Source organism: Mesorhizobium sp. P2_F5, assembly GCF_056403715.1.
On sequence record NZ_JBFUEY010000013.1, the window covers coordinates 1 to 55750 of the forward strand.

Annotated in this window: 56 protein-coding genes (1 of these 56 cut by a window edge); 22 read left to right on the forward strand and 34 right to left on the reverse strand. The window is 63.5% G+C overall.

Going from position 1 to position 55750, the window contains the following annotated elements; genetic code table 11:
• Positions 1–293 precede the first annotated feature (293 nt).
• Positions 294–518 carry a hypothetical protein gene (locus AC1DYO_RS18585; RefSeq protein ID WP_477265674.1) on the forward strand — a complete coding sequence of 75 codons (225 nt, stop codon included), beginning with the start codon at positions 294–296 and terminating at the stop codon, positions 516–518.
• Between the two features lie 65 nt (positions 519–583).
• Here AC1DYO_RS18585 and AC1DYO_RS18590 read toward each other — a convergent pair whose 3' ends face one another.
• The 4 genes from AC1DYO_RS18590 to AC1DYO_RS18605 all read right to left on the reverse strand — a co-directional run bounded on the left by AC1DYO_RS18590 (position 584) and on the right by AC1DYO_RS18605 (position 3352).
• Complete coding sequence (locus tag AC1DYO_RS18590; RefSeq protein WP_436262185.1) at positions 584–952, reverse strand: helix-turn-helix domain-containing protein; 369 nt, start codon at positions 950–952, stop codon at positions 584–586.
• Positions 953–1471 (reverse strand): Smr/MutS family protein, encoded by a 519-nt coding sequence (locus AC1DYO_RS18595; RefSeq protein WP_477265676.1) that lies wholly within the window; start codon positions 1469–1471, stop codon positions 953–955.
• Positions 1468–2568, reverse strand: a complete 1101-nt coding sequence (gene mltA, locus AC1DYO_RS18600; RefSeq protein ID WP_477265898.1) for a murein transglycosylase A — start codon at positions 2566–2568, stop codon at positions 1468–1470. Before mltA ends, AC1DYO_RS18595 begins: the two co-directional genes overlap by 4 nt.
• Positions 2569–2647: 79 nt before the next feature.
• Positions 2648–3352 (reverse strand): Tim44/TimA family putative adaptor protein, encoded by a 705-nt coding sequence (locus AC1DYO_RS18605; protein WP_477265678.1) that lies wholly within the window; start codon positions 3350–3352, stop codon positions 2648–2650.
• A gap of 198 nt (positions 3353–3550) precedes the next feature.
• On the opposite strand from AC1DYO_RS18605, the gene AC1DYO_RS18610 reads away from it, so the two are divergent.
• Both AC1DYO_RS18610 and secB read left to right on the forward strand, forming a co-directional pair.
• Complete coding sequence (locus tag AC1DYO_RS18610; RefSeq protein ID WP_477265900.1) at positions 3551–4051, forward strand: FxsA family protein; 501 nt, start codon at positions 3551–3553, stop codon at positions 4049–4051.
• A gap of 176 nt (positions 4052–4227) precedes the next feature.
• The gene (gene secB, locus AC1DYO_RS18615) at positions 4228–4728 is read left to right on the forward strand and encodes a protein-export chaperone SecB (RefSeq protein ID WP_477265680.1); all 501 of its coding nucleotides are present in this window, start codon (positions 4228–4230) and stop codon (positions 4726–4728) included.
• A gap of 268 nt (positions 4729–4996) precedes the next feature.
• On the opposite strand, the gene dnaQ is transcribed toward secB, so the two are convergent.
• The 5 genes from dnaQ to AC1DYO_RS18640 all read right to left on the reverse strand — a co-directional run bounded on the left by dnaQ (position 4997) and on the right by AC1DYO_RS18640 (position 9053).
• Positions 4997–5701, reverse strand: coding sequence for a DNA polymerase III subunit epsilon (gene dnaQ / locus AC1DYO_RS18620; RefSeq protein ID WP_477265682.1), 705 nt, complete (start codon positions 5699–5701; stop codon positions 4997–4999).
• Positions 5702–5924: 223 nt separating this feature from the next.
• Positions 5925–6509 carry a dephospho-CoA kinase gene (gene coaE / locus AC1DYO_RS18625; RefSeq protein WP_477265902.1) on the reverse strand — a complete coding sequence of 195 codons (585 nt, stop codon included), beginning with the start codon at positions 6507–6509 and terminating at the stop codon, positions 5925–5927.
• 29 nt (positions 6510–6538) lie between these two features.
• A complete protein-coding gene (locus AC1DYO_RS18630) occupies positions 6539–7366 on the reverse strand; it encodes a shikimate dehydrogenase (protein ID WP_477265684.1) in 828 nt (275 codons plus the stop codon).
• Entirely contained in the window at positions 7359–7958 is a 600-nt protein-coding gene (locus tag AC1DYO_RS18635) for a Maf-like protein (RefSeq protein ID WP_477265686.1), read from the reverse strand. Before AC1DYO_RS18635 ends, AC1DYO_RS18630 begins: the two co-directional genes overlap by 8 nt.
• Before the next feature lie 273 nt (positions 7959–8231).
• Positions 8232–9053 carry a pyruvate, water dikinase regulatory protein gene (locus AC1DYO_RS18640; RefSeq protein ID WP_181060541.1) on the reverse strand — a complete coding sequence of 274 codons (822 nt, stop codon included), beginning with the start codon at positions 9051–9053 and terminating at the stop codon, positions 8232–8234.
• Between the two features lie 401 nt (positions 9054–9454).
• On the opposite strand from AC1DYO_RS18640, the gene hemE reads away from it, so the two are divergent.
• From hemE to yddG, 4 genes are all read left to right on the forward strand, one after another.
• Positions 9455–10486, forward strand: a complete 1032-nt coding sequence (gene hemE, locus AC1DYO_RS18645; protein ID WP_477265689.1) for a uroporphyrinogen decarboxylase — start codon at positions 9455–9457, stop codon at positions 10484–10486.
• The gene (gene hemJ, locus AC1DYO_RS18650; protein ID WP_477265691.1) at positions 10486–11052 is read left to right on the forward strand and encodes a protoporphyrinogen oxidase HemJ; all 567 of its coding nucleotides are present in this window, start codon (positions 10486–10488) and stop codon (positions 11050–11052) included. Before hemE ends, hemJ begins: the two co-directional genes overlap by 1 nt.
• Positions 11053–11293: 241 nt before the next feature.
• Complete coding sequence (rho, locus tag AC1DYO_RS18655) at positions 11294–12559, forward strand: transcription termination factor Rho (RefSeq protein ID WP_112560220.1); 1266 nt, start codon at positions 11294–11296, stop codon at positions 12557–12559.
• A 167-nt stretch (positions 12560–12726) separates the two neighbouring features.
• A complete protein-coding gene (yddG, locus tag AC1DYO_RS18660) occupies positions 12727–13653 on the forward strand; it encodes an aromatic amino acid exporter YddG (protein WP_477265693.1) in 927 nt (308 codons plus the stop codon).
• A gap of 1 nt (position 13654) precedes the next feature.
• On the opposite strand, the gene AC1DYO_RS18665 is transcribed toward yddG, so the two are convergent.
• Complete coding sequence (locus AC1DYO_RS18665; protein ID WP_477265695.1) at positions 13655–15673, reverse strand: thioredoxin domain-containing protein; 2019 nt, start codon at positions 15671–15673, stop codon at positions 13655–13657.
• A gap of 71 nt (positions 15674–15744) precedes the next feature.
• Here AC1DYO_RS18665 and mnmE point away from each other — a divergent pair, with 71 nt between their 5' ends.
• The 5 genes from mnmE (at position 15745) to AC1DYO_RS18690 (ending at position 21805) form a co-directional block, all read left to right on the forward strand.
• Entirely contained in the window at positions 15745–17067 is a 1323-nt protein-coding gene (gene mnmE, locus AC1DYO_RS18670; RefSeq protein ID WP_477265697.1) for a tRNA uridine-5-carboxymethylaminomethyl(34) synthesis GTPase MnmE, read from the forward strand.
• Positions 17068–17487: 420 nt separating this feature from the next.
• Positions 17488–19362, forward strand: coding sequence for a tRNA uridine-5-carboxymethylaminomethyl(34) synthesis enzyme MnmG (gene mnmG, locus AC1DYO_RS18675; RefSeq protein ID WP_477265699.1), 1875 nt, complete (start codon positions 17488–17490; stop codon positions 19360–19362).
• Positions 19359–19991, forward strand: coding sequence for a 16S rRNA (guanine(527)-N(7))-methyltransferase RsmG (gene rsmG, locus AC1DYO_RS18680; protein WP_477265701.1), 633 nt, complete (start codon positions 19359–19361; stop codon positions 19989–19991). Before mnmG ends, rsmG begins: the two co-directional genes overlap by 4 nt.
• A 63-nt stretch (positions 19992–20054) precedes the next feature.
• On the forward strand, positions 20055–20852 hold the full coding sequence (locus AC1DYO_RS18685; protein WP_477265703.1) for a ParA family protein: 798 nt from the start codon (positions 20055–20057) through the stop codon (positions 20850–20852).
• Positions 20853–20917: 65 nt separating this feature from the next.
• Positions 20918–21805 carry a ParB/RepB/Spo0J family partition protein gene (locus AC1DYO_RS18690; protein WP_477265705.1) on the forward strand — a complete coding sequence of 296 codons (888 nt, stop codon included), beginning with the start codon at positions 20918–20920 and terminating at the stop codon, positions 21803–21805.
• Positions 21806–22073: 268 nt separating this feature from the next.
• On the opposite strand, the gene holA is transcribed toward AC1DYO_RS18690, so the two are convergent.
• The gene (gene holA / locus AC1DYO_RS18695) at positions 22074–23117 is read right to left on the reverse strand and encodes a DNA polymerase III subunit delta (protein ID WP_477265707.1); all 1044 of its coding nucleotides are present in this window, start codon (positions 23115–23117) and stop codon (positions 22074–22076) included.
• A 466-nt stretch (positions 23118–23583) separates the two neighbouring features.
• Between holA and AC1DYO_RS18700 the strand changes: the two genes are divergently transcribed.
• The 5 genes from AC1DYO_RS18700 to AC1DYO_RS18720 all read left to right on the forward strand — a co-directional run bounded on the left by AC1DYO_RS18700 (position 23584) and on the right by AC1DYO_RS18720 (position 29940).
• On the forward strand, positions 23584–24816 hold the full coding sequence (locus AC1DYO_RS18700) for a thiamine pyrophosphate-dependent enzyme (RefSeq protein WP_477265709.1): 1233 nt from the start codon (positions 23584–23586) through the stop codon (positions 24814–24816).
• A 3-nt stretch (positions 24817–24819) separates the two neighbouring features.
• Positions 24820–25833, forward strand: a complete 1014-nt coding sequence (locus AC1DYO_RS18705) for an alpha-ketoacid dehydrogenase subunit beta (protein WP_181060554.1) — start codon at positions 24820–24822, stop codon at positions 25831–25833.
• 1 nt (position 25834) lies between these two features.
• A complete protein-coding gene (locus tag AC1DYO_RS18710; RefSeq protein WP_477265711.1) occupies positions 25835–27151 on the forward strand; it encodes a dihydrolipoamide acetyltransferase family protein in 1317 nt (438 codons plus the stop codon).
• A 235-nt stretch (positions 27152–27386) separates the two neighbouring features.
• The gene (gene lpdA / locus AC1DYO_RS18715) at positions 27387–28775 is read left to right on the forward strand and encodes a dihydrolipoyl dehydrogenase (protein ID WP_477265713.1); all 1389 of its coding nucleotides are present in this window, start codon (positions 27387–27389) and stop codon (positions 28773–28775) included.
• A gap of 235 nt (positions 28776–29010) precedes the next feature.
• The gene (locus AC1DYO_RS18720; RefSeq protein ID WP_477265715.1) at positions 29011–29940 is read left to right on the forward strand and encodes a glycosyltransferase; all 930 of its coding nucleotides are present in this window, start codon (positions 29011–29013) and stop codon (positions 29938–29940) included.
• Between the two features lie 144 nt (positions 29941–30084).
• Here AC1DYO_RS18720 and AC1DYO_RS18725 read toward each other — a convergent pair whose 3' ends face one another.
• A complete protein-coding gene (locus AC1DYO_RS18725; protein WP_477265717.1) occupies positions 30085–31188 on the reverse strand; it encodes a saccharopine dehydrogenase family protein in 1104 nt (367 codons plus the stop codon).
• A gap of 148 nt (positions 31189–31336) precedes the next feature.
• Here AC1DYO_RS18725 and AC1DYO_RS18730 point away from each other — a divergent pair, with 148 nt between their 5' ends.
• Positions 31337–31765: an Lrp/AsnC family transcriptional regulator gene (locus AC1DYO_RS18730; RefSeq protein ID WP_477265904.1), complete on the forward strand. Its 429-nt coding sequence runs from the start codon at positions 31337–31339 to the stop codon at positions 31763–31765.
• 153 nt (positions 31766–31918) lie between these two features.
• On the opposite strand, the gene AC1DYO_RS18735 is transcribed toward AC1DYO_RS18730, so the two are convergent.
• From AC1DYO_RS18735 to AC1DYO_RS18755, 5 genes are all read right to left on the reverse strand, one after another.
• Positions 31919–33949: an aldo/keto reductase gene (locus tag AC1DYO_RS18735; RefSeq protein ID WP_477265719.1), complete on the reverse strand. Its 2031-nt coding sequence runs from the start codon at positions 33947–33949 to the stop codon at positions 31919–31921.
• A 28-nt stretch (positions 33950–33977) separates the two neighbouring features.
• On the reverse strand, positions 33978–35057 hold the full coding sequence (locus AC1DYO_RS18740; RefSeq protein WP_477265721.1) for an ABC transporter ATP-binding protein: 1080 nt from the start codon (positions 35055–35057) through the stop codon (positions 33978–33980).
• 12 nt (positions 35058–35069) lie between these two features.
• The gene (locus AC1DYO_RS18745) at positions 35070–35906 is read right to left on the reverse strand and encodes a carbohydrate ABC transporter permease (protein WP_477265723.1); all 837 of its coding nucleotides are present in this window, start codon (positions 35904–35906) and stop codon (positions 35070–35072) included.
• Between the two features lie 13 nt (positions 35907–35919).
• The gene (locus AC1DYO_RS18750; RefSeq protein ID WP_477265725.1) at positions 35920–36780 is read right to left on the reverse strand and encodes a carbohydrate ABC transporter permease; all 861 of its coding nucleotides are present in this window, start codon (positions 36778–36780) and stop codon (positions 35920–35922) included.
• Positions 36781–36964: 184 nt separating this feature from the next.
• Positions 36965–38233, reverse strand: coding sequence for an ABC transporter substrate-binding protein (locus tag AC1DYO_RS18755; RefSeq protein WP_477265727.1), 1269 nt, complete (start codon positions 38231–38233; stop codon positions 36965–36967).
• A 105-nt stretch (positions 38234–38338) separates the two neighbouring features.
• On the opposite strand from AC1DYO_RS18755, the gene AC1DYO_RS18760 reads away from it, so the two are divergent.
• The gene (locus AC1DYO_RS18760; RefSeq protein ID WP_477265729.1) at positions 38339–39202 is read left to right on the forward strand and encodes a helix-turn-helix domain-containing protein; all 864 of its coding nucleotides are present in this window, start codon (positions 38339–38341) and stop codon (positions 39200–39202) included.
• Positions 39203–39413: 211 nt separating this feature from the next.
• Here the strand turns inward: AC1DYO_RS18760 and AC1DYO_RS18765 are convergent, their stop codons facing one another.
• From AC1DYO_RS18765 to AC1DYO_RS18815, 11 genes are all read right to left on the reverse strand, one after another.
• On the reverse strand, positions 39414–39668 hold the full coding sequence (locus tag AC1DYO_RS18765) for a DUF1344 domain-containing protein (protein ID WP_477265731.1): 255 nt from the start codon (positions 39666–39668) through the stop codon (positions 39414–39416).
• A 177-nt stretch (positions 39669–39845) separates the two neighbouring features.
• A complete protein-coding gene (locus AC1DYO_RS18770; RefSeq protein WP_477265733.1) occupies positions 39846–42503 on the reverse strand; it encodes an ABC transporter permease in 2658 nt (885 codons plus the stop codon).
• The gene (locus AC1DYO_RS18775; RefSeq protein WP_477265735.1) at positions 42500–43180 is read right to left on the reverse strand and encodes an ABC transporter ATP-binding protein; all 681 of its coding nucleotides are present in this window, start codon (positions 43178–43180) and stop codon (positions 42500–42502) included. The genes AC1DYO_RS18770 and AC1DYO_RS18775 overlap by 4 nt, the downstream gene beginning before the upstream one ends.
• Positions 43158–43820, reverse strand: coding sequence for an ABC transporter ATP-binding protein (locus AC1DYO_RS18780; RefSeq protein ID WP_477265737.1), 663 nt, complete (start codon positions 43818–43820; stop codon positions 43158–43160). Before AC1DYO_RS18780 ends, AC1DYO_RS18775 begins: the two co-directional genes overlap by 23 nt.
• A gap of 1 nt (position 43821) precedes the next feature.
• A complete protein-coding gene (locus AC1DYO_RS18785) occupies positions 43822–44418 on the reverse strand; it encodes a hypothetical protein (RefSeq protein ID WP_477265739.1) in 597 nt (198 codons plus the stop codon).
• A 108-nt stretch (positions 44419–44526) separates the two neighbouring features.
• Entirely contained in the window at positions 44527–45906 is a 1380-nt protein-coding gene (locus AC1DYO_RS18790; protein WP_477265741.1) for a HAMP domain-containing sensor histidine kinase, read from the reverse strand.
• Between the two features lie 68 nt (positions 45907–45974).
• Positions 45975–46355: a YkvA family protein gene (locus tag AC1DYO_RS18795; protein ID WP_477265743.1), complete on the reverse strand. Its 381-nt coding sequence runs from the start codon at positions 46353–46355 to the stop codon at positions 45975–45977.
• Positions 46356–46412: 57 nt separating this feature from the next.
• The gene (locus AC1DYO_RS18800) at positions 46413–47090 is read right to left on the reverse strand and encodes a winged helix-turn-helix domain-containing protein (protein ID WP_477265745.1); all 678 of its coding nucleotides are present in this window, start codon (positions 47088–47090) and stop codon (positions 46413–46415) included.
• 80 nt (positions 47091–47170) lie between these two features.
• Positions 47171–47803, reverse strand: a complete 633-nt coding sequence (locus AC1DYO_RS18805; RefSeq protein WP_477265747.1) for a tyrosine-protein phosphatase — start codon at positions 47801–47803, stop codon at positions 47171–47173.
• Between the two features lie 41 nt (positions 47804–47844).
• Positions 47845–48642: a COG4705 family protein gene (locus AC1DYO_RS18810; protein WP_477265749.1), complete on the reverse strand. Its 798-nt coding sequence runs from the start codon at positions 48640–48642 to the stop codon at positions 47845–47847.
• A 64-nt stretch (positions 48643–48706) separates the two neighbouring features.
• Positions 48707–48964, reverse strand: coding sequence for a hypothetical protein (locus AC1DYO_RS18815; protein ID WP_477265751.1), 258 nt, complete (start codon positions 48962–48964; stop codon positions 48707–48709).
• A gap of 229 nt (positions 48965–49193) precedes the next feature.
• On the opposite strand from AC1DYO_RS18815, the gene AC1DYO_RS18820 reads away from it, so the two are divergent.
• Complete coding sequence (locus AC1DYO_RS18820) at positions 49194–49826, forward strand: methyltransferase family protein (protein WP_477265753.1); 633 nt, start codon at positions 49194–49196, stop codon at positions 49824–49826.
• Here AC1DYO_RS18820 and AC1DYO_RS18825 read toward each other — a convergent pair.
• Both AC1DYO_RS18825 and AC1DYO_RS18830 read right to left on the reverse strand, forming a co-directional pair.
• Complete coding sequence (locus AC1DYO_RS18825; protein WP_477265754.1) at positions 49820–50035, reverse strand: hypothetical protein; 216 nt, start codon at positions 50033–50035, stop codon at positions 49820–49822. The genes AC1DYO_RS18820 and AC1DYO_RS18825 overlap by 7 nt on opposite strands.
• Entirely contained in the window at positions 50032–50787 is a 756-nt protein-coding gene (locus AC1DYO_RS18830; RefSeq protein WP_477265756.1) for a COG4280 domain-containing protein, read from the reverse strand. Before AC1DYO_RS18830 ends, AC1DYO_RS18825 begins: the two co-directional genes overlap by 4 nt.
• A 385-nt stretch (positions 50788–51172) precedes the next feature.
• Here AC1DYO_RS18830 and AC1DYO_RS18835 point away from each other — a divergent pair, with 385 nt between their 5' ends.
• Positions 51173–52174 (forward strand): LacI family DNA-binding transcriptional regulator, encoded by a 1002-nt coding sequence (locus AC1DYO_RS18835; protein WP_477265758.1) that lies wholly within the window; start codon positions 51173–51175, stop codon positions 52172–52174.
• Between the two features lie 66 nt (positions 52175–52240).
• Here the strand turns inward: AC1DYO_RS18835 and AC1DYO_RS18840 are convergent, their stop codons facing one another.
• Together AC1DYO_RS18840 and rocF are read right to left on the reverse strand one after the other, a co-directional pair.
• Positions 52241–53299: an ornithine cyclodeaminase gene (locus tag AC1DYO_RS18840; protein WP_477265760.1), complete on the reverse strand. Its 1059-nt coding sequence runs from the start codon at positions 53297–53299 to the stop codon at positions 52241–52243.
• The gene (gene rocF / locus AC1DYO_RS18845; RefSeq protein ID WP_477265762.1) at positions 53296–54231 is read right to left on the reverse strand and encodes an arginase; all 936 of its coding nucleotides are present in this window, start codon (positions 54229–54231) and stop codon (positions 53296–53298) included. Before rocF ends, AC1DYO_RS18840 begins: the two co-directional genes overlap by 4 nt.
• A 146-nt stretch (positions 54232–54377) precedes the next feature.
• Between rocF and AC1DYO_RS18850 the strand changes: the two genes are divergently transcribed.
• A complete protein-coding gene (locus AC1DYO_RS18850; protein ID WP_477265764.1) occupies positions 54378–54818 on the forward strand; it encodes an Lrp/AsnC family transcriptional regulator in 441 nt (146 codons plus the stop codon).
• A gap of 15 nt (positions 54819–54833) precedes the next feature.
• Here AC1DYO_RS18850 and AC1DYO_RS18855 read toward each other — a convergent pair whose 3' ends face one another.
• Positions 54834–55031 carry a hypothetical protein gene (locus AC1DYO_RS18855; protein ID WP_477265766.1) on the reverse strand — a complete coding sequence of 66 codons (198 nt, stop codon included), beginning with the start codon at positions 55029–55031 and terminating at the stop codon, positions 54834–54836.
• An 84-nt stretch (positions 55032–55115) separates the two neighbouring features.
• Positions 55116–55750, reverse strand: the 3' portion of a protein-coding gene (locus AC1DYO_RS18860) for a M15 family metallopeptidase (protein WP_477265768.1). 652 nt of this gene lie beyond the right edge of the window; only the last 635 of its 1287 coding nucleotides appear in the window; the start codon falls outside the window, past its right edge; its stop codon occupies positions 55116–55118.

The window sequence follows — 55750 nt, forward strand, 5'->3', positions numbered from 1 at the left end:
GGCATCATCGACACAAGGCGTATGAAGCTTGTCCGCCGCAGCGCCGCGCCAATCAAACCGCTTGGCGCTGCGACGGACGCATAGGGGGAGAAGTGTTACCTATGTATCCGGTTCAAAGTGTTACCCATCTATCGGCTGGACACCGGCAGGCGGATGAGGGGCAGCGCCGCCTCGACGAGATTTGCTGCTCGCACCCGAACCGCCTCCCCAAAATTTTTTGCAGTCTCCATGAACCAAACCGTCTCCGCCGGCGACATACAGCCGTAACCAGAACCCAACCATGGAGACTTCCAATGACTTCTTTCCTGCGTACCGCTTTCCTCGCCGCCGTCGCGGTGTCGTCCCTGGCCGGGTCGGCTTTGGCCGATCAGACCGTCACCTGCTCCGACACCAAGACCAACGACTGGTGGGCTGGCCGTTGTTGCAGCGCCGGCGCTTCGGATTGCCTTGGTCACGAGGGCCATGGCCGCGACCATCATGACAATGGCGGCCGTGGTAGCACTGCCGGCAAGAACTGATGCAACGCCTCGCCGGCGATCGTCTCTCCAATTGAGGCGAGCGCCGGCAGGCGCCTCATGCCATCCTATCCAGTGCGTCCAAGTGCCGCCCGGATCGACGCGGTGATGCGGCGAAGCTCGGCTTCGTCCAGCTTCTCGATGTTCTCAGCCAGCAGATTGGCAAGTTCCGTCGCGGCGGGGCTGAGCCCCGACGTGTCGAGCTTTACCCGCGGATGCGAGGCCTCGGCCAGCCGCGCCAGCTCTTCGGCATCGTCCCAGATGACGTTGAAATAGCCGATGATCTTCTGGATCAACGTCCAGGTCGGCGCGCCGCGTCGGCCGTGTTCCAGCGCCGACAAATAGGCGGCGCTGACGCCGATCGCCTGCGCCATATCTTTTTGGCGCACGCCGCGCTCGGCTCGAAGCGCCCGCAGTTTTTCACCGAACGGCGTCATTTAGCGTACTCGCCTGAGCCGAACATAGAGCGCGCCCGAGCCACCATGGTTGCGGGCGGCATGGTCGTGGCTGGAAACCAGCGGCCGGAAGGCGGGCGTTGACAGCCAGGCCGGCACGGCACGCCGCAAGACGCCATCGCCGCCCGATGACGAACCTTTTCCCGTAATGATCAGGACATAGCGGATGCCGCCGGCATGCGCCCGATGCAGGAACGAGAACAACAGCGAATAGGCCTCATCCTGCGTCATGCCATGCAGATCGACACGACCTTCGATCGGCAACCGGCCTTTCTTCAGCTTGTCCAGCGTCGGCTCGTCGAGCGCATGCGAAACATGCTGCGCCTTCGGCTTGGTGGCAACGACCGCGCTGACAGCTACCGGCACCTGCGCCGGTTTGGGGTCGACGACGATGTCGGGAATGTCGACCGCCATCCTGCCCTTCAATGGCCGCGCCGTGCGCGCCACCAGGTTCCAAAGCACCCGGTCGTCTTCGCTGAGCTTGTCGGGGCGCCGGCTCATCTAGCCGCCCCCGAAACGAGACCACGCGGGATCAGCGCATAGAAATCGGCTTCATTGCGCACGACCCCGGCGATCTCGCCGGCCGCATCGCCGGAACCGGCGAACAGATCGCCGCGCGCCGGTCCGGTGATGGCCGAGCCGGTATCCTGCGCGATCATCAGCCGCCGGAACGGTTTTTGTTCGAAAGCGGTCAGTGAAGGTGCGTTTATGTAGAAGGGCGTGCCGAATGTGTGCAGCAGCCGGTCGACGGCGAGCGAGCGGCCCGGCGTCAGCGGCACCTTGGCGGCGGCGATCGGACCGAGTGCGGCGTCGTCGACCGCCGCTTCGCGGAAGAAGATGTAGGAGCGGTTCTGCCAGAGGATCTCGTCTATGCGATCCGGATGCGCCCTGAACCAGGCGCGGATCGACTGCATCGTCACCTTTTCCAGCGGAATCTCGCCGAGGTCGGCGAGAATCTTGCCCGGACCGGTGAAACGCTGGCCGGATTTGGCGGCATAGGTGACGCGGCACAGCCGGCCGTCGGTCATCTTCAGCCTTGCCGCGCCTTGCACATGGACAAAGAACGCATCGACCTTTTCCGCAAGCCAGGCGATTTCCAGGCCTTTCCCGGCCAGCGCGCCACGTTCGATCTGGCCACGGTCAAGATATTCCACCGGCCCCTGCGGCGTGTCGCGGCCGAAGGCCAGGTAGTCGTCCATGCCTTCGGGACGGTTGGTGCCGTCAATGTCGATGAGATCGACTGGCCGCGCCAGCAGCGGCACCGTGAATTGATCCGTGCGCACCGGCGAGGCCTCGACCTCCGGCTCGTAGAAGCCGGTGACCAGACCGGCATTCTCGGCCTGAACCTGGGCCGGAATGAAATGGCGCTCGAAAAACGCACGAGCGCCTTTCCGATTCGGTAGCGAAACGGAACGCGCCTCGTCATAGGCGCCGGCAAAGGCGTCGAACCGGATGCCAAGCGAGCCGGTGCGATAAGGTTTGTTCAGGACATGAAAGGCCGAGCGGCGGAAGGCTTCATAAGCGGAGAGGTGATCGTCCGCGCCCCAGCCGGGAAGATCGTCGAAGGACTTTTCGACGAAAAGGGGCGATAGCGACACCTTAGCCTCGCCACTGGCCATGTTTGCCTGCATGTCGCTATCCCAAAACCGCTGCCCACTTTGGGCGACATGCAAAGATTCAGTCTTCTTCCTCGGTGGCGACCAGCTTCCAGTTCGGATCGCGCGAGCGTGTGTCGCGGGCGAAGGTCCAGACGTCCTTGACCTCGGCCACCGTCTCGGGATCGCCGTCGATGACGGCACCTGCCTTGTCGCGGGTCGCCGAAATCAACTCGCTGACGATGCGCAGCGTGATGTGGGCCTCGCCACCCTTCATCTCGGCCGAGACGATGTCGGCCTTGTCGATGCCGACGAAGGAGGACTGGATCTTTTCGGCTTTCGCCTCGCGGTCGCCAATTGCGGCGACGAAACCGTCAAAAACCTCGCGCGACAACAGGTTCTTCAGCGTTTTGCGGTCGCCATCGGCATAGGCCATGACGATCATCTCATAGGCCATCTTGGCGCCGTCGACGAAACCCTTGGGCTCGAAGGACGGATCATTGTCCTTGATCGTGCGCAGGCCTTTGTTCAGATCGGTGTCGGGCTTGGCGAAAGCGTCGATGGCCGCATAGGTTTCGGCCGCCGTTTCGCCCGGCAGGCGCTTGCGCGGCAGCGAAACCACATTTTCGGGTTTCTGGGTCGCATCCTTGTCGGTGCGGCTGGCCGTATAGGGATCGAAGGGCGGGCGTTCGCTGCCCGTGCGGCGGCCGAGCACGTTGCGCAGCTGGAAGAAGATCACCACTGCGGCAATCAGAAAGAAAATGGTGCCGAAGTCGAAGAATCCCATATCTTTCGCCAATCAATCCCTGACCCGGCCGTGACCGCCGGCCAATCCGGGCCGCGGTCGCATAGCGTTCAACATGCAAAGCATATAGAACGCATGGCGCAATCATTCAAATCAAAGGCAGGCATACCTATCTAACGGCCTCAGTGCCAGCGGCGATTGTACGCCGCCCGGCGAAACATGGAAACGATCGGTCAAGACTTGCGCATTTCCTTCCTCCCCTTGTTCCTGCTTGCGCTGCCGCTGCTGGAAATCGCCGGTTTCGTCATTGTCGGGCGCGAGATCGGGGCGCTGGCGACGGTCGGCCTGGTGTTGGCTTCCAGCATTGCCGGCGTGCTTCTGCTCAGGCACCAGGGTTTTGGTGTCATGACGCGGGTGCGCGCCGAGATGGCCGACGGCGGCGACCCCAGCCGCCAGCTCGCGCATGGCGCCATGATCGTGGTTGCCGCGATCCTTTTGATCATTCCCGGCTTCATCACCGATATTATCGGCCTGCTCCTGTTCCTGCCGCCGGTGCGTGACCTTGCCTGGCGCAGGCTCAAGGGCCGCATCGTCGTCGCCACCGATTTTACCGCCGGCGGTTTCCGCGGCAGGTCGCGCGACAAGGTTATCGATCTCGACGATGGCGACTATTCGCGCGAGGACGATTTCAAGCGCGGCCCCGACCACAATTCGCCGTGGCGCCGGCTGAAGGACGACTGAAGTCACCTTGAGGACCATCAGGCCCTGAATTCCCGACGCTCGTGTCGCCTTTCGTAGCCGAGCCAAATGCCCGGAGGCTGAAGGCGGCAAACCTTGTCTTGTCATGCCGACCATGCTAGCCAACGCCCGATTTCAATTCGGTCAGCGCTGCTGCCCAGGCAAAAGGATCAAGGCTCATGGCCAGCAAAGATGACGCGCCGGTCGGCGCCGCAAACGGCAACGGCGAAACGACACAGCCGTCGCTCAACGTGCTTGCCCAATATGTGAAGGACCTGTCCTTCGAAAGCCCCGGCGCGCCGAACTCGCTGCGCGGCCGCGACAAGGCGCCCGGCATCGCCATCAACGTCAATGTCAACGCCAACCCGCTGTCCGACAAGCAGTTCGACGTCAATTTGTCGTTGAACGCCAAGGCGTCCTTCGACCAGGAAGTGCTGTTCAATGTCGAGCTGGTCTATGGCGGCGTCTTTTCCATCTCCGGCTTCCCGCAGGAACACATGCTGCCGATCCTGTTCATCGAATGCCCGCGGCTGCTGTTCCCCTTCGCCCGCCAGATCATCGCCGAAGCCACCCGCAATGGCGGCTTCCCGCCGCTGATGCTCGACCCGATCGATTTCGCGCAGATGTTCCAGCAGAAACTGGCCGAAGACCAGGCGGCATCGAAGGTCAAGGTGAGCTGAAGCTCGCCACTATGGATTGAAAAGCCCGGCCTTGTGTCGGGCTTTTTTGTTTGAGACGAGCATACTGAGATGCTGGCGGGACAGCACCCCCCTCTGCCTTGCCAGGCATCTCCCCCTCAAGTGGGGAGATTGGCCGCCATCGCGACCTTCGCCAATCCTCGACGTTGCAGGAATAGCCGGAGCGGCGAAGCTGCTAATCTCCCCCCTTGAGGGGGAGATGGCCGGCAGGCCAGAGGGGGGTGTGACGGAACGCTACCTCGGCAGCCGTTCACCCCGCCGCCACCTTCAGCCACAGCGCCTTTTCACCGAGCGTCGCCACCATCCCGGCATGCGCGGCGCGCTCGGCTTCGGTCAGCCTTGACGGCAGGGCGATCGGCCTGGCGGCGATGGAGATGTCGATGTCGGCGACGTCGCCATTGCTATTGACCTGCACCGCCACCGTTTCGAGGATGAGCGCCGCCTGCTTGCCGCCGATGAGTTCGATATAGACCTCGGCCAGCAGTTCGGAATCGAGCAGCGCGCCGTGTTTGGTGCGGTGGCCGTTGTCGATGCCGTAGCGGCGGCAGAGCGCGTCGAGCGAATTGGGACCCATCGGGTGCTTGCGCCGTGCCAAGGCGAGGGTGTCGACGACGCGCCCGGTGTCGATGACCGGCTGGCCGAGCCGGCCGAATTCGGTATTGAGGAAGCCGATGTCGAAATTGGCGTTGTGGGCGACGAGCTTGGCGCCGTCGGTGAAGGACAGCCATTCCTCGGCAATTTCGGCGAAGGTCGGCTTGCCGACCAGGTCGGCGGCGCTGATGCCGTGCACGGCCTGCGCCTCGTGATGGACGGCGCGCCCCTGCGGGTTGATGAATCTGTGGAAGGTGCGGCCGGTCGGGAAGCGGTTGACCAGCTCGACGCCGCCAAGCTCGATGATGCGGTCGTCGCGCATGTCGAGGCCGGTGGTTTCCGTATCGAAAATGATCTCGCGCATAGAATCAGCTCACTGCTTAAGAGAGCAGAATCATACGAGGGAATAAAATGGCAATGGGCAATGCCCCTTTTCCCCTTCTCCCCTTGTGGGAGAAGGTGGATCGGCGCGCAGCGCCGAGACGGTTGAGGGGTGTTGGAAGGAATGAGACGCTGGCGTTCCCTGGAACACCCCTCATCCGTCGCCTTCGGCGACACCTTCTCCCACAAGGGGAGAAGGGAAAGCGTCAGCGCCCTGTCACTTTCGCAATGATGGCGCCGACCGCGGCGCGGGCTGCGTCCATGCCTTCACCGGTGTCGATGACGAAATCGGCCCGCCGGCGCTTTTCGGCGTCGGGAACCTGCTTGGCCAGGATCGCCGCCAGCTTTTTCTCACTCATACCGGGCCGCGCCAGCACACGGGCGCGCTGGATGTCGGCCGGCGCGGTGACGACGACAACCTTGTCGACGCGGTTGCGGCCACCAGTCTCGAACAGCAGCGGGATATCGAGCACGGCAAGCGGCGCGCCGGCGGCGCGCTGTTTTACCAGAAAGGCATCGGCATCGGCCCGCACCAGCGGGTGGACGATTGTCTCCAGCGTCTTCAGCGCGGCGGCATCGCCCAGCACCCGCCCGGCGAGCTTGGTGCGGTCGACCACGCCGGACATGGTAGTGCCGGGAAAGGCCGCCTCGACCAGCGGCGCGGCTTTGCCCGAATAAAGCCGATGCACAGTCTCGTCGGAATCATGCACCGGAACGCCGGCGTCGCTGAACATCTTCGCCGTCGTCGACTTGCCCATGCCGATCGATCCGGTGAGGCCGAGCACGATCATCATTTTGCGCCCATCATTTGGCGACCCCGTCATTTGGCGACGATGTCGGCGACGATCATCTGCCGCAACTCCGGCGTGACCTCCGGCTTCTTGCCGAACCAGCGCTCGAAGCCGGGCACGGCCTGGTGCAGCAGCATGCCGAGCCCGTCGACCGTCTTCAGATTTCTGGCGCGCGCGGCGGCGAGAAGCGGCGTCTCCAGCGGTACATAGACAATGTCGGAAACAATGGCGTGGCCGGGCAGCCCGGTCGGATCGGCGGCCAGCGTGGCATCGCCATGCATGCCGAGCGCCGTCGTGTTGATCAGCAGGCCGGCATCGCCAAGCAACTCGCCGACCGCGCCATGCGCCGAAACGCCGGCGCCGAAGCGGTCCGCCAGTTCCTGCGCCCGCGCCAACGTGCGGTTGACGATGCGGATATCCCTGACACCGCGCACTTTCAGCGCGTGGATGACCGCGCGCGAGGCGCCGCCGGCGCCGAGCACCACGGCCGGACCATTCTTGTCCCAGCCCAGCGCATGCTCGTCGAGATTGCCGGCAAAGCCGATCCAGTCCGAATTGCCGCCCCACAACAGGCCGTCTTCCAGCCATAACATGTTGACGGCGCCGATCATCTCCGCCGCTTCGTCGCGGCGCTCGACCCGGGCAAAGGCCATCTCCTTGTGCGGAATGGTGACGTTGCCGCCCTGGTAGCCATTGGCCTGCAGCGATGTCAGGAATTCAGCAAAATCGGCTGGCGCGACGTCAATGGCGCGGTAGCTGCCATCGATGCCGTATGTCTTCAGCCAATAGCCATGAATCCTGGGCGAGCGCGAATGCGCGATCGGATGGCCGGTGACAAAAGCTTTCTTCTCAACCATCGATGGCTCCGAGCGCACGCAATTCCTTCAGCACCGGCAAAAGCGGCAGGCCGACAATGGTGAAATAGTCGCCTTCGATCCTGTCGAACAGCTGGATGCCTTCGCCCTCGATCTGGTAAGCGCCGACGCTCGCCAACGCCTTGGCGCCGACACGGGCCAGATGACGGCCGATGAAAGCAGGATCGAGCTTGCGCATGGTGAGGCTGGCGATGCCGACATGGCGCCATAGCACCTTGCCGTCGCGGCACAGCACGGCGGCGCTGTTCAGCTGATGTGTCTTGCCCGACAGCGCCAAGAGATGACGGCGCGCGCCTTCCATGTCGGCCGGCTTGTGAAACACCTCGTCGCCAAGCGACAGCGTCTGGTCGCAGCCGAGCACCAGCGCGCCCGGCTTGCGCTCGCTGACCTCGGTCGCCTTGGCTTCGGCGAGTATTGAAGCGACATCCTCGGGCGAAACGCCACTGTCCTGTAACGGCGCCTCGAGCGCGCGCTCGTCGACTTCGGCCGGGACGGCTTCGATGTCGAGGCCGGCATTGACCAGCATGGCTTTTCGGAACGGGCTGCCGGAGGCGAGTATGATTTTTTCGGTCATTTTTTGATCCAGTTTAACCGCCGCAACGCAGAAGATTGCCAGGTTGGCGGGGCAGCACCCCCCTCTGCCCTACCGGGCATCTCCCCCTCAAGGGGGGAGATCATGCGCTCAGCCGCTTTCGTCAACTATCAAGGCCGCAAGGTCAAGCGAGGCGATGGAACCGCCAATCTCCCCCCTTGAGGGGGAGATGTCCGGCAGGACAGAGGGGGGGTGTGAAGGATCGCGGCGTTGCGAAGGCTATCTCAACTACCCAGCGATTGAGCACGGCTCCAATTATCTATTCTTCCCCCGCAGGGCAACAATGGCCGCCGCCGTCTCCTCGATCGAACGGCGGCTGACGTCGATCATTGGCCAGTTGTGCCTTGTGCAGATCTGGCGGGCATAGGCCAGCTCCTCGGTAATCGAGGCGCGATCGACATAATCGGTCGCTTCGTAAGTGCTGCTGTTGCCGAGAATGCGGTTCTGCCGGACATGCGAGATGCGTTCTGCGGTGGCGATGAGCCCGACGATCAGCGGCTTGCTGGCGGCGACCAGGCTTTCGGGTACCGGCACGCCGAGCACGATCGGGATGTTGGCGGTCTTGATGCCGCGGTTGGCGAGATAGATGCTGGTCGGCGTCTTCGATGTCCTGGAAATGCCGATCAGCACGATGTCGGCATCGTCCATATTGAGCGGCAGCTGGCCGTCATCATGCTCCATGGTGAAGTTGAGCGCATCGATGCGGCGAAAATAGTCGGCGTCGAGCACATGCTGGGCGCCGACGCGGCGGCCGGCCGGTGTGCCGAGATAGGACTGGAAGACGGTCAGCACCGGCTCCAGCACCGAAACGCAGGGCAGGCCCATGGCCGCGCAGCGCTCATCTATGCCGCGCGCCAGCTTCTGGTCGACGACCGTATAAAGAATGATGCCCGGCTCCTCCTCGATGTCCTCGAACACTTTCGCCACCTGCTTTTCGGTGCGGATGAGCGGATAGATATGCTCGATGGCGCGCGCATCCTTGTACTGCGCCGAGGCTGCCCGGCCGGCCGCCAGCAGCGTTTCGCCGGTGGCGTCGGAAATCAGGTGCAGGTGGAAGAAGCTCTGGGGTTTGTTCACAGGGGTCACCTGGGGCTGTGGGCTTGTGTGGATAAACAGGGACCGGAAAGGCGACCGGCTGGAGGTGACTGTATCAGATGGCAGGTTGTCCACAATTCGATGCGCTGTCGGCTTCGTCGGCCGGCTGGGGACAATTTTGGGGACGGTCGTCTTTGCCAGCGCCTCATCCACAGAGCTCGTTTTGCCAGGCTGGCGTCAAGCCGTTGACTCCAGTGATGGAATCCTGGTCATCCACACTCTCCGCCAATCCCTGGGAAGAAGCACGCGACAATATGCTGGCTGGCCTTTTCCAGGGCAAAGCGGGACAGCTGACAACCACCACAACCAACAGACTCTTAGAATCAGAAGATTCTAGAAATAGACTATTTAATTATAGAGAAGGCAGGGGAAGAGAGCGCTCAATGCCCGAGAACCGCATCATGCTGGACGTGCTGAGAGGCGAGGCGCGCTTTCCGCCGCCACTCTGGATGATGCGTCAGGCCGGGCGCTATCTGCCGGAATACCGCGAAACCAGAAAGCGCGCCGGATCCTTCCTCGATCTCTGCTACAATCCAGACCTTGCCGTCGAAGTGACGCTGCAGCCGATCGAGCGCTTCGGCTTCGATGCCTCGATCCTGTTTTCCGATATTCTGGTCGTGCCACATGCGCTGGGCCGTGACGTGCGCTTCGAGGAGGGACGCGGACCGCTGCTGACGCCGATCACAGCAGCGGAGATTCTGGTCCTCAACAGCGAAACGTTTCACGTGAATCTCGAACCGGTCTACGAGACGGTTCGCCGGCTGCGGGTAAAACTGCCTGACGAAACGACGCTGATTGGCTTCTGTGGCGCGCCTTGGACGGTGGCGACCTACATGATTGCCGGCCACGGCACGCCCGACCAGGCGCCGGCCAGGCTGTTTGCCTATCGGGAACCTGCGGCTTTCCAGCAGCTTTTGAAAGTGTTGGCCGATCATTCGGCGGCCTATTTGATCCGCCAGATAGAGGCCGGCGCCGACGTGGTGCAGATTTTCGACTCGTGGTCGGGTGTGCTCGACGATGCGTCTTTCGAACAGTTCTGCGTTCGGCCAGTGGCGGAGATCGTTCGCCAGGTTCGTGCCGTTCACCCCGATGTTCCGATCATCGGTTTTCCCAAGGGTGCCGGTGCCCGCTACCAGACCTATCGTGAGAAGACCGGTGTGACGGGGCTAGGGATCGACTGGACCGTGCCCCTGGCAGTGGCGAAGGCATTGCAGGCCGGTGGCGCCGTGCAAGGCAATCTTGATCCCTTGCGGCTCGTGGCCGGCGGCAAAGCCCTGTCCGATGGCGTCTATGCGATCCTGAAGGCGTTGGGCGACGGACCGCTGATTTTCAATCTCGGCCATGGCATCACGCCGGAGACGCCGGTGGCGCATGTCGAAGCAATGGTGAAGCAAGTCAGGAGCGCGACACGCTAATGACTCAGCCAAATAACATGAACAAAAGTGGCAGCACGGGCAGCACTGCCAGCAGCACGGGTCAGGCGATGATGCGCATGACCATTGGCATTGTTGTTCTGGTGGTTTTTACCGCACTTCTTTTTTTTGTCGCGCCTGAGGGTTTCTATCCCTGGGCGAAGGCAATCCATATCCTCGCCGTCATCTCCTGGATGGCGGGTATGCTCTATCTGCCGCGGCTCTTGGTCTATCACGCCGATGCCGAGAAGGGGTCGGTCCAATCGGAGACCTTCAAGGTGATGGAGCGCCGGCTGCTGCGCGGCATCATCAATCCGGCGATGATCGTCACCTGGGTATTCGGGCTCTGGCTCGCCTGGAAAGTTTTCGGCTTTCATGGCGGCTGGCTGCACGCCAAGATCGGCTTGGTGCTTTTGCTGTCCGGCATTCATGGCTATCTGGCCGGCGCCGTGCGCAAATTCGCCGAGGATCGCAACGAAAAACCGGCAAGGCACTGGCGGATCGTCAACGAGATCCCCACATTCTTGATGATCGCCATTGTGATCCTGGTTGTCGTCAAGCCGTTTTAGGGTTTGTTTGACGCAATTCCCAAGGGAAAGCGCTCCGCGCTTTTCCCGGGAAAACCGCCAACACTTTTCCTGGAATTGCTTTTATCGGCGCCACAAAACGCAGCTTGCTCTTTCAAACGACCGACGATACAAGACGGATCTTCCTTCCCGTCATGCGCCGCCCATTTCGCTTTTCGGCCGCGCCCGGCATTTGTCGCATCCAGCCGATATTTCCCTCCAAAAGCCTACTCAGAGTCCGTCTATGCAAGAAATGAAACTCGCAGAGTTCAAGAACAAGAAACCGCCAGAGCTGATCGCYTATGCCGAATCGCTCGAAGTGGAAAACGCCAGCGTCATGCGCAAGCAGGAGCTGATGTTCGCCATCCTGAAGAAACTGGCCGCCCAGGAAATCGAGATCATCGGTGACGGTGTGGTCGAAGTGCTGCAGGACGGCTTCGGCTTCCTGCGCTCCGCCAATGCCAACTATCTGCCCGGTCCCGACGATATCTACATCTCGCCCTCGCAGATCCGCCGCTTCTCCTTGAAGACCGGCGATACCGTCGAAGGGCCGATCCGCAGCCCGAAAGAGGGCGAGCGCTATTTCGCCCTGCTCAAGGTCAACACCATCAATTTCGACGATCCCGAAAAGATCCGTCACAAGATCCATTTCGACAATCTGACGCCGCTCTATCCGACCAAGCGGCTGAAGATGGAGATCGACAATCCGACCAGCAAGGACATCTCGCCGCGCGTCATCGACCTGGTGGCGCCGATCGGCAAGGGACAGCGCGCTCTGATCAACGCGCAGCCGCGCACCGGTAAAACCGTGCTGATGCAGAATATCGCGCATTCGATCACCGCCAACCATCCGGAATGCTATCTGATTGTGCTTCTGATTGATGAGCGGCCGGAAGAAGTGACCGACATGCAGCGCTCGGTGAAGGGCGAGGTTATCTCCTCGACCTTCGATGAACCGGCGGTGCGTCACGTCCAGGTCGCCGAAATGGTCATCGAAAAGGCCAAGCGCCTGGTCGAACATGGCCGCGACGTCGTCATCCTGCTCGATTCGATCACCCGGCTCGGCCGCGCTTACAACACCGTTGTGCCGTCATCCGGCAAGGTGCTGACCGGCGGTGTCGACGCCAACGCGCTGCAGCGGCCGAAGCGCTTCTTCGGTGCCGCCCGCAACATCGAGGAAGGCGGCTCGCTGACCATTATCGCGACCGCGCTGATCGACACCGGCAGCCGCATGGACGAAGTCATTTTCGAAGAGTTCAAGGGCACCGGCAACTGCGAAATCCAGCTCGACCGCAAGGTCGCTGACAAGCGCATCTACCCGGCCATGGACATTCTGAAGTCCGGCACCCGTAAGGAAGACCTGCTGGTCTCCAAGCAGGATTTGCAGAAGATCTTTGTGCTGCGCCGCATCCTGGCGCCGATGGGGACCACCGACGCGATCGAGTTCCTCATCGACAAGCTGAAGCAGACCAAGACCAATGCGGATTTCTTCGATTCTATGAATACGTAAGCAGTTCACCGGATCAATCGGTCGATGCGTTGAAGCCCCATTCCGGGAAGCCGGGATGGGGCTTTTTGCTGGACGGGTCGCATTCCCGATATCGGGTGACCGTTCGCGGCAGCGCGCAGCATACCCTTTGTGCGAACACTCGGCCCTTCGAGGCTGGAACGAGCGACGTGAAGAAGACCATCCCGACCCTGATCGGTTTTTCGGCCATTCTGACATGGTCGTTTCTGGCGCTGCTTTCGACCGCGGCGGGACCGATTCCGCCCTTTCAACTCGCGGCGATGACGTTCCTGCTTGGCGGGCTGGTCGGCGCATCGAGCTGGCTCGTGCGCCCGGCGGCAATCCGCTCACTGCGTCAGCCATGGCAGGTCTGGGCGCTCGGCGCAGCGGGGCTGTGCATCTACCACTGCGCCTACTTCTTCGCCATCCAGTCGGCGCCGCCGGTTGAGGTCAGCCTCATCGCCTATCTCTGGCCGCTGCTGACCGTCGTCTTTGCCGCCTTCCTGCCCGGAGAGAAGCTGAAGGCCCATCACGTCGCCGGCGTCGTGCTTGGGCTTGTCGGCGCCATCGTTGTGATCACCAAGGGCGGCACGATCGGGCTGGCCAATGGCGTGATGAAGGGCCATGTCATCGCGCTGTTCTGCGCTTTCATCTGGGCCGGCTATTCGGTTCTGTCGCGCCGTTTCGGCCAAGTGCCGACCGATGTCGTGGCGGGCTATTGCTTCATCACCGCGGCAGTGGCTTTTGGGCTCCACCTGACGCTCGAAACCACCGTCTGGCCGCAGACGGCAACGCAGTGGAGCGCCATCGTCATCCTGGGCGCCATACCGCTCGGCGCCGGCTTTTACGCCTGGGATTATGGCTGCAAGCACGGGGACATCATGATCCTCGGCGCTTTGTCCTATGCCGCGCCGCTGTTTTCGGTGATCGTGCTTCTGCTGGCGGGCTTCGGGCTGTTTCATTGGTCAGTCGCCGTGGCCTGCATCCTGATCACGGTCGGAGCGGTGATCGCAGCCAAGGATTTGCTGCCTAAGCCTCGGTCGCCCGCTATTGACGCAACACCGCTTCCTTCGGCCTTGGACGGAAGGACTGGCTAAGCTACTGGCGCCGCAGCAGCCGTTCGAGTTCCTGTGGATCCGACACCACCGGCAGGCAAACCTGGCCGGTGCACAGCCAGGCGCCGGGTTTGTCGGTTGGCGGCAGGATGCCGCCCGGCAAAGTCGGTCGATTCGCTTCCGTTCCGATCGCCACGACAATATCGACACGGCGAGGGTCCGGATTCCGATTCGTAACCGGAACGAGGCTTGGACTCCCTAGTGAATCGACCAGCACCAGCTTCAATGGTTCTAGCGCCAGCGCACAGGCGTTGACGATCCCAGCCTGGCCGTAGGACTGGTGCCCGGTCCGGCCCATGGCGTGTTCGGCGACCCGCCAGGCTCTGTCCTGCAGATCGAGATCGCCGGTAACCGAGGCCAGCTGAACCAAGGCCTCGATAATCTGGCTGGTGGCCGAAGAGATCGCTTCGTCGACATCGCCACGGATGCGGATCGGCACATCGGTGCTGTCCGACGCCGTCAAATAGTAGCCGGTGCCGTCGTTGTCCCGATGCCAGCGGTCGAGCTGTTCGATGAATTGCCTCGCCCGATCGACATAGGTCGAAGCGCCCGTGGCTTCGAACAGTGCGATCGCCGCATTGGTCATCGCTGCATAGTCGCTGGACAGGGCCGGAAACAGTTTCTTGGCGCCGAGCATGGAGTGCGGCAGACGGCTGTCATGAGCGGCTTCGGCGATGTGAGCGAAGGCCTGCGCGGCCGCTTCGATCCAGTCAGTCCGGTCGAGCGAGCGGCCGGCTTCGGCAAGGGCCGCAATCATCAGGCCGTTCCAATCGGTCAGCGCCTTGCCGTCCCTGCCCGGACGCACGCGCTGTTCCCTTGTGGCCAGCAGCCTTGCTTTCAAAGGGACAAGCAGCTCCCTGTCAGGCACGCTTTGGCTTTGCTGCGTGTTGGTTTGATGGACAATCGGCTTGCCTTCCCAGCCATGCGGCGCGGAAAGCGTGAAGTATTTGAAAAACAAGGTCGAATCGTCACCAAGCACGGCCTCGATCTCGTCCTTGCTCCAGGTGTAGAAAAGTCCCTCTTCGCCATCGCTGTCAGCATCGAGGCTGGCGGCAAAAGCGCCGCCGTCGACACGCATTTCGCGCAGCAACCAGTCGACCGTGTCTTCGATTCGTATCCGGAACAAATCATTGCCGGTCGCGGCATAGGCCCAGTTGCACAGGCGGATGAGTTGCGCATTGTCGTAGAGCATCTTTTCGAAATGCGGAACCAGCCACTCGGCGTCGGTGGAATAGCGGCTGAGCCCGCCGCCGACATGGTCGTAAATGCCGCCGGCCAGCATCTTTTCCAGGCTGATGAGAACGGCATCACGGTGTGATGGAACACCATCTCGCAGCCAGGACAGCCACAGCGTGGACATGAACGGCGCGTTGGGAAACTTTGGTGCGCCGCGCAGGCCGCCGAGATCCCGGTCGATCATGCCGTCGATGCGGCCGGCGAGATCGCTGAGTGTCTCTTTGTCGAGCGCGGCCTTGGCGTGGACGCCGGCCAGGCGCGCCTCGACATGATTGGTCAGGCCGTCGGCGCTCTGGTCGAGGCTTTCCCGTTTCTCGCGCCACGCTTTGTCCACCGCTTCCATCACCTGGATGAAGCCAGGGCGACCATAACGCGCCTCGCGTGGAAAATAGGTGCCGCCCCAGAACGGCTTGCCGTCGGGGTTGAGGAACATGGTCAGCGGCCATCCGCCCTGCTCGCCCATCGACGACAACGCCGCCATATAGATCTGGTCGATGTCGGGCCGCTCCTCTCGATCGACCTTGATATTGACGAACAGCCGGTTCATGACGGCGGCGACGCTGTCGTTCTCGAAGCTTTCATGCGCCATGACATGACACCAATGGCAGGCGGCATAGCCGATCGAGAGCAGGATGGGCCGTTGCAATGTTTTGGCTTCGGCCAATGCCGCCGGCGACCAGGCCCGCCAATGCACGGGATTGCCGCTGTGCTGCTGCAGATAGGGGCTGGCTTCTTCGGCAAGCAGGTTTTGCGCGGGCAAGGTCACGGGCGGCAAGCTCGGTTTGGCGGTGTCGGGAATGTTGACCGGAAGCTAGGGCGGTTCGGAAGAGCGGGCAAATGATTTCAGGTGATTCGATTGTAGCGCTGTCCAGCGGCCGCCTCCCCGCCGGCATCGCTGTCATCCGCATTTCCGGGCCGCAGACTCGATTCGTTGTCGAAACGATTGCTGGCAGCATGGTTAAGGACCGGGTTGCGGCCCTGCGCAAGCTTCAGGCGGCGGACGGATCGTTGATCGACAACGGCCTGGTGTTGTTTTTTCCCGGCCCGAACAGCTTTACCGGCGAGGATGTCGCCGAATTCCACGTCCATGGCGGCCGCGCCGTCGCCGGCAAGATGCTGGAGGCCATCGCCGGCTTTGAAGGCGTCCGGCACGCCGAGCCAGGCGAATTCACGCGGCGCGCCTTTCTCAACGGCAAGCTCGACCTGGTCGAAACCGAGGCGCTGGCCGATCTGGTCAACGCCGAAACCGAAGCGCAGCGCCGCTTTGCCGTGCAAAATGCTGAGGGGGCGCAGAGTGCGCTCTATCTCGGCTGGCGGCGGCGATTGATCCATGCGCGGGCGATGATCGAGGCCGAGATCGACTTTGCCGACCAGGAGGATGTGCCGGGTTCCGTTTCGGATACGGTCTGGTCCGACGTCCGGGCGATGATCCACGAGATCGGCCGGCACATCGATGGCTTCCATGCCGCCGAAATCATTCGCGACGGTTTTGAGGTCGTCATCCTTGGGGCGCCAAACGCCGGTAAATCCAGCCTTTTCAACGCTTTGGCCAGGCGCGAGGCGGCGATCGTCACCGACGAGCCGGGCACGACGCGGGATTTGCTGGAGGTGGTGCTGGACCTCAATGGCGTGCGGGTCAGGGTGACTGACACGGCCGGATTGCGTGAAGCGCCCGGCAAGGTCGAGGCAATCGGCATCGAGAAAGCCCGGGCCAAGGCGCGCACGGCTGATCTTGTGCTGTTGCTGGAGGATCTGGCGAACCCAATCGGGATCGGTGACATACCGGCCGATATCCCCGTTTTGCGAATTGGTACCAAGGTGGATCTGCTGAAGGACGAGCGGCGGTCCGGAACCTATGACGCATCGATATCGACGGTCGAAGGTTCGGGGTTGGCTGAATTGCTGGCCGAGATCGGAGCGCGCGCCGCAGCGGCGATTGGCGATGCCGGCGATATTCTACCGTCGCGGCTACGCCATGTGGAACTGCTGAACGAGACCAAGCGCTTCCTGGGTTCGGCTTTGTCGGAGCAAGATCGGGGACAGGAGCTGCGGGCGGAGGAGTTGCGCCTTGCAGCCGACCGGCTTGGCCGGATCGTCGGGGCTGTCGATGTCGAGGACTTGCTCGACGTGATCTTCTCGCAGTTTTGCATTGGGAAATGACTCACGTGAAACAAGTGCAGTGACGGGGGCGTGGCTGTTTCACGTGAAACGAGGGGCTGACGGAGACTAGTAGGCCAATGCCAGCGCCGCCCCTCATTGTCCTGCCGGACATTTCTCCCCGTATAGTAACGGGGAGAAAGATGCCTGCCGGTGGTTTCGCGAATCTCCAACGTTGCATAGGAGGTGCCGACGCTGCGTTCAGCGCCCTTCTCCCCGTTTCACGGGGAGAAGATGCCGGCAGGCAGATGAGGGGCAGCGCCAACCAAGGTGATTGACGCTGCCCCGCCGCGCATGACTCACGTGAAACACCGCCCCGCGGAGCATTCCCATCCGTTTCACGTGAAACGAATCCTCGGCTATCCTTGACAGCGCCGTCTCTCGGGGACATGTGTCGGGCAATCTCTGAATCTGGAACGGAAAATGATCGATCACTATGATGTGGTTGTGGTGGGCGGTGGCCATGCCGGGTGCGAGGCGGCCAGTGCTGCAGCGCGCGCCGGCGCCAGGACCGCTCTCGTTACCCTGCGCTTTGACACGATCGGCGTGATGTCTTGCAATCCGGCCATTGGCGGGCTCGGTAAGGGCCATCTGGTGCGCGAGATCGATGCCATGGACGGGCTGATGGGCCGCGTCGCCGATGCCGCCGGCATCCAGTTCCGCCTGCTCAATCGTCGCAAGGGACCTGCCGTGCGCGGGCCGCGCACGCAGGCGGACCGGAAGCTGTACCGGCTGGCCATGCAGGAAGCGATTCGGCAGCAGAACGATCTCGATGTCGTCGAGGGTGAGGTCCTGGACTTCGGTATCGACAATGGACGGATCGCCGCCGTGCTGTTGGCCGACGGTCGCCGGCTGGCCTGTGGCGCCGTCGTTTTGACCACCGGCACCTTCCTGCGCGGCCTCATCCATATTGGCGAAAGGAAGATCGTCGCCGGCCGCATGAACGAGCATGCGAGCTTGGGGCTGTCGGCGACGATGAGCCGCGCCGGTTTCTCACTCGGGCGGCTGAAGACCGGAACGCCGCCGCGGCTGGATGGCCGCACCATCGACTGGGTTTCGCTGGAAAGCCAGGCGGCGGATGAACATCCCTCGCCGTTCTCGCTGCTGACCGATGCGATCAAGAACCCGCAGATCCATTGCGGCATCACCCGCACGACGCCGGCGACGCATGACCTGATCCGCGCCAATCTCGGCCGCTCGGCCATGTATTCCGGCTCCATCGAAGGTGTCGGCCCGCGCTATTGCCCGTCGATCGAGGACAAGATCGTCAAGTTCGGCGACCGCGAGGGACACCAGATTTTCCTCGAGCCGGAAGGGCTCGATGACGACACCGTCTACCCCAATGGCATCTCGACCTCCCTGCCCGAGGATGTGCAACTCGACATTCTGAAGACGATCCCGGGGCTCGAGCGCGCAATAATGCTGCAGCCGGGCTATGCCATAGAATACGACCATGTCGATCCGCGCGAGCTTGAGCCGACGCTGGAAACCAAGCGCATCGCAGGCCTGTTCCTGGCTGGGCAGATCAATGGCACCACCGGTTATGAAGAGGCCGGCGCGCAAGGCCTGCTCGCCGGGCTGAACGCGGCGCGCAAAGCGTCGGCCGGCGATCCGGTCGTGCTCAGCAGGACCGAGGCCTATATCGGTGTGATGGTCGACGACCTCACCAGCCGCGGCATTGCCGAACCTTACCGCATGTTCACCTCGCGGGCGGAGTTTCGGTTGTCCTTGCGCGCCGATAATGCCGATGAGCGGTTGACGCCACTGGCTATGCGGCTTGGAATCGCGTCGCCGCAGCGGACGCAGCGGTTCAATCAAGTCACGCAGGATCTTGATGAGGCGCGCGAATTGGCGCGGGCCACGACGATGACGCCCAATGAAGCGGCCCGGCACGGGCTGGAAGTCAACAGAGACGGCGTGCGCCGGTCGGCCTATGAACTGCTGGCCTATCCCGGCGTCGATATTGCCTGGCTGACCCGTGTCGCGCCGGCATTTGGCGGCATCGATACCAAGACTGCCGAGCGGCTCGAAACGGAAGCGAAATATTCGGTCTACCTTGATCGGCAGCAAGCTGATGTGGCGCAGATCCGGCATGAGGAAAGCCGGCTGATCCCGGCTTCAGTCGACTTCGCCGATGTTCCGGGCCTGTCCAATGAGCTGAAGCAGAAGATGCGTGCGCGCCAGCCGCGCTCGATTGCCGACGCGCAGCGCATGGAAGGCATGACGCCGGCGGCGCTGGCGATCATCGTCGCGCATGTCCGCAATGCCGAATCAGCTGCGCAAAGGGCCGTTGCGTGAGCGCTGCCTCATGGACGAGCCTGCAAGAGGCCGCGGGACCGGTTTCACGTGAAACATTCGAACGCCTGGTGGCGTTCGTGCAGCTGTTCCTGAAATGGAATCGCAGCATCAATCTGGCGGCGCCGTCGACGCTGGACGATGTTTGGGGCCGACACATTCTGGACAGCGCGCAACTGGCGCGAATCGCGCCTGAGGCCAAACGCTGGGCCGACCTCGGTTCGGGCGGCGGGTTTCCAGGTCTGGTGCTGGCTTTCCTGCTGGTCGAGCGTGACGGGGCGTCGATCGATCTGATCGAGAGCAACCGCAAGAAAGCGTCGTTCCTGCAGGCGGTGATCGGTCAGTTCGGTTTGCCGGCTCGGGTTGTTGCGAGGCGCATCGACGACAGCTATGCTCTTGTTTCCGCACCGGAAATAGTCACGGCAAGGGCGCTGGCCGCGCTTCCGGCGCTGCTCGATCTGTCGGCGCCATGGCTGACCAAGGGGTCGCGCGCTCTGTTCCACAAAGGCCGGGATTACCGCGTGGAAGTGGAAGAAAGCACTCACCGCTGGGCCTTCGATCTGGTAGAACATCCGAGCATGACCGACGCCCATGGCGTCATCCTCGAATTGGCCGATCTGCGGACTGCGTAACCTCCCTTCGCGACCCGCCGGCGACCCTTTGGCGACCCGCAAATGAATATTTGGCATAGACCCATGAAAACCGGACCCCGCATCATCACCGTCGCCAACCAGAAGGGCGGCGTCGGCAAGACCACGACGGCCATCAATCTGGCCACGGCGCTGGCTGCCATCGGCGAAAAGGTGCTGATCGTCGATCTCGACCCGCAAGGCAATGCCTCGACGGGTCTCGGCATAGACCGCAAGGACCGCACCGTCTCCTCCTATGACGTGCTGACCGGCGAACTTGGCCTGGAAGACGCCGCCATTCCAACGGCCGTGCCCGGCCTGTCGATCGTGCCGTCGACGCTCGACCTGCTCGGCATCGAGATGGAGATCGCCTCCGCACCAGACCGGGTGCTCAAGCTGCGCAATGCGCTGCGCGCCGCTGCTGAACGCGGTGCGCCCTTCGGCTATGTGCTGATCGACTGCCCGCCCTCGCTCAACCTTTTGACGTTGAATTCCATGGCGGCAGCCGATTCTGTTCTTGTGCCGCTGCAATGCGAATTCTTCGCGCTGGAAGGTCTTAGCCAGCTTCTCGAAACTGTCGAGCAGGTGCGCCGCACGATCAATCCGGACCTGATCATCCAGGGCATCGTGCTGACCATGTATGACGGCCGCAACAACCTCGCCAACCAGGTTGTGCAGGATGTGCGGGCGCATATGGGAGACAAGGTCTACGAGACCATTATCCCGCGTAATGTGCGAGTGTCCGAGGCGCCGTCCTACGGCAAGCCGGCGATCCTTTACGACCTGAAATGCTCGGGCAGCCAGGCTTACCTTCAACTGGCGTCCGAAGTGATCCGCCGCGAGCGTAAATTGCGCGCTGCTTGATTAGGTTTGGCTTATAACTCAAGCCGATTCGATACCGAAACGATTATGAAAAATCTGGAATTGAGATGAGCGAAGACCTTTCGAGAAAAAGACTGGGCCGTGGGCTGGCAGCGCTGATCGGCGAGATCGATCGTCCGGCAGCGGCCGAAAAGCCGGGCCTGAATGCCGACGGCAAGGTGCCGATCGAGTTCCTGAGCCCGAACCCGAAAAACCCGCGCCGGCATTTTGGCGACGCCGACCTGACCGACCTCGCCCAGTCGATTCGCGAACATGGCGTGGTGCAGCCGGTGGTGGCGCGGCCATCGCCGACCCAGGCCGGCCGCTACGAGATCATCGCCGGCGAGCGGCGCTGGCGCGCCGCACAGCGGGCCGGGCTGACAGAAATCCCGATCATCGTGCGCGACGTCAACGACCGCACGGCGCTCGAACTGGCGATCATCGAGAACGTCCAGCGCACCGATCTCAATCCGGTCGAGGAGGCGCTGGGTTACCAGCAATTGATCGACGATCATGGCTACACCCAGGCCGATCTCGGCAATGTCATCGGCAAGAGCCGCAGCCATGTCGCCAACACGCTGCGGCTGCTGAAGCTGCCCGACGTTATCCGCGACATGCTGGTCGACGGTGCGTTGTCGGCCGGCCATGCCCGCACGTTGGTGACGGCGCAGGATCCGGCCGGGCTCGCCAAGCAGATCGTCGAAGAGGGACTTTCGGTGCGCCAGGCTGAAGCGCTGGCGCAGATGCCGGCTGGCGGCACGCCGCCCAAGGCAAAGCCGGCGCAAAATGGGTCGGACAAGGATGCCGACACGCTGGCGCTTGAAAAGCTGATGACCGACACGATCGGCATGATCGTGACCATCGAGCACAAGGGCAAGGGCGGCGCCATCCGCGTCAATTACCGCAGCCTTGAGCAGTTGGATGAGTTGTGCCGGCGGTTGAAGGACGAGCGGTAGACGGTTGAGGCGCCACGGTATTTAGCCGGCAAATGAAGTTCTGGCTTAAGATGAAGGGCTGGCGGTTGCCGGCCCTTTCTTTTTACTGGCGATTGGCGAAGGCGGCAGAGCTGCCAATCTCCCCCCTTGAGGGGGAGATGGCCGGCAGGCCAGAAGGGGTCGTCCGGACAAGCGCCGACGTCGTTTGTCGTCGCGAAAGGCGCCGGCGCTTCACGCGCGGCGACCCCCTCTGTCGCCTTCGGCGACATCTCCCCCTCAAGGGGGGAGATTACCTCTGGCCCAGTCTCGCACTTTCCACCGCAATGCCAAGCAGCGCCTGGCGCGCCAGCGCTTCCGACAGATCCGGCCGTCGCCGCGTCTGCAGCACCGCCGTTTGCAGCCGGTTCAGCGCGCGGCTGAGCGCCTCGACGTTCCAGCGCTCCAGCGCTTTCTCCACCAGCTTGCGGCGCGTGAAAAAAACCGGTGGCCGGGCGCCGGCGACGGCCGAGGCGGCGTTGCGGCCGGCGGAGTCCATCTGGCCGCGCATGAGCTGAAGCTGCTGCAGCTGCCGCATCGCAGAGGACAGCACCAGGAAGGGTTGGCCGCCGGACAGGCAATGGCGGGTGAAAGCGGTGTCGAAGTCACTGACTTTGCCTTCGAGCACGGCGTCGACGGCATCGTCGAAGGAGGCGCCGGAGACATCACCCGACATTGCCCTGACGTCGTCGAGGCCGATGTCCTTCTGGCCGTGGGCGTAAAGCACCAGCTTTTCGATCTCGCCGCGGGAGGCCAGCCGGTCGCCGCCGAGATTGCGGCGCAGTGCCTGGCGGGCATCGAGCGCCATCGACATGCCGGCCTTGCGCAGTTCGTCGTCGATGACGGTGTCGATGTCGCGGGCCTCGTCGGCATAGCAGGGCAGCGCCATGGCGGTGTCGGCGGCCTCGACGATGGCGCGCAAGCCTACGCCCTTTTTCAGGTCGCCGGCCTCGATCAGGATGATGGCGTCGCGCGCGGGTTCGGCCGTGAGCGCCTTGACGTCGTCCGCCAGTGGCTTCTGGCCGCTGGCGTTGCGCACCCATAGAAGTCGCCGGTCGGAAAACATGGGCACGGTGCGGGCTTCATCCAGCAGCCGGCCCTGGTCGCGGTCGACCTCCGCGCCATCGAGCCGGACCACGGAGAATGGGTCGTCGAGCGGCAGGCCGGTCTTTTCGGCAAAGGCCTTTGCGCGCTCGGCGACGAGGCCACGGTCGGGGCCGTAAAGCAGGACGATCGAGATGCGCGAGTCCGGCTTCGCCAGCCACGAATCGACCTCGTATCCTTTTTTCTGTGCCATGGGTGGGTGGTTAGCATGGGGAGAGGCGCGAGTGAACGGGAAGAGCGCGATCTCCCCCCTCGTGGGGGAGATGTCCGGCAGGACAGAGGGGGGCGCTGTCCCTCCAGCTTCTCAATCGATTGCGATTGCGCCCTCTGGCATATGCCCGGCTAGCAGGTGACCAAGGTCGGTATTCCTTCACGCCCCCCTCTGCCCTGCCGGGCATCTCCCCCACACGGGGGGAGATTGGCAGCTTCGGCTAGGCGGCTCACCGCGATTATCGTATCTGGCGGCAATCGCCTCGCAATCTTGCGCCAAATTGCGCCCCGCAGCGAAACATCGACAAGAAATTTCGCCGACATATCTGCATCTTGCGGGCGCTTGCCGGCCGAGACGCCGGGTCGGGCTCGGGGCCTGATGAATTGGCGCTGTGCCGGGCGCGCGGATGTGCAAATATCGGCGCCAGGCAAATGGGAGGACCATGGTCATGACCGATGCTGGGATGTTGCGGTTTCATGTGCCGGAGCCGGAGGTGCGGCCGGGCGGAACGCCCGACTTCTCCAATGTGCCGATCCCCCACGCCGGCTCGGTGCCGCGCCCCGAGATCGATGTCGATCCACGCACCATCCGCGACATGGCGTTTTCGATCATTCGCGTGCTGAACCGCGATGGCGAGGCGGTCGGGCCATGGGCTGGACTGCTTTCCGACGAGGAGCTGCTCGAAGGCCTGCGCCACATGATGACGCTGCGCAGTTTCGATGCGCGCATGCAGATGGCGCAGCGCCAGGGCAAGACCTCGTTCTACATGCAGCATCTCGGCGAAGAGGCGGTGAGCTGCGCCTTTCGCAAGGCACTCGCGCCGGGCGACATGAACTTCCCGACCTACCGGCAAGCCGGCCTGCTCATCGCCGACGGCTATCCGATGGTCACGATGATGAACCAGATCTATTCCAACGAGGCCGATCCGCTGAAGGGGCGGCAATTGCCGATCATGTATTCGTCGAAGGAGCACGGTTTCTTCTCGATCTCCGGCAATCTGGCGACGCAATACATCCAGGCGGTCGGCTGGGCGATGGCCTCGGCGATTTCCAACGATTCGAAAATCGCGGCGGCGTGGATCGGCGACGGCTCGACCGCCGAATCCGATTTCCATTCCGCACTGGTGTTCGCCTCGACCTACAAGGCGCCGGTCATCCTCAATGTCGTCAACAACCAGTGGGCGATCTCGACGTTTCAGGGCATCGCCCGCGGCGGCTCGGGCACCTTTGCCGCGCGCGGGCTTGGCTTCGGCATTCCGGCGCTGCGCGTCGACGGCAATGACTATCTCGCCGTGCATACGGTGGCCAAATGGGCGGCGGAGCGGGCGCGAACAAATCTCGGGCCGACGCTGATCGAATATGTCACCTACCGCGCCGGCGCGCATTCGAGCTCGGACGATCCGTCGGCCTATCGTCCGAAGACGGAGTCCGATGCCTGGCCGCTCGGCGATCCGGTCATGCGGCTGAAGAACCATCTGATCCAGCGCGGTGTCTGGTCGGACGAGCGCCATGCCCAGACCGAAGCCGAAATTTTGGAAACGGTGATCGCGGCGCAGAAGGAGGCCGAGAGCAACGGCACGCTGCATGCCGGCGGCAAGCCGTCGACGCGCGAAATGTTCGAAGGCGTGTTCGCCGAGATGCCGCCGCATCTGCGGCGCCAGCGCCAGCAGGCGGGAGTCTGAACCATGCCGAGACGGACCATGATCGAGGCGATCCGCGACGCCATGGATGTGTCGATGGCGCGCGACGAACGCGTCATCGTCTATGGCGAGGATGTCGGCTTCTTCGGCGGCGTATTCCGCGTCACCCATGGCCTGCAGGCCAAATACGGCAAGAGCCGCTGCTTCGATGCGCCGATCAATGAATCCGGCATTGTCGGCTCGGCCATCGGCATGGCCGCCTATGGGCTGAAGCCATGCGTGGAAATTCAGTTTGCCGACTACATGTACCCGGCCTACGACCAGCTGACCCAGGAAGCCGCAAGGCTGCGCTACCGCTCGAACGGCGATTTCACCTGCCCGATCGTGGTGCGTATGCCGACCGGCGGCGGCATTTTTGGTGGCCAGACGCACAGCCAGAGCCCGGAAGCCTTGTTTACCCATGTGTCGGGCTTGAAGACGGTGGTGCCGTCCAATCCGCATGACGCCAAGGGCCTTTTGATAGCGGCGATCGAGGACCCCGATCCGGTGATTTTTTTGGAGCCGAAGCGGCTCTATAACGGCCCGTTCGACGGCCATCACGATCGGCCGGTGACGCCATGGTCGAAGCATGAACTGGGCGAAGTCGCCGACGGTCACTACACGGTGCCGCTCGGCAAGGCGGCGATCCGCAGGGCGGGGTCCGCGGTCACCGTGCTTGCCTACGGCACCATGGTCTATGTCGCGCAGGCCGCGGTCGAGGAGACCGGCATCGATGCCGAGATCATCGATCTCAGAACGCTGCTGCCGCTCGACCTCGATACCATTGTCGCTTCGGTGAAGAAGACCGGGCGCTGCGTCGTCGTGCACGAGGCGACGCTGACCTCGGGCTTCGGCGCCGAGCTTTCGGCACTGGTGCAGGAAAATTGTTTCTACCACCTCGAAGCGCCGGTGGCGCGCGTCACCGGCTGGGACACGCCCTACCCGCACGCGCAGGAATGGGAATACTTCCCCGGACCCGCGCGGGTCGGCCGCGCGCTTATCGAAACCATGGGAGCTTAAGATGGGCGAACACATCATCAAGCTGCCCGATGTCGGCGAAGGTGTCGCCGAGGCCGAGCTTGTGGAATGGCACGTCAAGGTTGGCGATCTCGTGCGCGAGGACTCGGTGCTGGCTGCGGTGATGACCGACAAGGCGACGGTGGAAATTCCGTCGCCGGTCGATGGCGAGATACTGTGGCTGGGTGCGGAGATCGGCGACACGGTGGCAATCGGCTCGCCGATCGTGCGGCTGAAGGTTGCTGGCGAGGGCAACGTCAAGCCGGATGCCGCCGGGGAGATGGCGAAGGCCGAGGCGCCGGCGAAGCCAGCCGAGGCCAAGTCGGCTGAAACCAAATCCGAGGCGCCCCCGGCAGCAAAGCCCAAGCCGGCAGAGCCGCCGGCCAAAGCTGCGCCAGCGCCAGTTGCCACGGCGAAAAGCAATTTCGGCGCGCCGCGTCCGGAGGGGGAAAAGCCGCTGGCATCGCCCGCTATCCGTCTGCGGGCAAAAGAGGCCGGCATCGATCTGCGCCAGGTCTCGGGGACCGGCCCGGCCGGCCGTATCAGCCATGAAGATTTGGAAGCTTTTCTGGCGCGTGGGCCGCAGGTGGCGAAAGCGTCGGGTCTCGCCCGCAATGACAGCATCGAGGACATCAAGGTCATTGGTCTCAGGCGCAAGATCGCCGAAAAGATGTCGCTGGCCAAATCGCGCATCCCGCATATCACCTATGTCGAGGAGATCGACGTCACCGCGCTTGAGGAGCTGCGCGCCGCGCTCAACAAGGAGAAGCGCAAGGGCGTCGAAAGGCCGAAGCTGACGCTGCTGCCGTTCCTGATGCGGGCGATGGTCAAGGCGATTGCCGACCAGCCCAACATCAACGCGCTGTTCGACGACGAGGCCGGCATTATCCACCAGCATGGCGGCGTTCATATTGGCATTGCCGCGCAGACGCCGTCGGGGCTGGTGGTGCCGGTGGTCAAGCATGCCGAGGCGCGCGACCTCTGGGACTGCGCGGCTGAGCTCAACCGCCTGGCCGAGGCGGCGAAGTCGGGCACGGCGAGCCGGGACGAGCTGTCGGGCTCGACCATCACCATCACCTCGCTCGGCGCCATGGGCGGCGTGGCGACGACGCCGGTCATCAATCATCCGGAGGTGGCGATCGTCGGCGTCAACAAGATGATGGTGCGGCCGGTCTGGGACGGCACCCAGTTCATCCCGCGCAAGATGATGAACCTGTCGTCCAGCTTCGACCACCGCGTCGTCGACGGCTGGGACGCGGCGGTGTTCATCCAGCGCATCAAGGCGCTGCTGGAAACGCCGGCGCTGATTTTTGTGGATTGAGGGGCGGAGCGACCGAGATGACGGCGGGACAGCGCCCCCCTCTGCCTTACCAGGCATCTCCCCCACAAGGGGTGAGATTGGACGTCACGCCGGGTTTCGCCAACCTTCATTGGTTGAGGAGCGGGCGAAGCGACGAAACTGCTAATCTCCCCCCTCGTGGGGGAGATGTCCGGCAGGACAGAGGGGGGCGCGAAGGATCGCGACGGAACATTCCCTCGCATCGAAGGGTCACGCCATGAAAGAAATCTCCTGCAAGCTGCTCGTCATCGGCGCCGGGCCTGGCGGTTATGTCTGCGCCATTCGCGCTGGCCAGCTCGGTGTCGATACGGTGATCGTCGAAGCCGGCAAACCGGGCGGCACCTGTCTCAATGTCGGCTGCATCCCATCCAAGGCGATGATCCATGCGGCGGAAGAGTTCGAGGCGGTGTCGCAGATGGCCGGCGGCGGCAGCCCGCTCGGCATTTCGGTGACGGCACCGGTGCTCGATCTCGGCAAGACGGTCGCCTGGAAGGACGGCATTGTTAGCCGGCTGACCAGCGGCGTCGCCGGACTGCTCAAGAAGGCCAAGGTCAAGACCGTTCATGGCTGGGCAACGTTTCGCGACGGCAAGACCGTGGCGGTCGAGACCGAGACCGGTACGCAGATCATCCGCGCCGAGACCGTGGTGATCGCCACCGGATCGGCGTCGGTCGAATTGCCATTCCTGCCGTTCGGCGGGCCGGTGATTTCGTCGACCGAAGCTCTCGCTCTCAGCGAAGTGCCGAAAAAGCTGGCGGTTGTCGGCGGCGGCTATATCGGCCTTGAGCTCGGCATGGCCTTTGCCAAAATGGGTGCTGCGGTAACCGTGGTCGAGGCGCTGCCGCGCGTGCTGGCGCAGTATGACGCGGAACTGACCCGGCCGGTGGTGAAACGGCTCGTCCAGCTCGGCGTGGAAGTCATGACTGGCGCCAAGGCCAAAGGCGCCAAGGGCGACGCATTGCTGGTCGAGACCTCGGACGGCAAGAGCGCCAAAATCGCCGCCGACAAGATCCTGGTCACGGTCGGCCGCAAGCCGGTGACCGAAGGCTGGGGCCTGGACCAGATCGACCTCGATATGGCCGGCAAGTTCATCAAGATCGACGACCAGTGCCGCACCTCGATGCGCGGCATCTACGCCATCGGCGACGTCACCGGCGAGCCGATGCTGGCGCACCGGGCGATGGCACAAGGCGAAATGGTGGCCGAGATCGTCGCCGGCCACAAGCGCAGCTGGGACAAGCGCTCGATCCCGGCCGTCTGCTTCACCGATCCGGAGCTGGTCACCGCCGGCCTGACGCCGGAAGAGGCCAAGGCGCTGGGCGAAATCAAGATCGGTCAGTTCCCCTTCGCCGCCAACGGCCGGGCGATGACCAAGCTCGGCGAGGACGGCTTTGTCCGCGTCGTGGCGCGTGCGGACAATCATCTGGTGCTGGGCATCCAGGCGGTCGGGCAAGGCGTGTCGGAACTGGTGGCGTCGTTCGGGCTGGCGCTCGAAATGGGCGCGCGGCTGGAGGACATCGCTGGCACTATCCACGCGCATCCGACGCAGGGCGAAGGGTTCCAGGAAGCAGCGCTGAAGGCGCTGGGCCACGCGCTGCATATCTAGGGGAGCGTGATCTCCCCCCTTGAGGGGGAGATGTCGCCGAAGGCGACAGAGGGGGTCGCCTCGCGTAGAGCGCCAACCTTCTTCTGTCGCAGGGAAGGTCGCGTCCAGTCGAACCGACCCCCTCTGGCCTGCCGGCCATCTCCCCCTCAAGGGGGGAGATACGCAGCTTCAGCTCGCCAGCCGGCGCCGACCCATCGGTTGTCGCAGATCAGCAGAATGTACTAAGTGTCTGTCGATGGGCACCGGACTGAAGAAATACATCGCCATACGCTACAACATCGCGGCTCGCTTCAAGCCGAGCCAGTGGGATGGGAAGGGCCGCGCCAATCTCGATCCGGTGTGGCTGGTCGAGCGGCTTGCGTTGTTCGACACATATTGTGCGCCATCCCTTGAAGGCCAATCGCTCAAGGATTTCACCGTCCTGGTCGCGTTCGATGCCGATACCCACGAGAATTACGTCAGGACGGTGTGCAATTGCGTGGCCGGTGTCGACGTCAGGCCAATCCTTGTCGAGGCTGGCGAGGATCACAATGATCGCTTCAATGCGTTCGTCCAGGCCGATACCGATGCCGAATATGTTTCGCTCACGCGGCTCGACAGCGACGACGCGCTGGCGCCGACCTTCATGGAGCGGGCCGACCACTACGCGCGCACGGAGATCGCCAAAGGTGCGGTGGATGCGCAACCTCTGTACATCGCCTTTCCGCATGGCCACAATTTTCACGTGGCGACCAATTGGTATACGGACCACGACTACGTGACCTCGGCTTTCGGCACGCTGGTCGAAAAGAGATCGCTGTCGATGAGCGGCATCTACAGTGCGCACCACGCGAAGATGGCGACGATCCACAACACCGTCGTGGCGGCATCGAAGGGCGCGCAATGGTGCATCGTCATCCATGACAACAACGCCGCCAATGTGTTGAAGGGAAAGCCGGTCGCGGAGCCGTCTTTCACAGTCGGCCGGCCGGGTGCCGAAACCAAGGTGCCAGTGCGAAGGGAAAGCGCGCGACGACAGGGGGCGCAGGCCAGCATGGCGCCGCGAACCGCGGACAAATTTCATCCGCTTTCTGCTCGGACGACCGATGCTGCTGCGGAAGTAAGGGGGGCAAGGCCGAAGGCACTGGAAGGCGCCGCCCTTGGAGTGCGTGATCTCCCCCCTTGAGGGGGAGATGGCCGGCAGGCCAGAAGGGGTCGGTTCGACTGGACGCGACCTTCTTGCGATAGATGGAGGTTGGCGCTTCACGCGCGGCGACCCCCTCTGTCGCCTTCGGCGACATCTCCCCCTCAAGGGGGGAGATTATTCAGCTCAGCTCGCGAGCCGGCTTACCATCTCGTGCTGGGCGTAGGCGCGCCCGAAGCGGTTGGCCAGGAATGCATCCAGCGCGACGTCTTCCTGCTTGACGAAGCCGGTTGCCGGCAAGGTGCCGTCTGCCAGCATGTCGAGCACGGCGCAGATGCCGGACGCGGTGGTGATCTGGATGGCGCTGCGGACCTGGTTGCCGACGCGCTGCGAATAGATCTTGTTGGCGTAGGTTTCCTGCAGCAGGCGGCCGTTGCGGCGGCCCGCGACGGTGACGAAGACGATGACCACGTCCTGCAACGTCGACGGCAGGGCGCTCTCGAAGATGTCCTTCAGCACGTCGCGGCGGTGGCGCAGGCCAAGATCGTTGAGCAGCGCCTTCATGATAGCGGCGTGGCCGGGATAGCGGATGGTGCGGTAGTTCAGCGTGCGCACCTTGCCCTTCAGCGTTTCGGCCAACGTGCCGAGCCCGCCCGAAGTGTTGAAGGCCTCATAGGTGACGCCGTCGAGCGAAAACTCCTCGCGCTCTTCCAGCGGCGGCACTTCGATCAGCTCGCCCTCGACGATCGCTTCGCAGGGCTCGCAATATTCGTTGATGACGCCGTCGGTGCTCCAGGTCAGATTGTAGTTCAGCGCGTTGGACGGGTATTGCGGCAGCGCGCCGACGCGCATGCGCACGCTTTCCAGCGTGTCGAAGCGGCTGGCGAGATCGTTGGCGACGATCGAGATGAAGCCCGGCGCCAGGCCGCATTGCGGAATGAAGGCGCTCTTGCCCGAGCGCGCCAGTTCCTTGACGCGGCGGGTCGAGACGACGTCCTCGGTCAGATCGAGATAGTGGACGCTGGTGGCGGCGGCCGCTTCGGCGATACGGGTGGTCAAATGGAAGGGGGCGGCGCTCAGCACGGCGAAGGCGCCGGCAAGAGCTGCCTCGAGTGCGCCCGGCGCGGTGATGTCGAGCTCCAGCGTCTCGACGCCGGCGGGGAGTTCAGCCGCGGCAAGCTGCGCCGCCGCGCGGTCGACGACGGTGACATGGTAGTCGCCGGTGTCGGCGAGCATGCCTGCAATGGTCGAGCCGATCTTGCCGGCGCCGACGACGATGATTTTCTTCATGACCTTGTCCCTCGTGAAAGCTTTTTGTCCCGACCGATGCGGGCGGGCGACATTGTCCCAAGAATCGCAACTTGCCTGGCGAAAGGAAGCGTGGAATTGTTCGAAACGAACCCTTTGACTGAACGATATGCCGATAAGGTTCGTCGAAATGCTCAGCGATGCCGAACAAAGACTGCTTTCCCTGCTGCGCGCCAATGCACGCGCATCGACCGCCGAACTGGCGCGCCAGCTCGGCGTGTCGCGCACAACCGTGCAAAGCCGGATCGAGCGGCTGGAACAGCGCGGCATCATCACCGGCTATGGCGTGCGGCTGGCGCCGGACTATGAGCAGGGGCTGGTCCGGGCGCATGTGCTGCTTACCGTCACGCCCAAGCTCGCCGACAAGGTGGTGCGCGCATTGCAGGCGCTGCCGCCGGTCAGGACGTTGCATTCGGTGAGCGGCAATTTCGACATGATCGTCATCGTCGACGCGCCGTCGATAAGGGATCTGGATGCGCTGCTGGACGAGATCGGAGCGATGGACGGGGTCGAGCGGACGTCGTCGTCGATAATTTTGTCGACACGGATCGATCGGTAATCTCCCCCCTTGAGGGGGAGATGTCGCCGAAGGCGACAGAGGGGGTCGCCTCAGCTGCCTCGACCTTATCTTTGAGAAAAGGAGAGGTCGCGTTTCACGCGATGCGACCCCCTCTGGCCTGCCGGCCATCTCCCCCTCAAGGGGGGAGATTAGCTAAGCCCTCCGCCTTTCCGGCCCACTATCCAACCACGCCACATCCTCCGGCGACAGCTTGATATCCAGCGCTTTCAAACTGTCCTCCAGCTCGTCCAGCGTGCGCGGGCCGATGAGCGGGACCGAGGGGAAGGGCTGCGCCAGCACGTAGGCGAGCGCGACGTGGATCGGGCTTTTACCCAGTCGCCCGGCCAGTTCGATGGCGCGGTCGCGGCGCCCAAAATTTTTCTCGGAGTACCAGACCCGAACCAGCTCCTCATTGTCCTGCTTGTCGCGGCCGGCGCGGTCGGTGAAGAAACCGCGGCCTTGGCTCGACCAGGCGAAGTTGGGCATCTGCCTTTTCGTCAGCCAGGCTTTCCACTCGTCGGTGGACGAGGTGATGCAGCCGGCCCAGATCGGCTCCAGCATCTCAGCCAGCGAGAAATTGTTGGAGAGCGCGCCGGGCTTCTGCTTGCCGTTCTTTTCGGCATAGGCGATCGCCTCGTCCATGCGCGCCATCGTCCAGTTGGAGCCGCCGAACAGGCCGCGAATGCGCCCGGCCTTGGCCTCCGCGTCCATCGCGTCGACGAACTCGCCGACCGGCACGTCGGGATTGTCGCGGTGCATGAAGTAGATGTCGACATGGTCGGTCTGCAGCCGGTCCAGCGACTGGGCGAGCTGCTTGCCGATGACATCGGGGTAGCAGAGCGGCGAGTGCGCGCCCTTGGCGATGATCACCGACTGCTCGCGCACGCCGCGATTTTTCAGCCATTGGCCGAGCAGCGTCTCGGTGTAGCCGGCGCCGTAGACATAGCCGGTGTCGAAGAGATTGCCGCCGGCCTCGAAAAACGCGTCGAGCAGGATCGAGCCCGACGAGAAGGTGCGGAAATCCTCAAAGCCGAGCGCCACAACGGAGACCGGTTTCGACAGGCCTGGAATCTTGCGCTTGCCGATGGCGGTGCCGTCGGTGCGCAGCGGCCGGCCGACAATGGTGTTGATGCGCTTAGCCGGCTTTTCGATCTCGTATTCGAGCCCGACGGCAGCGCGCCATCGGTCGAGCACACGCAGCGAGCCGAGGCTGTCGGCCCAGTCCATCCCCGGCCAGGCAAACTCCTGTCGCCCGGCCAAGATCGCCTCGCCGGCGGCGTCGACCTCGAAGGAATAGAGATGGCGGGCCTCGTTGACGCTGATGGTCTCGCGCCTGCCGTCGGCGTGGATCACGTCGATCTTGCCGAGGCCGACATCGCGGTCGCCGCCGGCAAACCAGAAATCGGGCACCTCGATGCGACCCTTGGTGCCGAGGATGGAGAGCACATTCTCCTGGTTGAGCGAGATGCTGCAGGACACGTTGGCGACGATGCCACCGGGGAAGTGCAGCAAAGCCGAGGCCCATTCGTCGACGCCGGACTCACCGAGATGGGCGGTACCGACGACCTTGTCGGGGTCGGCGAAGGGCTTTCCGACAGCTGCCCCCGCGATCAGCCGCGCCATCGACACGGGGTAGCCGCCGACATCGAGGATGCCACCGCCGGCGAGATCGTTGGCATAGAGCCGGTGCTCCGGCATGAAGCCCGGCATGGCAAAGCCGAAGCTCGATTTGATCATCCTAACGTCGCCGATGACGCCGGACTTGATCAGATCGACCAGCTTCAGCGTCTGCGGATGCAGCCGGTACATGAAGGCTTCGCCGAGGAAGGTGCCGGCCTTGCGCGCGGCGTGGATCATGGCGTCGGCCTCGAAAGCGGTCAGCGCCAGCGGTTTTTCGCACAGAACGTGCTTGCCGGCTTCCGCCGCCTTGATCGCCCATTCGGCATGGCCGGGATGGGGGATGGCGATGTAGACGGCGTCGATCTCGGGGTCGTCGAGCAGTGCCTGATAGCCGTCGAGGATACGAGCGCCAGGAAATGTCTGGGCCAAGCCTTCTTTGCCGGGATTGCGGGCGCCGAGCGCTGCCAGCGTGCCGGTGCGCGAGCCTGCCACGCCGCCGGCAAAGGCTTTGGCGATGCTGCCCGGCCCGAGGATTCCCCAGCGGATGGGCGCGGTTGAAGTCATGGTCATTCTCCTTGGGAGGCTGGAAGGGTCAGCGCAGCCGCTGACCGTTTTCGTCGAACAGATAGGATTTGCGGATGGACACGGTGATTTCCGAGGTGTCGGGAACCTTCGCCGCGTCGCGCTGGATCACCAGGTCCTCGCCATGGGCGGTCCTGGCATAGATGAAACTGGTGCCGCCGAGATGCTCGACCACGTCGATGCCGACGGTGAGGTCGGCGTCGCCTTCACCGCCATTGCCGAAATGTTCGGGCCGCACGCCGACAATGACCTTGGCTCCGGTTTCCGGCACGGCGCCGGCCAGCGGCTGCATGATGCGGGTCTTTTCCTCGCCCACCAGTTCAACGGTGACGCTCCTCGTGTTGCGCCCGACGACGCGGCCTTTGATGAAATTCATCTTCGGCGAGCCGACAAAGCCGGCGACGAACTGGTTGTCGGGATTGTCGTAGAGGTCGAGTGGCCGGCCGATCTGTTCGACATGGCCGCCGCGCAGCACGACGATCCTGTCGGCCAGCGTCATCGCTTCGGTCTGGTCGTGAGTAACATAGATCATCGTCGTGCCGAGTTCCTTGTGCAGGCGCGAGATCTCGACCCGCATTTGGACCCTGAGTTCGGCGTCGAGATTGCTCAGCGGCTCGTCGAACAGGAACACTTGCGGTTCGCGCACGATGGCGCGGCCGATGGCGACGCGCTGGCGCTGGCCGCCCGACAATTGCTTCGGACGCCGCGCCATCAGCTCGCTGATGCGCAGGATTTCGGAGGCACGTTTCACCCGCCGCTCGGTGTCCTCCTTCGGATTGCCGGTCATTCTGAGACCAAAGCTCAGATTCTGCCCCACCGTCATGTGCGGGTAGAGCGCGTAGGACTGGAACACCATGGCGATGCCGCGCTCGGCCGGCTCGACATCGTTCATCACCTTGCCGCCAATGGCGATCTCGCCGCCGCTGATATCCTCCAGCCCGGCAATCATTCGCAGCAATGTCGACTTGCCGCAGCCGGAAGGGCCGACGAAGACGACGAACTCGCCATCGGCGATATCGATGTTGGCGCCATGGATGATTTCGTAGCTGCCGAAGCGCTTGATGACATTGGTGAGGGTGACTGCCGCCATGTCGCTCTGTTCCTACTTGACGGCGCCGGCGGCGATGCCGGCGATGAAATGACGCTGCAGCAGCACGAAGACGACCAGCATCGGCACGGTCAGCATGACGGCGCCGGCCATGATGCCGCCCCAGGAGACCTTGGTCAGGCCGATCAGCGTGCCGAGCGCCACCGGTGCGGTCATCGCGCCGGGCTGGCTGTTGATCAAAAGCGGCCAGAGATAATTGTTCCAGGACGCAAGGAACAGGATGATGGCGAGTGCCGCCAGCATCGGCCGCGCCAGCGGCAAAGCGACGAACAGGAAGATGCGCCATTCCTTGACGCCCTCGACACGTGCGGCGTCGAACAGATCGTGCGGCATCATCGAGAAGGCCTGGCGCATGAACAGAACGCCGAGCGAATTGAACAAAGGCGGCACGATCAGCGCCACCCAGGTGTTGGCGAGCTGGAAGTCGCGCGCCACCATGATGAATTGCGGGATCAGCACCACCGCATAGGGAAGCGTGATGGTGCCGAGGATGATCGCCACCACCGCGCCCTTGCCGACGAACTGGTAGCGGGCGAGCGCCCAGCCGGCCATCGAGGTCAGCAGCACCGAGAAGAAGGTGTAGGTCACCGCGACTGCCACCGAAATGCCGATGGCGCCGACGAAATTGGTGTCGCGCTGCAGATTATTGAAATTGTCGACGAAGTTGCCGTGCGGCAGAAGCTCGATGCCGGGGCTGAAGATGCCGTTGTCAGGCATGGTCGAAAACACCACCATCATCCACAGCGGAAACAGCCAGATCACCGCCAGCGGCGTCAGGAACAGATGCAGCAGGACGCTGCGGCCGAGCCGGCGTTGCGACAGCGAGCTCATTTCGGCTCCCCTCTCATTTCGGCTCTCTCGTCAGCCACAGCTGCACCAGCGTGATGGCGATGGCGAGCCCCGCCATGGTGTAGGCGACGGCCGAGGCATAGCCGAAATTCAGCGAGCGGAAGCCCTGGCGATAGAGCAAAAGGCCGAGCGTCTCTGTGCCGCCGCCGGGACCGCCGCGCTCGGTGATCAGGAACGGCTCGGTGAACAACTGCATGGTGCCGATGATCGACAGCACGGCGCAAAAGACGATGACGGGCTTGAGCAGCGGCAGCGTGATGTAGAAGAATTGCTTGACCTTGCTGACGCGGTCGAGTGTCGCCGCTTCATAGACATCCTCGGGGATCGACTGCAGGCCGGCGAGCAGGATGATGGCGTTGTAGCCGGCCCAGCGCCAGGTTACCGCGATCATGATCAGCGCCATGGCCGGGGTGACGTTGGAAAACCAGTCGATCTTGGACAGGCCGACGCTGTTCAAGAGCTTGTTGATGATGCCGAAATCGAGATTGAACATCAGCCGAAACACCGCGGAGTAGGCGACTTCGCCGACCACCACCGGAGCAAAGAAGGCAAAGCGGTAGAGGCCGCGCGCCTTCAGCAGCGGCGAGTTCAGCAGTACGGCCATGACGATCGCCAGCGAGATCATCACCGGCACCTGGATGACGAGGATGAGCAGCGTGTTCTTCAGCGCGTTGAAGAAAGCGGGGTCGCCGATCAGGCGGCCCCAGTTGAAGGTCGGCGCAAAGCGCCACGGCACGGTTCGCGTCGCCTGGAAGGAGATCATGAACGAAGAGATGATCGGCCACACCCAGAAGATGGCGAAGATCAGCAGATAGGGCGTGAGGAAGCGATACGCGGTGGCGTTCTGGTAGCGCATGGTTCCTCCTCCCTTTCTTTCTTGCCTTCTCCCCTTGTGGGAGAAGGTGGCAGCGAAGCGGCCGGATGAGGGGTGTTCCAGGGAACGCCAGCGTCTCACTCCGCTGGAACACCCCTCATCCGTCTCGGCGCTAACGCACCGATCCACCTTCTCCCACAAGGGGAGAAGGTAAGACGCGCGCTTGCTACTTAATCGGCAATCCAGTCGCCGAGGCGATCTGGTTGGCGGCGTCGTCGAGGGCGGCCTTGGCGTCGGGATAACCGCCGCCCAGATATTTGGTCTGCACCGCGCGCATGATGATTTCGGCGTCGCTCTGGAACTGGGTGCCGCGGCTTGGCACCACTTTGGGCAGGGTGGCGAGGATGTCCTTCCACACCGCCTGGCCGCCCCAATAGGGCAGGCCTTGCGAGACATAAGGGTCGTCGAGCGCCGAGATCAGCGACGGCACCAGGCCGAAATCCTTCAGCATGGTGATCTGGCCGTCGTTCGTCTCCAACGTGTATTTCAGATAGGCGTAAGCCGCCTCCTTGTTCTTCGAAGCCGAGGTGATGGCGAGCGACGAGCCGCCGAGATTGGCGGCGCGCGGGCCGTCGGCGGTCAGGCTCGGCATCAGATAGACGCCCCATTTGCCGTTCTCGCCGGCCGATTCGGTGCGGATGGTGCCCTCATACCAGCCGCCATAGATCTGGGTGGCGACGGTGCCGGCGGTGTTGTTGGTGATCTTGGTGCCCCAGTCGGCCGACGAGATGATGCCGGCGTCCTTCATGTCCTTTATCTTGGCCAGCGTATCGACGCATTTCGGCTGGTTGACGGTGATCGACTGCCCGTCCTCGGCGAAATAGCCGCAGCCCTGCTCGTTGGAGATCATGCGGAAGAATTCGGTGTCGCCGTTGAAATCGGCATTGGTCATGGTGACGCCGGGATTGGCGGCCTGGATCTTCTTGCCGGCGGCGATGAAATCGTCCCAGGTCTTGATCGAGGCCGGATCGACGCCGGCTTTCTCGTAGAAGTCGCGGCGGTAGAAGGCGGCGACCGGGCCGGAATCCCACGGCATGGCATAGGCCTTGTCGCCGACTTCCAGCTCGGTGCGCTTGAAATCGGGGAATTTTTTCGCGTCGTCGGCGGTATAGCCCAGCGTGTGCAGGTCGACGAAACAGTCGGGGAACTGGGTCCAATAGTTCTCGGCCTCGCCATTCTCGACCGAGACGATATCCGGCAGGCCGACGCCGCCGGCAGCACAGCCGGCGATCGACTTGTCATAGGTCGGCTGGTTGCCGAGGTCCTGAACGGTGACCTTGACGTCGGGATATTGCTTGTTGAAGCCGGCGACCGTCGCCTTCAGCGACGAAGCGGCGATGTTCCAGCTCCAGATCGTGATTTCGCCAGACTGCGCCAAGGCCGGGCCGGAGCCCAAGGCAAGCGCCAGCGCGGCACAGGTGAGTGTCGTGCGCATTGAATCCTCCCATTTCATTTGCTCTCTCTTCGCGAGCATGGCTAGACTAGGCGGCGCGGAAGGCTTGTCCCCGACAATGGGAATAAAAGATGGGCGGAAAGTAAGATGCCTGAACGGCCGTTTTACCAGCCTGGCGCCAGCAGCGTAGAAGGCCTGCCGATGGCCTTGCAGATGTTTCACAACCATCCGCTGGTGATGCTGAAGCCGCACTGGCATGCCCAGGTCGAGGTCAATTTCATCGTCCGCGGCAGCGTGCACTACCGCATGAACGAGCATGAGATTTCGCTGTCTGCGGGCGAGATGTGCCTGTTCTGGGGCGGCCTGCCGCACCAGATGGACGATCTCTCCGACGACGCCATCTATGCCGGCGCGCATCTGCCGCTGGTGCATTTCTTCCGCCTGCATCTGCCGACGGACATCCGCCACCGGCTGATGACGGGCGCCACGCTGGTGACATCGGCCACCGACCCGGCGGACCATCACAATTTCGAGCGTTGGAACCGCTATTTCCGCTCCGGCGATCCGGCGATAACCGAGCACGCGGTGAATGAGCTGTTGCTGCGGCTGGAGCGGGTGCGGTTCGAGCCCTACCGGCTGGTGCCGGAAACCGCCAGTCAGGAAACCGGCGGCCCGTTCGACCAGCAATCGCTGCGCAATGTCGGGCGCATGTGCGACTTCATCGCCGAGAATTTCCTCTACGAGATAGACTGCGTCGACATCGCCGCGGCCGCCGACATCCATCCGAAATACGCCATGAGCACCTTCAAGAAGTCGACCGGCATGACGCTCAACGAATATATGAACCTGTTGCGGTTGAGCTACGCGCAGGCGCTTCTGATGCATGAAGACGCCAACGTGTTGCGCGTCGCCATGGATTCAGGCTTCGGTTCGCTCAGCGCCTTCAACAAATCGTTCCGCAAGCTGGCGGGGATGTCGCCCTCGGATTTCCGGCGCAGCGCCGTCCGGTAGCCGTAACCCTTGCCCGGCCCTTGTCGGCGGCGCGGCTGTGAGCGACGCCCTCGGCGGCGCGGCGACAGCGCTGGTCTCGGGTCTTCTGGTCCGCCTTGCCTACCGGCAAAACACCAGGATTGACCGGCTGATCACTGGATTGTTGTAGCAACCGCGATGGGCGGCTTGCCGGTAGGGCCGGTGGTGCACCGGCCCTGCGGTGGATGCCGGTTTACTTGGCCGGTCGGACGCTCGAAGCCGCGAACTTGCCGGCTTTCGTCGTGTAGGTGACGGTCACCTTCTCGCCGACCTTAAGCGTTTCCGCTTCTATTCCTTCCGGCAAGGAGAATGTCTTGCCGTCGGCCAAGGTGACCGAATCACCTTTCTTGTCGATGCTGGCGATCGAGCCGGTGGTCGCCTTCGCGTAGGCACCGGTGGCGGATGCGATGGCCAATATCGTTGCAGCAGTGATGACTGATTTTTTCATTTTCAGGCTCCTTTCGTTTTGCTCTGCCGAGGGCTGTTGCCCAGGGCTGCTTCGGTGGGATCCGGAGCTCTCTCTCGGATCGTCCCTCTGGCCTCGGAGGACCGGAACGACGTTAGGCCCGGGAGTTTTCGACCAGCTGGCCGCAGGCTTACAAATGTGTAAGTCCGGCGCGATCCGTCACAAGTCCCGCAACTGCTCGGCCGTCAGCCCGGACGACGGCCTGGCCGAAAGCACCGCGGCCGCCACGGAAGCCACGACGAGGCCAAGCAGGATCGCCAGATAGAACCAGGGGATGGACAGCGTCTCCGGCGGAGGATCGAACACGCCGGTCAAAAGCTTCACCAGCATCCATGCGGTCAGCACGCCAGACAGCAGGCCGAAGACCAGCCCGCCGAGGACGATAAGCAGGCCTTCCGCCCACAGGAATGCAGCCAGTTGCGCGGGCCGGGCGCCAATGGCGCCGAGTATGGCAAAAGGACGGCGACGTTCGGCGAAGCCCAAGGCCAGCACAAGCCCGGCGGCAGCGGCCGCCATCACCACCGAGAATCCGAGCTCGATCCGCGTCAGTCCATCAAGATCAACCGCGGTCAGACTCGAGCCGATGAGATGGGCAGCCTGGCCGATATCGGCGATTTTCAGCGAAGGGTCGAAGGCCAATACCGAAGCAGCCTGGCGCGCCAGTGCTGCTGGCCTGCCCGTGGCGCGCATCAGGATGTATTCGGAGGCGTCGGACCCCGTCATGCGGGCGACATAGGCGGCATTGGCGACGAGGAAGGAGTCCTTCGGGGCGGTCGGAAATTCGCGAGCGATGCCGATGAATTTGAAGGGGATCGCGTGGTATTGGTGGTCTCCTGCATGGATGAGGCGCAGGTTGATCGTGTCGCCCTGCTGAAGCTGAAAATCCTGCACCGTTTCTTCCGACACGAGGACGCCGTCGGGTGTAGAGGCGAGCCGGCCGAGCGTTTCGGCTGCGCTGACATCGAAATAGGCATTGGAGAGGTTGGTGGCGCGGCCGATGCGGGAAGGGTCGATGCCGTAGAGGTCCTGCAGGTCGGCGCCGACATAGGCGAAGCGATGTTGCATCGGCTCCACGGCGGCGGCATCGGTCAGCCCCGTCAGGGCCGCAAGATGTGTTCCGGCCGGGTTGTCGGAGGTGCCGAACACGGTAACATCGGAACCGTTGGTCAGTTCGGCGTCGATGCGGGCCTGGGCGTTGTAGGTGGTGTTGAAGATCGCTGTCGATGTGGCAAAGGAAATCGCCAGAGCCGTCATGGCGATGCCGACCGTCAGGCGCTCGGGCTGCTTGGACAGGGCAGCCGACACGACGGGTGTCAATGGCCCGCACAGCGGAGCAATGATCGTGCGCGGCAGTTGGCCGTTCCCTGCGATGATGCGATCGGACAGCCTCATCGTCAGCAGGGCGGTGCCCAGCCAGAACAGGGCCGGCGCGATGAAGGCCTTGTAGTCGACCGCGGTCGCCGCCACGCCTTCGGGCGCCAGGACGACCTGATATCCGGTGCTCGCGGACAGCCAGAAAAACAGCCCCGCCGCGGCAAGCAGCAGAACATCCAGCCACAGGCGCCGCCAAAGCGGTACGGTCACGCGGGTCACAGAGTGTCGAGCCGCGTTGGCGGTGATCCAGCGCGCATCACGCCAGGCGGGAAGCAGAAAGGCGACAACACCCGCCAGCAGGCCGCCCAATGCCGCGACAAGCAGGGCAGGAATACCATGGAGCAAATTGGTATCCGACCCACTCGCCACGGCAGGACCAAGCAGCCAAGCCCAAGCCAAGCCCAGTGCCGTGCCGGTGACGGCGGCCAGCGCGGCCTCGACGGCCGACAGCGACAGAATGGTCCCCAACGTGGCGCCGCGAACGCGCAGCAGCGCCTGCTCCGTTCGCCGACGCACCCCGCCTGAGGATGCGACGGTGAAGGTCAGCGCCACGGCAAGCGCAACGCCAGGCAGACCGAGAAACAGGAACAGCACCGATGCATACAGGGCGTCTTCGCGGACTGCCCCGAGGCGTGAGCCGAGATTATCCGCGACCAGCGCCTGGCCGACCGTCCGCGCCTCAAGATTGCGCTGTGCGCCGGTGACGAAATCATAGGCCGCGACAGGACCGGCCGGCAGTGTTTCATGGTCAATCCGCGCGTGCCATTGCAGGCGTACCGTATCGGGGCGCAGCTTCATCTGCGGTTCCAAAAGCCGTTGCCAGTCCCCCCAGGGCAGAACGAGCACGTTGTCGGGCGGAGCCTGCGGCGAAGCCTGGGCCGGCAGGCCGACTGCCTGGAACAGCGAATCCGCATCGGGAAGATCGACTACCCCGGCGATCGTGACCTCTGCCGCAGGCAGGCCGACCCGCTTGATCGAGACCATATCGCCGGGGCCGACATGAAGATTGGCCGCTGTCTGCTGGGCAATCAGAACGCCATCGGTAGTGCCGGACAGCAAGCGGACTTCCGTCGGGAAAGTCTTTGAATAGGCGCCATCGAAAGCGATGACCTGTCCTGGCCCGGTGGTCTGGGTGGTTCCGGCGGTAACAGCCTCGAATCCCGCCACGTCTGCATAGCGCACCGCGTGAACGGCCTTGAGCGGGACAGCATCGGCCATCGCCTTGCCGATCACCTCCGGATCGGCGCCGGAAATCGTCTGGACCTGCCAGTCGATCGGAACCGCCTTGATGGCCCGGGCCGTCATCGACGCGCTGGCGTTGGCCAGGAAAAGCGCCATCGCTGCCAGCAACGCAACCGTCAAGGCAACGCCTGCCGCGGCACCGACGACACGCAGCAGGCGGCGGGCAAGGATGCCACGCAGCCATAGCAAAATTATCTTCATGCCGCGTCCTGCCGTGGCCATTCCGAGATGATCCGGCCGTGGTCCATCGTCCATCTTGTCGCCATCCGGGCAGCTATCGCCTCGTCATGCGTCGCCACCACAAGGGCGGTTGCGGTGTGCTCTAACCGCTCCAGGACCGTGTCGAAAAAGACTTGCGCCGTGATGCTGTCCAACTGGCCGGTCGGCTCATCTGCGAGAACCAGTTCCGGTCCTATGGCCAAGGCGCGGGCCATTGCGACCCGCTGAGCCTGCCCCCCGGACAGTTCCTCGGGCAGCTTGTCGGCCAGCTCGCCGAGGCCGAACGAGTCCAGCAGTGCCCTGGCGGTCGCACCAGCGCCCGCGTGCTCGCCGGCCAACACCAGGGGCAGGCTGACATTCTGGACGGCCGTCAGAGCGGGAAACAGGCTCGGCGATTGGAACACCACGCCGACATGCCGCGGCCTCAGGTCCTCGAACCGACCAAGTCCTGGCCATTCGATATCTCCGGCCGTCGGCCTGTCCAGGCCGCCCAGTATATGAAGCAAGGTTGTCTTGCCGCTGCCGGAGGGGCCAACCAGGGCGATGCGCGCACCGGCTGCGATCCTGCAATCGACATCGTGCAACGCAACGGCGCGCCCAAAGTCGCGCCCAAGGCCTTTGCCGAAAACCAGCGTATCACGCATCATCGATCCGGCCATCCTTCAGCCTGATTATCCGGTCGGCCCGATACGCAAGCGCCTTGCTGTGGGTCGCGAGCAAGGTCGCCAGTCCGGCTTGGCGTCGCGCGTCGAATTGGCCGATCAGGCGGGATTCGGTGTCGCTGTCGACCTCCGCCGTCGGCTCGTCGGCAACCAGGATCGGCGGATCCGCGGCAAGCGCCACCGCGAGGCCGGCCCGCGCCGCCTCGCCGCCGGAAAGCTCGGTTGGAAACGCACGGGCGCGGTGCAGAAGATCGACGTTTTCCAGCAGGACGCCTACCCGCTCCTCGTTAGGCTTCCGGGCAAGCAGCATCTGCAAGCGCAGGTTTTGCTCGACGGTGAGGTGGCCGAACAGGTTTCCCGACTGGGGGAGGATGCCAAACCTGGCGGCACGAATGCGCGAGCGCTCGGCCTCGGGTCTGCGGGTCAGGCGTTTGCCGTCGACCTCGACATAGCCGCCGTCCGGTTCATCGAGACCGGTGACGCAGGACAACAGAGTGGATTTGCCACTGCCGGACGGTCCCACCACCGCGACGATCTCGCCCGGCGCCACATGGAAACTGATGCCGCGCAACGCCGCCGTCTCGTCGTCACCGACGTGGAAGAACCGGTAGAGTTCATGCACCTCCAGCGCTTGCATGTCATTTCCATCGGAACGAATTGGACATCAGCTGCCACTGATCGACATTGTCGGCGCCCTTGGGCGCGTAGAGCTCCAGCGTCACCAGCCTGCCGTCCTTGAAGTAGAGGTAGCGCTCGTTTTCAAGGCGCACCTGTTTGTTGGTCACGGCATTGGGTTCGGAATTGGAGGTATAGACAATGCGGATCGCGGCACCCGCGGGCAGCTTGACCTGCTTGACCGCGGTCACCCGCACGGCCCGGCTTCCGGCCTCGAGCTTTGGCACATAGTCCGCCTTGGCGCTTTCGACGGTCGGCGAGGCATCCGCCTTGGTCACCGAGAGTATGACGCCGTCAAGCTTGTCGACGAAGCTTGCGCCATCGGGGCGGTCCGACCTTGCCCATCCCTCCGGCACTTTCATGGCGAAGCCCTGCGGCGAGGCATAGTCGATGAAAACCTGCGTATCGGGAATGTCTCCGGGTGGGTTCTTTTCCGCGGGAACCGCCTTCTCGGCTGCAATGGCCCGGTCGGCGACAAGCGTCGAAGCGCAGGCGGCGCCCAGGCAAACAGCGAGCGTCAGCGCCGAAATGATACGGGGGGATTTTTGAAATGCGATCATGTCGAGCGGCCTTTCAATGAACGGCTGATACGGCCCATTATGTCGCGCCAACTTTACCGCCAGGTCGCCGCCTTCATACGGATCGGTAAGCTTCCGGCGCGCGATACTTCAGGTCCCCGATGTCCTCACCGTCCGGAAGCTGATGATGACCGCCAGGCCAGGATGGCGATCCTCCAGGGTGATCGTTGCGCCATGCAAATCGGCGACGGCCCGCACGAGGCTCAAGCCAAGGCCGCTGCCGGGCGTGGTGCGGCTGGAGTCCAGCCGGTAGAGCCGCTGGAAAACCTTCTCCCGCTCGCCGGCCGGGATGCCGGGACCGTTGTCGCAGACACAAACCAGAATCCGGTCATCCTGCCGTGTCACCGACACCGCGATCACGGTGCCGGGCGGGCAGTGCCGCAGGGCGTTCTCGACCAAATTGGCGACCAGTTGCATCAGCAGGTCGCGGTCGCCGTGAATATACCATTCCGTACCCGGAACGATCGTTGTCGACAGGACCTTGCCGTCGTCTTCGGCGACATCTGAGTAGATCTCGCCGATGGTCGCGACAAGGCGGCCGACATCGAGATCGATGAAACGCGCCTTGCGGGCACCGGCCTCGATCTGGGCTATGCGCAGAAGCGCGTCGAAGGTTTCGTTGATCTGCAGCGCCTCTGTGCGGGCGTCGGCGAGCTCGCCGGAAACATCGGCGCCTGAGGTCGTCTTGTCGGCGGCGGATTCGAGGATCATCTGCAGCCGGTTGAGCGGCGTCTTTAAATCATGCGCGATGTTGGCGCTCACCTCCCTCATGCCGTCGACCAGCGCCGACAGGCGGTCCAGTGCCGCGTTGACCTGGCCCGAGACGGCGTCGATGTCATCGCCATTGCCGGTCAGCGGGATACGGGCCTGGAGCCGCCCATGCGAGACATCGACCATGGTGGCGGCGATGCCGTCGAGGCGGCGCTGCACGCGCGACGCCAGCAGTGCGCCACCAACGATCGCAAGACCCAGGATGAAGAATGTTCCCCAGACGAAGCTCATCAGCACGATGGTCTCAAGTTCTTCGGTTTCCGACAGCGAGACGGCGACCGCCAGGCTGTTGCCGCCGACCTCGCCCGAATAGGCACGGTACATGGTTCCGGGCGGCACGCCGGGCAGCGAGGCGGCAAACATCGAGAAGCCGTCGGGCAGGCCGGAAGCGGTGAAGTTGCCGGCCAGATGGGTGCCGTCTGGGCCGGTCAGCGAAAAGAGCTGCTCCTTGTTCGGGCTGAGCTGGGCATGATCGTTGACTGTCGCGATCAGATCCTCCTGATCGCTCTCCGCATAGGTCACGGCGACGACCGAATAGGTATCCTTGAGCGTCTCATCGAGCCGCGCCGACAGGTCTGCGCTCATCAGCTGGTAGACGATCGCGCCCGACAGGAGGAAGGCAAGCACGAACAGGAAGGCAAAGGTGAGCGCCAGCCGGAACGGCGTGCTGCGCAGCAGGCTGGCGCTTGTTTCCTTCATCGCTCTAGAGCACGATGCCGAAAAATGTGACGCCGTTTTCGGGCGACATCATGCTCTATCCCTTTGATCTAGGCGGACTTCGGCCAGAACAGCCATAGCAGCGCCAGCGTCGCCAATATCCAGACAGCAATGATGAAGACCAGTCCGGCCTTGCCAACCGGCCTGGCGCGGCGCGTGGCCGCATCACGGAATTCCTGCATGAGACCGGCTGGCACCAGCTTGACCGCGAGCATGATGCCGAGCGGGACGATCAGCAGATCATCCAGATAGCCGATGACAGGGATAAAATCAGGAATGAGGTCGATAGGGCTGAGAGCATAGGCTGCAACCGCCCCGGCAGCGGCCTTTGCATACCAAGGCACACGGGGATCGCGGGCGGCAAGCCACAATGCCACCGTGTCGCGCTTGATGCCGCGCGCCCATCGCTTTGCAGAGTCCAGCATCGACATTTCGCTTATATACGGACAGCCAGTCGGACGTGCGAGATGTGATCGAGCATGGCCCATTCAACCCGGCGCGTGCAAGCTGTAGCCGGTGTTGCGCACGGTATGGATGAGCGGAACCTCGAATGGCCTGTCGATCTTGGCCCGCAGCCGGCTGATATGGGTTTCGACGACGCTGGTCTTGGGGTCGAAATGGAAATCCCAGACCCGCTCCAGAAGCATGGTGCGGGTGATGACGCGGCCCTCGCCGCGCATAAGCACTTCGAGCAGGCTGAATTCGCGCGGCTGCAGGTCGATGGCCTGACCCTGTCTGGTGACGCGGCGCTGGATCAGGTCCATTTCGAGATCGGCGATGCGCAGCGTGGTTTTCTGCTCCTGCGCCGCCGGGCGGCGGCCAAGTGCGTTGATGCGGGCGAGAAGTTCGGAAAAGGCGAAAGGCTTGACCAGATAATCGTCGCCACCGGCCTCGAGCCCTTCGACGCGGTCGTCGACACCGCCAACCGAGGTCAAAAAGATCGCCGGCGTGCGCACGCCCGCCGCCCGCACCGCCTTGATCATCGACAGGCCGTCGAGGCCAGGCAGCATGCGGTCGGCGACGATCACGTCATAGGCGTCGCGGGTCGCCGCAAACAGCCCGTCGCGGCCATCGCGCAGCAGGTCGCAGACGTGGCCAGCTTCGCTCAGGCCCTTGACGACATAGTCGGCGGTCCGGGGGTCATCCTCGACAAGCAGAAGTCGCATCGTTGTTCCGATCGCTGGTTGACCGCCCCCGGCGATCCTCTAACGCCCTGTTTTGGCGCAATTCCGGCCGAAAAGCGGTTTCACACTTTTTCCTGGAATAGTCGGTTCCGCCTTGTGATGCCGGATTGCCACGAGCCGAAAAAGCCCAGCAGCGGTTCGACGGCCTCGAAGCTCCGATCCATCTCATAAGGTCCGATGACCGGAATGCCGATATGGCCGTAGCGGATCGACAGCTGCGCCTCTGACACCGTCTCGTTCGCGCCGGCCAAAGCTGCGAGGTAGAGCGCCGAGGCGAGGCCGGTGCGGTCCGACCCCTCCTTGCAATGGATCAGCACCGGCTTGGGCGCCGATTGCAGCAAGGCGATCAGCGCCAGCGATTGCTGCTGTGTCAATTCGGTGCGGGCGTTCATGGGAAAGTCGATATGGCGGATGCCAAGCTCATCGGCAGCCTTCACTTCCTCGTCGTACCAGGCCTGTCCCGGACCCGCGCCACGCAGATTGACGATCGTGGCAATGTGGTATTTGTCGTGGTAGTCGCGGATTTCGTCGGCGGTCGGCTGGGCCGAGCGATAGGCCTCGCCCGCGACAATGGCGTGGAAATTGTTGTTGAGGTGGGTTGCCGCGAGCGCGCCGCCGCCCATCGCAACGACGGCGATCAGCGACGCCAGCCAGATCCGCACCGACCTGCGTCGTGGTGTGTTCAAATCGGCCATGTCAGGTCCGTTTCCTTTCGTGATGCACTCGGTCCCAACCCTTACTCGGATTCGATAAGAATGGGGTCGGCCTCGTCGGCGTTCTCCTTCAGTGTCATATAGACAACCACCGCGACGATGCAGCTGAGAAAGGCAATGCTGGTGAAGCTGGTGCCGAAGCCAAATCCGCCATATTCGACCGGTTGCGACAGCAGGTCGCCGAACGAAGCGCCTAACGGCCGCGTCAGGATATAGGCCAGCCAGAAGGCGAGTATGGCGTCGAGACCGAAGGCGAAATAGCCAAGCGCGATGAGCGCGATGACCCCGCCGAACAAAAAGCCGGTCGTGAGATAGCCCATATCGAATGTCTCGGCGACCAGGTCCCCGGCCGCGGTGCCGAGCGAAAAGGTGAACAGGATCGCCAGCCAGTAGAAGATCTCGCGCCTGGTGGTGACGATCGTATGGATCGAAAGCGTCCTTTCGCTGGCGTACCAGGCCGCGAATGTCGTGGCGAGCAGGACCGTGAAGGCGATCGTGGTGGTTTGCAGGCGGACGCCGAAATTGTCGACCAGATTGTCGGTGATCAAGGTGCCGACGACGCTGATCAGCACCACCGCCAGCCAGTAGGCCCATGGCACGTAGCGTTTCTGCGCGAACTGCAGCGCCAGCGCGACGACAAGGATGCCGGTCATGATCAGTGAGGTGACGGTCAAACCGAGGCCGAGATTGACTGAGAGATAGTCGGCCGCCGTCTCGCCCATGGTCACCGCCAAAAGCTTGATCAGCCAGAATTCGACGGTGACATCAGGAACCCTGTTGGGCGATGCCAAAGCGGGTGCCGTGCTTGCAGACGAGAGCATGATGGTATCCTTGTCGTTTCGATGGGATGGGACTATCGCCCGGTATGTGCGGGGAGGCTTGGCCTTACTTGCCCATGATCTTCATGGCCTGGGCAAAGAAGTCGTCGGCGCGCTTGTCGTCATCGGCATTGCAGCGCTCGACACCCTTGGCCTCGAGATCGGACACTTTGGTCTTGTCCGCGGCGCTCAGCGCCGCCGAGGCTTCCGCCGCGCGCAGGTCTTTCAGAGCGTCTTCGCAAGGCGCTGGAGCGGCCGCGGCTGAAAAGACCGGGTTGGCGATGGCAATTGCGCCGAGCGCGAAAGCGAGGGCCAGTTTTTTCATGTTGAGTTTTCCTGTATTGTGCCGATGTTCGGCGGTGGTGAAACGATGTCCGGCGCGTCGGCCGGCACAAGGACCATAGGCAGGCGACCTCGCCACCATCTGTCCGCCTGCTTACAAATTCGTAAGAATGCCCAAAATCCTTGCCGGTTGCCTCGCCATTGCCGCACGGAAGCGCTAGTGGATGGCGAGACACCGGCGCGACAGGCCCTGCCGGAGAGCAGGAACCATGATGAGCTATGCTCCCCCCAAGCCGGCGGCGAAGGCGTTCGACCAGCACAAGCGCCTGATCGTCGTACAGGTGGCCGCGGTCCTTGCCATTGTGCCGTTGCTGTTCACCAAGCCCTTTCTTGTCGAAGGCTCGGACGGGCACGAATACATCGAAGCGCTGGGCATCGGCTTCGTGCTGGTCTGCTTCCTCGGCCGTCTGTGGAGCATTCTCTATGTCGGCGGCAGGAAGAACGACGAGCTGGTTACCATCGGCCCGTTCTCGATGACCCGGAACCCGCTCTATTTCTTTTCCACGGTCGGCGCCGCAGGCGCCGGGTTGATGTATGGCGCGGTGCTGGTGGCGGCGGCCCTGGCTCTGATGAGCTACCTTGTGTTTCGGGTGACGGCGCGCAAGGAAGCCGAGTTCCTGTTTGGAAAGTTCGGCCCCGCCTATAGCGCCTATGCCGAGCGCACGCCGGCTTTCTGGCCGAACCCGATGCTGTTTCACGACCAGGCTGAACGCCAATTCTCGACAAGAACGCTGCGGCGGACATTCACGGACGGGCTCTATTTCCTGGCGCTGTTCCCGATCATCGAGACGATCGAGCAGTTGCGGATCAGCGGCGTGCTGCCGGTGTTTTTCACCCTCTACTGACCGGAACGCCGCGCCGCGCGGCGCACACTGTAGAGCAGGATGGCGAGGCAGCCGACCAGAAGCAGGACGCCGCCGGCAAGCGGCGGCAGCGCCAGCAGCTTCACTGCCGCGGTGATCGCCACGATCAGCAGCAGCGCCAGCGTCGCCAGGCTGCCGTCGTCGATGAACATGCCGACGAGTTCGTTCAGGATGAGGCGGACGATAGTCATCGGGCAGCTCCTTGTGCGGCCTTGGGGTGGCTGTCGCGCAACCAGCGCACGATGGCGAAGGACGCGACGGCAATGATGGCGAAGATGGCCAGCAGCGCCAGATCGGCGCCCGGCCAGTCGGCGCCAAGGCCTTCGCCGGTCCAGAAAATGCCGAAGCTGGTCAGCATCAGGCCGACGGCGAATTTGAGCGCGTTCTCCGGCACTCGAGCAAGCGGCCGGTGCACCGCAAGACCGATGATCGTGACCAGGATGAAGGCCGCCAGCGCGCCAAGGCTGGCATAGAAGGTCTGCGCATGCGCGGCACCCACGGCAATGACGATGAACACCACTTCGACACCTTCGAGCAGCACCGCCTTGAAGGCCGCGAGCCCGGCCAGATAATCGGCGCGGCGGTCATTGGCCTGTTGGTGCAAGGTGGCGGTTTCCTTGGAAAAGGCGGCGTCCTCGTCATGCAGGGCGATGACGCCGACACTGCGCAAAATGGCTTTTCTCAACCAGCGCATGCCAAACAGGATCAGGAGCACGCCGACGACGAACTGCAGCACGGTGATGGGAACCAGCGCCAGCAGCGGTCCGAAAGCCAGCACCAAAGCCGCCAGCAGCGCCAGCGCAAGGGCGGCGCCAGTCAGCGCCGGCCGCCAGCCGCGGGTGACGCCGACCGCCAGCACGATGGTGAAGGCCTCGACCACTTCGACGAAGGAGGCGAGGAACGAGGCGGTCACGGTGGAAAGTATGGGCGTCAGGCCGTTCATGAAGGCTTCCTGTCTGCTCGGGAATCATCAAGTCGGGAATCACCAGGCATTGAACGATACAACGCTCCGATTGTAGCGAGAAAGCGGGCGCTGAGCCGGCGGGCGGCGTTTCCGCCCGTCGAGACGGACGCGCTGCGGCCCGAGCTCGACCGCAATGCGCCAGCAACGGCCTCGACGTTGCCGGCGGGCCGATGTTGACACCTGGCAAAGCCGCGCACTAACCTGTGGCGTAATCGGTTACGTAACCGATTACGGTGGATCACAGAGGAGGAAATCATGAGCAAGATAACAAGCCGATCGTGATAGGACTTGTCATTGTGCTTGCCGTCATCCTAGACGCCTACAGGGAGCGGCTTTTGCGGGTGATCCGCTAGAGGGATAACCGATGACGACGATTGCCGATGTCGCGCGCCATGCCGGAGTGTCGGTCGCAACCGTCTCTCATGTGATGAACCGCACACGCCATGTCGAGCCGGAGACGGCCGAGCGCGTGCATTCGGCCATCGCCGCTCTGCGCTACAGCCCGAACACGCTGGCGCGCAGCCTGAGGCGCGGCGAGACCAAGACCATCGGCCTGCTTTTGCCGGACAATTCCAATCCGTTCTTCGCCAGCGTGGCGCGCCAGATCGAGGATGCCGGCTTCCTTGCCGGCTATACGGTGATCCTGTGCAACTCCGACGGCAGCGCCGAGAAGGAGGAGCGGTATCTCCAGGTGCTGATGGCCAAGCAGATCGACGGGCTGATCTTCGCCGGCTCGTCCGACCATGCGCGGGTGTTCGCCAACGTTCTGCCCGGCGTGCCGGCGGTGCTGCTCGACCGTGAGATCCATTCGGTCAATGTCGATTCCGTGCTGGTCGATCACGATCATGGCGGCTATCTCGCCGGCCGCTATCTGGTCGGGCTCGGCCACCAGAAGATCGGCGTCATCGGCGGCCCGCGCGATTCGAGCTCCAGCCCTGCCCGCCTGCGCGGCTTCGCCAGGGCGCTGCAGGAAGCAGGCCTCGACCTGCCGGCGGCCTTCGTGGTCGATTCCGACTATCACTTCGCCGGCGGCCGCACGGCGATGGAGCGGCTGATGGCGCAGGCCCCCGGCATCACGGCGCTTTTTGCCTGTAATGATCTGATGGCCATGGGCGCGCTGACGGTGCTGCGAGCCCGGGGCCTGCGGGTTCCCGACGACATGTCGATGATCGGCTTCGACGACATCCCCTATGCCGTCACCACCTGGCCGCCGCTGACGACGATCGCACAGCCGGTCGAGAAGATCGGCACGCGGGCGGTCAGCCTGCTGCTCGCGCGGGTTGCCGAGCCGGCGGCGCATTCTCGTCGCGAAGTGCTGACGCCGGTGCTGGTCGAACGCGAGAGCTGCGCGCCGCTGCGCGGCTAGCGCCCGTCCAGATGCGTGGATTTCGCGGCCTGGTTGCGCGAGGCATCAGGCCGCGATGCGGAAAGCTCAGGCGGCCGGCTGCAGCGCTGCCCTGAGCAGCATGCCGAAGAGGTCGCGCGGCTCGTCGGGATCGGCGAGCAAGTCGAGCTCCTCATAGAGGCCGGTCGCCTGGAGCTGGTCGCGGACATAGCGGAGCGCGGAAAAATCCTCGGTGGCGAAGCCGACGGAATCGAACAGCGTGATCTGTTCCGCCGTCATGCGGCCCTCGGCCTGGCCGGTCATCACCCGCCACAGCTCGGTCACCGGATGGTCGGCGTCGAGCTGCTGGATCTCGCCCTCGATGCGCGTCTGCGGCGGAAACTCAACGAAGATGTCGGAGCGCAGCAGGATGTCGCGGTGCAGCTCCGTCTTGCCGGGGCAATCGCCGCCAACCGCGTTGATGTGCACGCCGGAGCCGACCATGTTGTCGGTGAGGATGGTGGCGTACTGCTTGTCGGCGGTCACCGTGGTGATGATGTCGACGCCTTCCACAGCATCCTGTCCGGTCGTGCAGATGGTGATGTCAAAACCTTTGCCGGCGAGGTTGCGGGCGCATTTTTCCGAAGCGGAGCGGTCGATGTCATAGAGCCGCAGCCGGTCGATGCCGAGCAGCGCCTTGAAGGCGACGGCCTGGAACTCGGACTGGGCGCCATTGCCGATGATGGCCATCGAGCGCGAACCCTTGGGCGCCAGATATTTGGCCGCGACGGCGGAGGTCGCCGCGGTCCGCAGCGCCGTCAGGATGGTCATTTCGGTGAGCAGCATCGGATAGCCGGAGCCGACATCGGCCAGCACGCCGAAGGCGGTGACCGTCTGGCGGCCCTCGCGCATGTTCTTCGGGTGGCCGTTGACATATTTGAAGCCGTAGAGGCGACCGTCGCTGGTCGGCATCAGCTCGATGACGCCGTCATGGCTGTGCGAGGCGATGCGCGGCGTCTTGTCGAACAGCTCCCAGCGGCGGAAATCCTCCTCGATATAGGCGGCGAGTTCGGTCAGGAACCGCTCGACGCCGATGGTCAACACCAGCTTCATCATGCGGTCGACGCTGACGAAGGGGACGATGGCAAGGCGGGAAGGCTGGGTCATGCGATGCTTCCGGAATGGCTGCGGGTCGGGCGGTCCATGATGCGGCGGCCCATCAGGCTGGCGGCGAGGTCGACCATCAACGTGGCGGTGCGGCCGCGCTCGTCGAGGAACGGGTTGAGCTCGACCAGATCGAGGCTGGAGACCAGGCCGCTGTCGGACAGCATTTCCATCACCAGATGCGCCTCGCGGAAAGTGGCGCCGCCGGGCACGGTGGTGCCGACGGCCGGCGCGATCGAGGGGTCGAGAAAGTCGACGTCGAGGCTGACATGCAGCAGGCCGTTGGCCTTTTCGACCTGGGCCAGGAAGGCGCGCAGCAAAGGCGCGACGCCGTGCTCGTCAATGGTGCGCATGTCATGCACGGTCACGCCGGCTTCGCTCAGCGCCCGGCGCTCGGCCGGATCGACGCTGCGCAGGCCCATGACGCAGATGCGGGCGGGATCGACGGCGACGGGCAGGTCCGGGAAATAGCCATTGAAGCCCGGCCGGCCGCTGGCATAGGCGAGCGGCACGCCGTGCAGATTGCCGCTGACGGTAGTGTCGAGCGTGTGGAAATCGGGATGCGCGTCGAGCCACAGCACGAAGAGCGGCCGGCCGCTCTCGGCCGCCCGGCGGGCTATGCCCGATACGGTGCCGGCTGATATCGCGTGGTCGCCGCCAAGGAAGATCGGCATCGCTTCCTTCGAAGCCGTGTAGGCGGTTTCGGCGATCGCCTCCGTCCAGGCGGAAATCTCCGGCAGCGCCTTCAGCGCAAGGTTGCCATGGACGATAGCGCGGGCCGCAGCCGGTTGCACCGCGCCCCAGTCCTCGACCTCATGGCCGAGTTCCGACAGCACCGAGACAAGCCCTGCCGTGCGCAAAGCGCTCGGCCCCATCTCGCATCCCATCCTACCCGCGCCGTCCTGCACCGGCGCGCCAACGATCCTGCAGCGCATGATTCTTTTTGTCCTTGCAATTGATTGGGCGATTGATGGCTGGAATGAACCATCCCGGCCCGGCAGTTTGAACAGGCGAAATTGGCATTTCGGAAAGAATGATTTATCATTCCGATAAGTCGTCTTAATCAAAGTGGATAGTAGTCATGGATGCGCTCGACGAAAGGCTGGTCACGTTGCTCAGGCACGACGCTCGGCGCAGCATCTCCGATCTCGCGGTCGATCTCGGCGTCTCGCGCGCCACGGTCAGGGCGCGCATGGAGCGGCTGGAAAAGGCGGGCGAGATCATCGGCTACACCGTGGTGCTGCGCGCCGACGCCGTCGACCAGCGGATACGCGGCGTGATGATGATCGAGATCGAAGGCCATGCCGCGGACCGCGTGGTCCGGGCGCTCGGCGGTTTGGCCGAGGTTTCGACCATTCACACCACCAATGGCCGCTGGGACCTGGTGGTCGAGCTCGGCACGGCGTCGCTCACGGATTTCGACGCGGTGCTGCGGCGGATACGGCTGATCCCCGGCATAACGGGCAGCGAAACCAGCCTGCTGCTGGCGACGCCGAGGACGACCAGGGCGAGGTTGGCCTAGATCAGGCTGGCGTGTTTACGCAAAGCCAGGGTGCGGAACTGGCGGACGGGTCGGCTGCCTGACAAATCCTGTATTGGCCTGCTCGGCAATCTGCTCGGCTTCGCTGCGCGTCAGCCCCATCAGCAGTCGTCCCGCTATCTCCGCCGGCAGGTCCGACGTCAAATCGTAGACAAGCCAGCGGTCACTGGGATCTTGCATGGCTGCGAATCTCATTGGCGCTCCTCTTGTCAGCGCACTTAAGTTTTTGAGACGGTCGGATCGTTCCGGCTTTAATCGAAACTGCGGATGCGGCGTTGATCAGAACAGCTTTGGCTGATTGGCTGCGGCAAGCTCGAAATGCATGTAGTCCTTGGTGCCGGTGGCGCCGCCCAGCCAGCGCAGGCCGCCGCCATCGCTGGCGGCCAACCCGGCTGCGGCCTGCGGGGCCAGGTTGAAGAAGCCGAAGCGGGCAACCGAAGCGTCGGTGCCGATGATCTTGGGGGAGCCGACCTTGGCGGCCCGGCGGGAGAGGTCGGCGGCATCGGCCAGCAGCTTCGCGGTCGACTTGGCCTTGGCAGGCGTCGCGCCGGCGCCTTGCAGCAGCGTGGCGAGATCGGTCTGCTTGGCCGGCACGGCGGTTGCCAGCTGATGTGCCGTGGTGAGCTTCGCCGCCGGCAGTGTCACGCCGCTGAGCCGTTTTATGGCGTTGCCCATGGCGACCTTGAGGCCATCGGCATTGGCAAATGCGGCAACGACAGCGGCGTTGGCCTTCGACAGCACAATGGCCGCCGGCAGCAGCGTGTCATAAGGGTCGCCGGCGAGCAGCGTGGCGCTCTCGGCGCCATAGAGGTCGACACCGGTGAAGGCGGCGATGATGGTCAGCGGCAAAACGGTCTTCTTGACGTTGGGGTTGATCGCCGGATCGATGTCCACCGCCCAGCCGAAGGAATGAT

Bases quoted from the DNA above. Each gene is read 5' to 3' on its own strand.
- AC1DYO_RS18585 (WP_477265674.1), top strand. From the start codon at position 294: ATGACTTCTTTCCTGCGTACCGCTTTCCTCGCCGCCGTCGCGGTGTCG.
- AC1DYO_RS18590 (WP_436262185.1), bottom strand. From the start codon at position 952: ATGACGCCGTTCGGTGAAAAACTGCGGGCGCTTCGAGCCGAGCGCGGC.
- AC1DYO_RS18595 (WP_477265676.1), bottom strand. From the start codon at position 1,471: ATGAGCCGGCGCCCCGACAAGCTCAGCGAAGACGACCGGGTGCTTTGG.
- AC1DYO_RS18605 (WP_477265678.1), bottom strand. From the start codon at position 3,352: ATGGGATTCTTCGACTTCGGCACCATTTTCTTTCTGATTGCCGCAGTG.
- secB (WP_477265680.1), top strand. From the start codon at position 4,228: ATGGCCAGCAAAGATGACGCGCCGGTCGGCGCCGCAAACGGCAACGGC.
- dnaQ (WP_477265682.1), bottom strand. From the start codon at position 5,701: ATGCGCGAGATCATTTTCGATACGGAAACCACCGGCCTCGACATGCGC.
- coaE (WP_477265902.1), bottom strand. From the start codon at position 6,509: ATGATCGTGCTCGGCCTCACCGGATCGATCGGCATGGGCAAGTCGACG.
- AC1DYO_RS18630 (WP_477265684.1), bottom strand. From the start codon at position 7,366: ATGGTTGAGAAGAAAGCTTTTGTCACCGGCCATCCGATCGCGCATTCG.
- AC1DYO_RS18635 (WP_477265686.1), bottom strand. From the start codon at position 7,958: ATGACCGAAAAAATCATACTCGCCTCCGGCAGCCCGTTCCGAAAAGCC.
- hemE (WP_477265689.1), top strand. From the start codon at position 9,455: ATGCCCGAGAACCGCATCATGCTGGACGTGCTGAGAGGCGAGGCGCGC.
- hemJ (WP_477265691.1), top strand. From the start codon at position 10,486: ATGACTCAGCCAAATAACATGAACAAAAGTGGCAGCACGGGCAGCACT.
- mnmE (WP_477265697.1), top strand. From the start codon at position 15,745: ATGATTTCAGGTGATTCGATTGTAGCGCTGTCCAGCGGCCGCCTCCCC.
- mnmG (WP_477265699.1), top strand. From the start codon at position 17,488: ATGATCGATCACTATGATGTGGTTGTGGTGGGCGGTGGCCATGCCGGG.
- AC1DYO_RS18685 (WP_477265703.1), top strand. From the start codon at position 20,055: ATGAAAACCGGACCCCGCATCATCACCGTCGCCAACCAGAAGGGCGGC.
- AC1DYO_RS18690 (WP_477265705.1), top strand. From the start codon at position 20,918: ATGAGCGAAGACCTTTCGAGAAAAAGACTGGGCCGTGGGCTGGCAGCG.
- holA (WP_477265707.1), bottom strand. From the start codon at position 23,117: ATGGCACAGAAAAAAGGATACGAGGTCGATTCGTGGCTGGCGAAGCCG.
- AC1DYO_RS18700 (WP_477265709.1), top strand. From the start codon at position 23,584: ATGACCGATGCTGGGATGTTGCGGTTTCATGTGCCGGAGCCGGAGGTG.
- AC1DYO_RS18705 (WP_181060554.1), top strand. From the start codon at position 24,820: ATGCCGAGACGGACCATGATCGAGGCGATCCGCGACGCCATGGATGTG.
- AC1DYO_RS18710 (WP_477265711.1), top strand. From the start codon at position 25,835: ATGGGCGAACACATCATCAAGCTGCCCGATGTCGGCGAAGGTGTCGCC.
- lpdA (WP_477265713.1), top strand. From the start codon at position 27,387: ATGAAAGAAATCTCCTGCAAGCTGCTCGTCATCGGCGCCGGGCCTGGC.
- AC1DYO_RS18720 (WP_477265715.1), top strand. From the start codon at position 29,011: ATGGGCACCGGACTGAAGAAATACATCGCCATACGCTACAACATCGCG.
- AC1DYO_RS18725 (WP_477265717.1), bottom strand. From the start codon at position 31,188: ATGAAGAAAATCATCGTCGTCGGCGCCGGCAAGATCGGCTCGACCATT.
- AC1DYO_RS18730 (WP_477265904.1), top strand. From the start codon at position 31,337: ATGCTCAGCGATGCCGAACAAAGACTGCTTTCCCTGCTGCGCGCCAAT.
- AC1DYO_RS18735 (WP_477265719.1), bottom strand. From the start codon at position 33,949: ATGACTTCAACCGCGCCCATCCGCTGGGGAATCCTCGGGCCGGGCAGC.
- AC1DYO_RS18740 (WP_477265721.1), bottom strand. From the start codon at position 35,057: ATGGCGGCAGTCACCCTCACCAATGTCATCAAGCGCTTCGGCAGCTAC.
- AC1DYO_RS18745 (WP_477265723.1), bottom strand. From the start codon at position 35,906: ATGAGCTCGCTGTCGCAACGCCGGCTCGGCCGCAGCGTCCTGCTGCAT.
- AC1DYO_RS18750 (WP_477265725.1), bottom strand. From the start codon at position 36,780: ATGCGCTACCAGAACGCCACCGCGTATCGCTTCCTCACGCCCTATCTG.
- AC1DYO_RS18755 (WP_477265727.1), bottom strand. From the start codon at position 38,233: ATGCGCACGACACTCACCTGTGCCGCGCTGGCGCTTGCCTTGGGCTCC.
- AC1DYO_RS18760 (WP_477265729.1), top strand. From the start codon at position 38,339: ATGCCTGAACGGCCGTTTTACCAGCCTGGCGCCAGCAGCGTAGAAGGC.
- AC1DYO_RS18765 (WP_477265731.1), bottom strand. From the start codon at position 39,668: ATGAAAAAATCAGTCATCACTGCTGCAACGATATTGGCCATCGCATCC.
- AC1DYO_RS18770 (WP_477265733.1), bottom strand. From the start codon at position 42,503: ATGAAGATAATTTTGCTATGGCTGCGTGGCATCCTTGCCCGCCGCCTG.
- AC1DYO_RS18775 (WP_477265735.1), bottom strand. From the start codon at position 43,180: ATGGCCGGATCGATGATGCGTGATACGCTGGTTTTCGGCAAAGGCCTT.
- AC1DYO_RS18780 (WP_477265737.1), bottom strand. From the start codon at position 43,820: ATGCAAGCGCTGGAGGTGCATGAACTCTACCGGTTCTTCCACGTCGGT.
- AC1DYO_RS18785 (WP_477265739.1), bottom strand. From the start codon at position 44,418: ATGATCGCATTTCAAAAATCCCCCCGTATCATTTCGGCGCTGACGCTC.
- AC1DYO_RS18790 (WP_477265741.1), bottom strand. From the start codon at position 45,906: ATGAAGGAAACAAGCGCCAGCCTGCTGCGCAGCACGCCGTTCCGGCTG.
- AC1DYO_RS18795 (WP_477265743.1), bottom strand. From the start codon at position 46,355: ATGTCGATGCTGGACTCTGCAAAGCGATGGGCGCGCGGCATCAAGCGC.
- AC1DYO_RS18800 (WP_477265745.1), bottom strand. From the start codon at position 47,090: ATGCGACTTCTGCTTGTCGAGGATGACCCCCGGACCGCCGACTATGTC.
- AC1DYO_RS18805 (WP_477265747.1), bottom strand. From the start codon at position 47,803: ATGGCCGATTTGAACACACCACGACGCAGGTCGGTGCGGATCTGGCTG.
- AC1DYO_RS18810 (WP_477265749.1), bottom strand. From the start codon at position 48,642: ATGCTCTCGTCTGCAAGCACGGCACCCGCTTTGGCATCGCCCAACAGG.
- AC1DYO_RS18815 (WP_477265751.1), bottom strand. From the start codon at position 48,964: ATGAAAAAACTGGCCCTCGCTTTCGCGCTCGGCGCAATTGCCATCGCC.
- AC1DYO_RS18820 (WP_477265753.1), top strand. From the start codon at position 49,194: ATGAGCTATGCTCCCCCCAAGCCGGCGGCGAAGGCGTTCGACCAGCAC.
- AC1DYO_RS18825 (WP_477265754.1), bottom strand. From the start codon at position 50,035: ATGACTATCGTCCGCCTCATCCTGAACGAACTCGTCGGCATGTTCATC.
- AC1DYO_RS18830 (WP_477265756.1), bottom strand. From the start codon at position 50,787: ATGAACGGCCTGACGCCCATACTTTCCACCGTGACCGCCTCGTTCCTC.
- AC1DYO_RS18835 (WP_477265758.1), top strand. From the start codon at position 51,173: ATGACGACGATTGCCGATGTCGCGCGCCATGCCGGAGTGTCGGTCGCA.
- AC1DYO_RS18840 (WP_477265760.1), bottom strand. From the start codon at position 53,299: ATGACCCAGCCTTCCCGCCTTGCCATCGTCCCCTTCGTCAGCGTCGAC.
- rocF (WP_477265762.1), bottom strand. From the start codon at position 54,231: ATGCGCTGCAGGATCGTTGGCGCGCCGGTGCAGGACGGCGCGGGTAGG.
- AC1DYO_RS18850 (WP_477265764.1), top strand. From the start codon at position 54,378: ATGGATGCGCTCGACGAAAGGCTGGTCACGTTGCTCAGGCACGACGCT.
- AC1DYO_RS18855 (WP_477265766.1), bottom strand. From the start codon at position 55,031: ATGAGATTCGCAGCCATGCAAGATCCCAGTGACCGCTGGCTTGTCTAC.